This window comes from Paenibacillus mellifer (assembly GCF_023195895.1).
Taxonomy (GTDB): Bacteria; Bacillota; Bacilli; order Paenibacillales; family Paenibacillaceae; genus Fontibacillus; species Fontibacillus mellifer.
Window position 1 is genome coordinate 115,343 of the sequence record NZ_JALPRK010000011.1, and the last position, 43,285, is coordinate 158,627.

General features: G+C 54.6%; 44 protein-coding genes, 1 pseudogene and 1 riboswitch (1 of these 46 only partly in view). Of the genes and pseudogenes, 38 read left to right on the forward strand and 7 right to left on the reverse strand.

Going from position 1 to position 43,285, the window contains the following annotated elements:
• Positions 1 to 82 carry the 5' portion of an MFS transporter gene (locus M0651_RS13530; RefSeq protein ID WP_248552276.1) on the reverse strand. Its footprint begins 1,136 nt before the window's first position, so 82 of the gene's 1,218 nt are visible here — the first part of the coding sequence; the start codon lies at positions 80 to 82; the stop codon falls past the left edge of the window.
• Positions 83 to 214: 132 nt separating this feature from the next.
• Here M0651_RS13530 and mobA point away from each other — a divergent pair, with 132 nt between their 5' ends.
• Positions 215 to 862: a molybdenum cofactor guanylyltransferase gene (gene mobA, locus M0651_RS13535; protein ID WP_248552277.1), complete on the forward strand. Its 648-nt coding sequence runs from the start codon at positions 215 to 217 to the stop codon at positions 860 to 862.
• On the opposite strand, the gene moaA is transcribed toward mobA, so the two are convergent.
• Positions 859 to 1,866 carry a GTP 3',8-cyclase MoaA gene (gene moaA, locus M0651_RS13540; protein ID WP_248552278.1) on the reverse strand — a complete coding sequence of 336 codons (1,008 nt, stop codon included), beginning with the start codon at positions 1,864 to 1,866 and terminating at the stop codon, positions 859 to 861. The two genes, mobA and moaA, sit on opposite strands and share 4 nt — an antisense overlap.
• A gap of 317 nt (positions 1,867 to 2,183) precedes the next feature.
• Here moaA and M0651_RS13545 point away from each other — a divergent pair, with 317 nt between their 5' ends.
• On the forward strand, positions 2,184 to 2,879 hold the full coding sequence (locus tag M0651_RS13545; protein ID WP_248552279.1) for a TorD/DmsD family molecular chaperone: 696 nt from the start codon (positions 2,184 to 2,186) through the stop codon (positions 2,877 to 2,879).
• Between the two features lie 64 nt (positions 2,880 to 2,943).
• Here M0651_RS13545 and M0651_RS13550 read toward each other — a convergent pair whose 3' ends face one another.
• Together M0651_RS13550 and M0651_RS13555 are read right to left on the reverse strand one after the other, a co-directional pair.
• On the reverse strand, positions 2,944 to 6,144 hold the full coding sequence (locus M0651_RS13550) for an efflux RND transporter permease subunit (protein WP_248552280.1): 3,201 nt from the start codon (positions 6,142 to 6,144) through the stop codon (positions 2,944 to 2,946).
• 43 nt (positions 6,145 to 6,187) lie between these two features.
• The gene (locus M0651_RS13555) at positions 6,188 to 7,096 is read right to left on the reverse strand and encodes a TetR/AcrR family transcriptional regulator (protein WP_248552281.1); all 909 of its coding nucleotides are present in this window, start codon (positions 7,094 to 7,096) and stop codon (positions 6,188 to 6,190) included.
• A gap of 192 nt (positions 7,097 to 7,288) precedes the next feature.
• Between M0651_RS13555 and cls the strand changes: the two genes are divergently transcribed.
• The 20 genes from cls to glyA all read left to right on the forward strand — a co-directional run bounded on the left by cls (position 7,289) and on the right by glyA (position 27,629).
• On the forward strand, positions 7,289 to 8,797 hold the full coding sequence (gene cls / locus M0651_RS13560; RefSeq protein ID WP_248552282.1) for a cardiolipin synthase: 1,509 nt from the start codon (positions 7,289 to 7,291) through the stop codon (positions 8,795 to 8,797).
• A 35-nt stretch (positions 8,798 to 8,832) separates the two neighbouring features.
• Positions 8,833 to 9,861, forward strand: a complete 1,029-nt coding sequence (gene fni, locus M0651_RS13565; RefSeq protein ID WP_248552283.1) for a type 2 isopentenyl-diphosphate Delta-isomerase — start codon at positions 8,833 to 8,835, stop codon at positions 9,859 to 9,861.
• A gap of 649 nt (positions 9,862 to 10,510) precedes the next feature.
• Positions 10,511 to 11,071 (forward strand): ECF-type riboflavin transporter substrate-binding protein, encoded by a 561-nt coding sequence (locus M0651_RS13570; protein WP_248552284.1) that lies wholly within the window; start codon positions 10,511 to 10,513, stop codon positions 11,069 to 11,071.
• Positions 11,072 to 11,084: 13 nt separating this feature from the next.
• The gene (locus M0651_RS13575) at positions 11,085 to 12,833 is read left to right on the forward strand and encodes an ABC transporter ATP-binding protein (RefSeq protein ID WP_248552285.1); all 1,749 of its coding nucleotides are present in this window, start codon (positions 11,085 to 11,087) and stop codon (positions 12,831 to 12,833) included.
• The gene (locus tag M0651_RS13580; protein ID WP_248552286.1) at positions 12,830 to 13,660 is read left to right on the forward strand and encodes an energy-coupling factor transporter transmembrane component T family protein; all 831 of its coding nucleotides are present in this window, start codon (positions 12,830 to 12,832) and stop codon (positions 13,658 to 13,660) included. The genes M0651_RS13575 and M0651_RS13580 overlap by 4 nt, the downstream gene beginning before the upstream one ends.
• Positions 13,661 to 13,709: 49 nt before the next feature.
• Positions 13,710 to 14,192 (forward strand): GNAT family N-acetyltransferase, encoded by a 483-nt coding sequence (locus tag M0651_RS13585; RefSeq protein ID WP_248552287.1) that lies wholly within the window; start codon positions 13,710 to 13,712, stop codon positions 14,190 to 14,192.
• A 112-nt stretch (positions 14,193 to 14,304) separates the two neighbouring features.
• Positions 14,305 to 15,405 (forward strand): redox-regulated ATPase YchF, encoded by a 1,101-nt coding sequence (ychF, locus tag M0651_RS13590; RefSeq protein ID WP_248552288.1) that lies wholly within the window; start codon positions 14,305 to 14,307, stop codon positions 15,403 to 15,405.
• 249 nt (positions 15,406 to 15,654) lie between these two features.
• Positions 15,655 to 15,999, forward strand: coding sequence for a TM2 domain-containing protein (locus M0651_RS13595; protein WP_372490958.1), 345 nt, complete (start codon positions 15,655 to 15,657; stop codon positions 15,997 to 15,999).
• 2 nt (positions 16,000 to 16,001) lie between these two features.
• The gene (locus M0651_RS13600; protein ID WP_248552290.1) at positions 16,002 to 16,469 is read left to right on the forward strand and encodes an NINE protein; all 468 of its coding nucleotides are present in this window, start codon (positions 16,002 to 16,004) and stop codon (positions 16,467 to 16,469) included.
• Positions 16,470 to 16,686: 217 nt separating this feature from the next.
• Entirely contained in the window at positions 16,687 to 17,754 is a 1,068-nt protein-coding gene (gene prfA / locus M0651_RS13605; RefSeq protein ID WP_248552291.1) for a peptide chain release factor 1, read from the forward strand.
• 25 nt (positions 17,755 to 17,779) lie between these two features.
• Positions 17,780 to 18,649, forward strand: a complete 870-nt coding sequence (prmC, locus tag M0651_RS13610; RefSeq protein WP_248552320.1) for a peptide chain release factor N(5)-glutamine methyltransferase — start codon at positions 17,780 to 17,782, stop codon at positions 18,647 to 18,649.
• Positions 18,650 to 18,766: 117 nt separating this feature from the next.
• Entirely contained in the window at positions 18,767 to 19,042 is a 276-nt protein-coding gene (locus tag M0651_RS13615; RefSeq protein WP_248552292.1) for a hypothetical protein, read from the forward strand.
• Positions 19,043 to 19,303: 261 nt separating this feature from the next.
• Positions 19,304 to 20,521, forward strand: coding sequence for an FtsW/RodA/SpoVE family cell cycle protein (locus M0651_RS13620; protein WP_248552293.1), 1,218 nt, complete (start codon positions 19,304 to 19,306; stop codon positions 20,519 to 20,521).
• Positions 20,522 to 20,851: 330 nt separating this feature from the next.
• Positions 20,852 to 21,538, forward strand: coding sequence for a stage II sporulation protein R (gene spoIIR / locus M0651_RS13625; RefSeq protein ID WP_248552294.1), 687 nt, complete (start codon positions 20,852 to 20,854; stop codon positions 21,536 to 21,538).
• 138 nt (positions 21,539 to 21,676) lie between these two features.
• Positions 21,677 to 22,915: an L-threonylcarbamoyladenylate synthase gene (locus tag M0651_RS13630; RefSeq protein WP_248552295.1), complete on the forward strand. Its 1,239-nt coding sequence runs from the start codon at positions 21,677 to 21,679 to the stop codon at positions 22,913 to 22,915.
• Positions 22,916 to 22,934: 19 nt separating this feature from the next.
• Positions 22,935 to 23,807 carry a DUF72 domain-containing protein gene (locus M0651_RS13635; RefSeq protein WP_248552296.1) on the forward strand — a complete coding sequence of 291 codons (873 nt, stop codon included), beginning with the start codon at positions 22,935 to 22,937 and terminating at the stop codon, positions 23,805 to 23,807.
• A gap of 449 nt (positions 23,808 to 24,256) precedes the next feature.
• Positions 24,257 to 24,817 carry a manganese efflux pump MntP gene (locus tag M0651_RS13640; RefSeq protein ID WP_248552321.1) on the forward strand — a complete coding sequence of 187 codons (561 nt, stop codon included), beginning with the start codon at positions 24,257 to 24,259 and terminating at the stop codon, positions 24,815 to 24,817.
• A gap of 74 nt (positions 24,818 to 24,891) precedes the next feature.
• Positions 24,892 to 25,476: a low molecular weight protein arginine phosphatase gene (locus M0651_RS13645; protein WP_248552297.1), complete on the forward strand. Its 585-nt coding sequence runs from the start codon at positions 24,892 to 24,894 to the stop codon at positions 25,474 to 25,476.
• A 50-nt stretch (positions 25,477 to 25,526) separates the two neighbouring features.
• Positions 25,527 to 25,609: riboswitch (ZMP/ZTP riboswitch) on the forward strand.
• A 153-nt stretch (positions 25,610 to 25,762) separates the two neighbouring features.
• A complete protein-coding gene (locus M0651_RS13650; protein ID WP_248552298.1) occupies positions 25,763 to 26,347 on the forward strand; it encodes a TIGR01440 family protein in 585 nt (194 codons plus the stop codon).
• Between the two features lie 34 nt (positions 26,348 to 26,381).
• On the forward strand, positions 26,382 to 27,629 hold the full coding sequence (gene glyA / locus M0651_RS13655; protein WP_248552299.1) for a serine hydroxymethyltransferase: 1,248 nt from the start codon (positions 26,382 to 26,384) through the stop codon (positions 27,627 to 27,629).
• 59 nt (positions 27,630 to 27,688) lie between these two features.
• On the opposite strand, the gene M0651_RS13660 is transcribed toward glyA, so the two are convergent.
• From M0651_RS13660 to M0651_RS13670, 3 genes are all read right to left on the reverse strand, one after another.
• The gene (locus tag M0651_RS13660) at positions 27,689 to 28,429 is read right to left on the reverse strand and encodes a class I SAM-dependent methyltransferase (protein ID WP_248552300.1); all 741 of its coding nucleotides are present in this window, start codon (positions 28,427 to 28,429) and stop codon (positions 27,689 to 27,691) included.
• Complete coding sequence (locus M0651_RS13665; protein WP_248552301.1) at positions 28,426 to 29,349, reverse strand: NAD(P)/FAD-dependent oxidoreductase; 924 nt, start codon at positions 29,347 to 29,349, stop codon at positions 28,426 to 28,428. Before M0651_RS13665 ends, M0651_RS13660 begins: the two co-directional genes overlap by 4 nt.
• A gap of 61 nt (positions 29,350 to 29,410) precedes the next feature.
• Positions 29,411 to 29,902 (reverse strand): RrF2 family transcriptional regulator, encoded by a 492-nt coding sequence (locus M0651_RS13670; protein WP_248552302.1) that lies wholly within the window; start codon positions 29,900 to 29,902, stop codon positions 29,411 to 29,413.
• A 277-nt stretch (positions 29,903 to 30,179) separates the two neighbouring features.
• Between M0651_RS13670 and upp the strand changes: the two genes are divergently transcribed.
• From upp to M0651_RS13750, 16 genes and pseudogenes are all read left to right on the forward strand, one after another.
• Positions 30,180 to 30,809, forward strand: coding sequence for a uracil phosphoribosyltransferase (gene upp / locus M0651_RS13675; RefSeq protein WP_248552303.1), 630 nt, complete (start codon positions 30,180 to 30,182; stop codon positions 30,807 to 30,809).
• Between the two features lie 494 nt (positions 30,810 to 31,303).
• Positions 31,304 to 32,458 (forward strand): non-hydrolyzing UDP-N-acetylglucosamine 2-epimerase, encoded by a 1,155-nt coding sequence (gene wecB, locus M0651_RS13680; protein ID WP_308195510.1) that lies wholly within the window; start codon positions 31,304 to 31,306, stop codon positions 32,456 to 32,458.
• Positions 32,459 to 32,639: 181 nt separating this feature from the next.
• Complete coding sequence (locus tag M0651_RS13685; protein ID WP_248552323.1) at positions 32,640 to 32,885, forward strand: AtpZ/AtpI family protein; 246 nt, start codon at positions 32,640 to 32,642, stop codon at positions 32,883 to 32,885.
• Positions 32,878 to 33,258, forward strand: a complete 381-nt coding sequence (locus M0651_RS13690; protein ID WP_248552304.1) for an ATP synthase subunit I — start codon at positions 32,878 to 32,880, stop codon at positions 33,256 to 33,258. Before M0651_RS13685 ends, M0651_RS13690 begins: the two co-directional genes overlap by 8 nt.
• 31 nt (positions 33,259 to 33,289) lie before the next feature.
• A complete protein-coding gene (gene atpB, locus M0651_RS13695) occupies positions 33,290 to 34,111 on the forward strand; it encodes a F0F1 ATP synthase subunit A (RefSeq protein ID WP_248552305.1) in 822 nt (273 codons plus the stop codon).
• Between the two features lie 126 nt (positions 34,112 to 34,237).
• The gene (gene atpE, locus M0651_RS13700) at positions 34,238 to 34,462 is read left to right on the forward strand and encodes a F0F1 ATP synthase subunit C (protein WP_009223739.1); all 225 of its coding nucleotides are present in this window, start codon (positions 34,238 to 34,240) and stop codon (positions 34,460 to 34,462) included.
• A 113-nt stretch (positions 34,463 to 34,575) separates the two neighbouring features.
• Positions 34,576 to 35,064, forward strand: coding sequence for a F0F1 ATP synthase subunit B (gene atpF / locus M0651_RS13705; RefSeq protein WP_248552306.1), 489 nt, complete (start codon positions 34,576 to 34,578; stop codon positions 35,062 to 35,064).
• On the forward strand, positions 35,061 to 35,609 hold the full coding sequence (locus M0651_RS13710) for a F0F1 ATP synthase subunit delta (protein WP_248552307.1): 549 nt from the start codon (positions 35,061 to 35,063) through the stop codon (positions 35,607 to 35,609). Before atpF ends, M0651_RS13710 begins: the two co-directional genes overlap by 4 nt.
• Positions 35,610 to 35,624: 15 nt before the next feature.
• On the forward strand, positions 35,625 to 37,139 hold the full coding sequence (gene atpA, locus M0651_RS13715) for a F0F1 ATP synthase subunit alpha (protein WP_248552308.1): 1,515 nt from the start codon (positions 35,625 to 35,627) through the stop codon (positions 37,137 to 37,139).
• A 336-nt stretch (positions 37,140 to 37,475) separates the two neighbouring features.
• Entirely contained in the window at positions 37,476 to 38,339 is an 864-nt protein-coding gene (gene atpG, locus M0651_RS13720) for an ATP synthase F1 subunit gamma (protein WP_248552309.1), read from the forward strand.
• 34 nt (positions 38,340 to 38,373) lie between these two features.
• Positions 38,374 to 39,765 (forward strand): F0F1 ATP synthase subunit beta, encoded by a 1,392-nt coding sequence (atpD, locus tag M0651_RS13725; protein WP_248552310.1) that lies wholly within the window; start codon positions 38,374 to 38,376, stop codon positions 39,763 to 39,765.
• Positions 39,766 to 39,824: 59 nt separating this feature from the next.
• Positions 39,825 to 40,244, forward strand: a complete 420-nt coding sequence (locus M0651_RS13730) for a F0F1 ATP synthase subunit epsilon (RefSeq protein ID WP_248552311.1) — start codon at positions 39,825 to 39,827, stop codon at positions 40,242 to 40,244.
• Positions 40,245 to 40,522: 278 nt separating this feature from the next.
• Positions 40,523 to 40,774, forward strand: coding sequence for a DUF1146 family protein (locus M0651_RS13735; protein ID WP_248552312.1), 252 nt, complete (start codon positions 40,523 to 40,525; stop codon positions 40,772 to 40,774).
• A 244-nt stretch (positions 40,775 to 41,018) separates the two neighbouring features.
• Positions 41,019 to 42,362 carry a UDP-N-acetylglucosamine 1-carboxyvinyltransferase gene (murA, locus tag M0651_RS13740; RefSeq protein WP_248552313.1) on the forward strand — a complete coding sequence of 448 codons (1,344 nt, stop codon included), beginning with the start codon at positions 41,019 to 41,021 and terminating at the stop codon, positions 42,360 to 42,362.
• Between the two features lie 131 nt (positions 42,363 to 42,493).
• Positions 42,494 to 42,667: pseudogene (locus M0651_RS13745) on the forward strand (winged helix-turn-helix transcriptional regulator); the annotation flags it as partial.
• 272 nt (positions 42,668 to 42,939) lie between these two features.
• Positions 42,940 to 43,285, forward strand: a 346-nt coding sequence (locus M0651_RS13750; RefSeq protein ID WP_248552314.1) for a hypothetical protein, incomplete at its 3' end; no start/stop codon positions are given.

The window sequence follows — 43,285 nt, forward strand, 5'->3', positions numbered from 1 at the left end:
TTCCGTAAATGAAAAAGTTAAGCAGCCCTAGCGGCAACAACGAAAAGGACGAATGTCGTCTTTTGTCCTGCAAACGCGCCATTCCTTTCTGTCCGGGTCCAAGTGGTTACAATAGGAAGCTTGTTACTCTGTTCCCAATGTAACACACAGGTGAAAGGGGATACAAACCAAGTTTTTTTGGATTTACCATAATTTATGCATCGGGGGACAAGTGATGAATACGACCGCCATAATTTTAGCCGGAGGACGCTCTAGCCGTATGGGCAGCGATAAGGCACTTCTCGAGCTCGGCGGATTAACGGTGGTGGAACGACTGATCCGGGAGCTGGAGCCGGTGACTTCGCGGATCGTGATCGCGGCAGGCAACAAGGCAGCCTATGAGCGGTTCGGCCAAGAAGTCTTGACCGACCGCTTCCCGGAGGCTGGGCCACTGGCCGGTCTGCACGCCGGGCTGGAGAGCTCGGCAACCAGCTGGAACCTTGCGGTGGCCTGCGATACGCCGTTCGCGAATGGCGGGCTGTTCCGCGCATTGCTGGAGCGCGCGGAGGCGGCGGAAGCCCGGGCGGATGGCCCGGCAGGCTTCGCTGCCGCCGAGGCGATCCTCGCCTGCACGGAGGGGCGGGCGCATCCTCTGCTGGCGGCCTACCGGCGCAGCGTGCTGCCGAGCCTGGAGGCACGGCTGCGGGAAGGCCGCCTCAAAATGACGGCTTGGACAGAGACGCTGCGCACCGAATATATCGAAGGGGAGACCCTCGCGTTAGCGTCGGGCCTCCCCTTGGAGTGGTGCGCGTTTAATATGAACAAGCCGGAGGATTACGAGCAGGCCCGACTCTGGCTGGAATCGGGCCGTCAGACGGACTAACCGCCGATCTGCGACATCCGGCGGGTTGTCGGCGTGTGGCTCTGCTGTTTATGTTCCAGCGCCAACGCCATTTCGTGGTTTTTCGGCTTAGTGCCAAGCGCCTTCAGGAACAAGGAGCGAATGCCCTCCTGGTCGCCGGCCGACGCATATGGACGGACATGCAACTCATCCGACCAATACAAACACGCTTTGATGTGTCCGTCTGCGGTCAAGCGCAGTCGGTTACAGTTATCGCAGAAATGTTCGCTGACCGGATGAATTAAACCGAACGTACCAGCCGCACCGGAGATCCGGCGGCTTTCAGCAGGACCGTTGCCACGGGGGCCTTCGACGCCTTCTACCTCCCAGCCCGACTCCCGGCAAACGTCTTCCACGGCCGTCAGAGGCAGGTAAGTTTTGCGCCAAGACTCGCTGGCACTGCCGATCGGCATGTATTCGATAAAGCGCACATGCAGCGGCCGTTCGATCGTTAACGCGAGAAAATCGCGGATTTCGTCTTCGTTAATTCCCTTCATCAGGACCACGTTCAGCTTGATCGGCTCGAAGCCAACTTTGACGGCGGCCTGAATTCCTTCCAGCACCTTCGACACCTCACCGCCGCGGGTAATCATGGCGAAACGGTCCTGCTGCAGCGAATCCAAACTGATGTTCACCCGCTTTAATCCCGCTTGCTTCAACAGCTCCGCTTTTTTGGCCAGAAACATGCCGTTCGTAGTTAGTGCAATATCTTCAATGCCCGGAATGGCCGAAAGCATAGCGACAAGTTGTTCCAAATCCTTACGCACCAACGGTTCCCCGCCGGTGAGCCGAATCTTACGGAGGCCCATCGGAGCAAGTGCCGATACCGTCTCGGCAATTTCTTCGTAGCTCATGATTTCCTCATGCGGCTGAAAAACCATTCCCTCGGCAGGCATGCAGTAGACGCAACGCAAATTACACCGGTCTGTGACCGAAATGCGCAGATAATCGTGCTTTCTCCCAAAAGGGTCAAGCAGTTGCTCCATGTGTACGCCTCCTTTCTATCTAGGTGCTTCAAATTTTATATATATTCAACCGGGTAGTCAATGCGTTGACACACACTGTTCAAGTATATTCTGTGGCGGACGATGATAAAATGGAAGTAGAGCAAGTGTAAAAAAGATCACATAAAAGCGCTTACATAATGGGGTATAATTCAGGTAAGCGATACGTGATCCCCCTTAATCATGTGTCGGTATATGCATTCGAGATGATTTCCGACACTTTTTAAGGAAGTCATCTTTTTTTGTCTGTAGGATCGGAGTCTGACTTTTTGAAAACCTATATAGGGAGATGAATTCGAATGGCTTTGCTGTTCAAACCTTTGGTCTATACACAGGAGCAGGTTCAGTGGCTTGAAACTCGCGGGATGGTTTATCAGTTACTGATGGACTTTCTGAGCCGCCCGCCGCGGATGTCCTTGATTGCTCAGTGGCGCCGCAAGGTGGAACAGCATCCGAAGGCGGCGGTCAGCCAGGGCGGACGGAGACTCAAGGCCTATCTGGAGAGCATTCCCGAAGAAGATTTTCGCAGCGTATGCCATCAAGAAGCGAAGGAATACGAGCGCCTTTTTACGGGCCGCGAGGCGGTGATCCCGTCATGCGAGAGCCTGTTTCGCAGTCGCCTAGAAGGGTCGAGTGCTTTAGCTTGCAGCGCCGAAGTCCGTAAGTTATATAGGGAGAACGCGGTCGTGTTCAATAAATTGAACGGGGAACGCGATGATCATATGGCGCTGGAGCTGGAATTTATGGCAGTTCTGGCCGAAGGGATGCTGGCCAAAGCCAACCTGCAGCAAAGCTGCCTGGCACTGGCGGACGCACAGATTCACTTCCTGGAGTCCCATTTGCTGAAGTGGGCCCAGCCGTTTGCGAAAGAGCTGCGGCAAGCCACGAATAGCCCGCTCTTTACCGGCTTGGCCGAAATGATGGATGAATTTGTAGCTAACGATCTGCAGCAGCTTCGCGCGTGGCGGGAAAGCCAACCGCCGGCGATGGAATAGTTAGAATAAAGCAAACACAAAGACGGCGCAGGGTTTAATCCCCCTGCGCCGTCTTGTGTTGTTATTACTCCGCTTCTTTGGCCGACAAGTCGCGGCGGCGGAACTTCATCAAGAATTCGTACACGATCGGCACGATGACCAGCGTGAGCAGCGTCGAGCTGATCAGGCCGCCGATGACGGTGATGCCAAGGCCGCGAGAGATGATCCCTGCGCTGTGCTCCCAGCCGAAGACCAGCGGCAACAGCGCGCCGATCGTCGCCAAGGCGGTCATCAGAATCGGACGAAGCCGCGTCGTTCCTGCTTCAAGCAGCGCATCGCGAGTCGACAGACCTTCGCGCTCCTTGTGGATGACGCGGTCGATCAGCACGATCGCGTTGGTAACGACGATACCGATCAACATGAGCACGCCCATCAAGGCCGAGACGTTTAACGTCTCACCGCCGATCAAGAGGCCAACCATGGCGCCGATGACGATGAACGGCAGAGAGAACAGAATCGTAAACGGCGCCAAGCCGCCGCCAAAGGTGACAACGAGGACAAAGTAGACGATGGCGATTGCCGCCAACATGGCGATGCCCAGCTGGCCGAACGTATCGTTGATCTGTTCGGTCACGCCGCCGAATTTAACGGTGACGCCGTCCGGCAGATCCAGTTTGTCGATTTTCTCCTGCAGGCTGGACGACGCTTTTTGCACGTCGGTAGACGTGATTTTCGCGCTGACCTCAACGACCATCTTCCCGTCGATCCGCATGATGGAATCCGGGGAGGTGCCTTTTTCAACCTTCGCCACGTCCTTGATCGGGACCTGGATACCCAGCGGCGAAGTCAGCGTTGCGTTTTCAATATCAGTAATGCTGCTGTAAGTATCGCTGTCGGTTTCGATATATACGTTGTATTTCTTCGCGTCGATCGCAACCTCTGTCAGGACCGGACGCTCACGCACCGGGCTTAGCTTCATGGCGAGTTGGCCCGGCGTCAAGCCGAGGGAGCTCAGCTTCTCCTGGTCCGCAACCAAGGTGTATTGCTCATAGGTTTTCGAGAGGCTGGTGTCGCCTTTCTCGAAGTTCTTCGTATCTTCCTTGATCAAAGCAAGGATTTGGTCAGACACAGGTTTGATTTGCTCAAGCTCGTCTCCGAAGACATTCACGCTAAGCGAGCCGCCGCCCAGACCACCGGTCATGAGCTCGGACATATCGCTCCATTCGCCCTTCGGAAGCTCGCTCCGCAGACCTTCCATCAGCTTCTCTTTCACGTCGCTGAAATGATCGGTATCCGGGTCGTAAGCGATGTAGAACAACGCCGAATTGGAGGAGCCCATCCCGAGCGGATTGTCGCCGCCAACGGAATATTGCATCTTGTCGACACCCGGTTGCTCCAGGATGTATTTCTCAACGCTCAGCATATCCTTCTCCACATCTTCCAGCTGAGACCCCGGTTCAGGGGAGTAGGTTGCCATCACATACTTATCCTCTTGTTCAGGCAGGAAGCTAACGCCAACCAGCGGGTACAGGAACAAGCTGCCGACCAGCAGGACAACCGCAAGCCCGAAGGTGATCAGCTTGTGAGACAGCGACCACTCCAGAACGTGCCGATAGCCGCGGGCGATGCCTTTTGGCTTCTCGTCATGGTTGTGCTTCTTGCCGAGACCCTTACGGAACAGCGTATGCGCAAGTGCCGGTACGAGGGTAATGGCCACCAGCAACGAGGCTAGCAGCGAGAAGACCATCGTCAGTGCAAACGGCTTGAACAATTCCCCAACCATCCCGCTGACAAAAGCAAGCGGCAGGAACACGGCGATCGTAACGATCGTCGAAGACATGATCGGGACGAACATCTCCCGCGTTGCTTCGATGATCAGCTTGCTGCCCTTCAGCTTCTCGCCGGTCAGGGACAGGCGCCGGTAAATGTTCTCGATGACGACGATCGAGTCGTCGACGACGCGGCCGATGGCGACGGTCATGGCGCCCAGCGTCATCATGTTCAGCGTAATATCCATCTGCTTCAGGGCCAAAATGGCGATCAGCAGGGACAAAGGAATCGAAATAATGGATATGATCGTGGAACGGATGTTGCGCAGGAAGATCAGGATGATCAGCACCGCGAACAAGGCGCCGAACAAGGCTTTAGACAACATCGTGTTCACCGAGTCGGTGATCGGCTGGCCTTGGTCCAACAGGACCGTAAAGTTGATATGGTCGTATTGCTTGCCCAGCTCTTCGGCTGCGTCCTTGACCTGGTTGACGACGTCAACGGTATTGGCATCGTTGGACTTAACGATCTGAATGCCGATCGACTCCTCCCCGTTGGTCCGGGAGATCGATTCGGCTTTGCCGATCGTTTCGATATCGGCGATGTCGCCAAGTTTGACGGTCGGGATGTCGAGCGGCATTCCCGCCATGGCGCCGCCAGCGGCGGGGTTCCCGGAGTTCATGCCTGCAGAGCCTGCAGCTTGGCTGGCACCGCCCGGCGCAGCGCCTCCAGCGGCATTACCGCCGGCTGACGTGCCGGGAGCGGGGCTGGGAACGTCCGGGATAGCCAGGTTTTCCAAGTCCTCCACGGTCGTGATGTTGCCATCGACGACGACGGCCTTCTGGGATTGCTCCAGGCTGAATAATCCAAGCGGAACGCGGAGCGCGGAACCTTGTACGATCCCTTTCACGGTATCTTCCGTCAAGCCCAGCTCCTTCAGCTTGGCTTGGTCGAATTTCAGGCTGACCTCGCGAACGTACTGTCCGGCGATTTGCACCGAAGCAACGCCGTCCAGATCCTCGAGCACGGGCTTGATGTCGTTTTCCGTAATCCGGGTCAGATCCTCAAGGCTGCCGGATTCCTTATCCGACAAGCTGAGGGACACCACCGGCATGGAACTCAGGCTGAAGCGGGTGATTTGCGGCTTCTGCGCATCTTCGGGAAGCTGCACGTCGTTCAGCGCTTCGCGAACGGCCGCGGTGGCGTTGTCCAGATTGGTGCCGTATTCGAATTCAATGATCAGCGAGGCGGCGTTCTCCATCGAAGTGGAGGTGACCGTCTTCACGCCGTCGACGTTGTGCAGCCGCGTCTCCAGCGGCTTGGTGATCTCCTCGACCACGCCCTCCGGCGCGGCCCCGGGATATACGGCCGTTACACTAAGGTAAGGCACATCAATGTTCGGAATCGTCTCCTGCTTCATGGTCAGACCGCTGTACAAACCAACGGCGGTAACGATGACCGTCAGTAGCCAGATCGCGAACTTATTACGCAGGGAAAACTGGATCATACTCTTCATAAGCGGGTTTCTGCTCCTCTCTTTCTAGGGGTGACAAAATCATCTACGAGTGCTGGGTATAAACCTGCAGCAGCTGCTCCAGTTCTGCCGAACGTGGGGCTAGCTCCGGCATGGCGGCTAAATTAGCCAGCATGCCCTTAATGATAGCGCGGCGCGGACGAAGCTCCAGAATTTCATGCTCAAGAATCTGAAGGGTTTCCAGCGCTTCCTGCTGTCTGTCCGGATCGGAGATATTATCTCCAAGTGTATCGCGCAGCCCTTTGATCGTTAACAAAGGATGCTGCTGCAAATCCAGACTGCCCGGAGCGCCTTCAGACATGAGCCGCAGCGTCTCTTCGGAAATCAGCGGGACAGGCCGGTTATTCAACTGATGCTGCGCCGCAAGATCGAGCAGGTCCATCAGATGTTCCGCCATTCGTTCCGGCGATACCGAAACATGAGGCTCAAATAATAGTCGGACATAAATACCGACCATGCCGTAAGCGATCGTTAACAGGTCGCCCGTGTAAGGCTCGATCCTTGGGCCATAGACCGCCTCCAGCTTGTTCTTGCCGTGCCGCAGCAACTTGGCGTTGTGGGCTTGGACTGCCGCCGGTTCTTTGTACGGTGTACCGTTCTTGTGCCAGTCCTGGAATTGCATGATCAGGAATTCACGCAGTTCAAGCACCAGTTCGAGCATGACGACGAGCTGGCGCCGCAGTTTCTCTTTAGGCGTCAACCCTTGCTGCAGTTCCACCTGCGTCAGATGGTCAAGCAACATCTGGTAGCAGTACTCGAACAAGCTCTGCTCCAGTTCCTCCTTCGATTTGAAGTGAAGGTACAGGCTGCCCTTGGACATCCCGCAGGCTTCGGCGATCTCCTGCATGGACGTAGCCGACGACCCCTTGGCCGCAAATAACTGCATGGCCGCGCGTAAAATCAGCTTCTTTTTGTCGATGGATGGTTGGGACAAAAAGGACCGAACCCCCTTTCTCTGACTCATGGGTTCTTGTTTTGACTTGATGGTCATTTTTGATTATAGTACAAAGCCCATACGGATACAAATCTGCGCGCAAGGACATTTTTCCCTCTCACCAGTAGGAAGAATTCAAACGTTCATGTAGAATATAATCATGCATCATATAGAAAAAGAAGGAGTACAACGATGAGACGGGGACTTCAAATCATTATCATCGCCGCGATTTTATTTGCTTTCTATTATTTCGGATTTGGCGTCTTCGGTAAATTCGGCGGTACACTCGTTAGTATTTTTCAAACGCTGACCGTTATCACGATCGGCCTCGCCATATTTATGGAGAACCGCAATCCGTCCAGCACCGTGGCCTGGATCATCGTGCTCGCTTTGTTGCCGGTTGTTGGGCTTTTACTTTATTTTTTGCTGGGACAAAACTATTTCAAACGGCGCAAATTCGATAAAAAAGCGGAACAAGACCGCCTCAGCTATGAGCGGATCGATCGCAGCGGACACCTGCTGCCCCGCGACTTGTCGCAGTTCAGCCCCGGCCAACAGCGCCTATTGCATCTGTCGCAACGTTTGGCTCGTACGCCTTATTCGATGGCGACCCGCACGCACGTGCTGACCAACGGGGAGGAGACTTTCACTAATCTGCTGCGCGAGCTTAAGAAAGCCGAACACCATATCCACATGGAATACTACATATACCGTGCCGACGATATCGGGCGGGAAATCCAGAAGACGCTGATGGAGAAGGCACGAGCCGGTATCGAAGTTCGTTTTATGTTTGACGCCGTCGGCAGCATCGGTCTACCTAAGTCGTTTATCGCCGAGCTGCGGGAGGCGGGGGTCAAGGTTGGCATTTACGGGCAGATGCGTTTTTTGGCCCTGTCGAGCCGAGTCAATTACCGCAACCACCGCAAGATCGTAGTGATCGACGGAAATACTGGATTTATCGGCGGCCTTAACGTCGGCGATGAATATTTGAGCCGAAGCAAAACCTACGGTTTCTGGCGCGATACCCACATGCTGGTCAAAGGGGAGGCGGTCCGGTCGTTGCAGATCATTTTCCTGCAGGACTGGCAATACGTGACTGGGGAGAAAATCATGGACCTCGCCTACCTGTCTCCAGAGCTTGAACAAGGCTGTAGCGGGGCGGTACAGATCGTACCAAGCGGTCCGGACAATGAAAGCCGGACGCTTAAGAATATCTTCTTTGCGATGATCTCATCGGCGAAGAAGTCCGTGTGGCTGGCGACGCCGTATTTTATACCCGATGAGGATATCCTGACCGCGCTGCGCGTGGCCGGATTATCGGGGATCGACGTGCGTATCCTGTTCCCAGCTAAACCGGACAAATGGTTACCTTTCTTGGCGTCCCACTCCTATTTCCCTTCGCTGCTGGAGGTTGGGGTGAAAATTTTCGAGTATGAAAAAGGTTTTCTGCATTCAAAACTGCTGATCGTGGACGGGGAAGTGGCCACGGTCGGTACGGCCAATATGGATATGCGCAGCTTCCACCTGAATTTCGAGGTCAACGCGCTCTTGGTGCAAAGCGACAGTGTTGCTAAGGTCGTGAACAATTTCGAACGTGATCTGCTGTCAGCGAAGTTAATCGACAAGCATGACTTTATGAATAAGAAAATCCCGGTACGCCTCGCGGAATCCGCAGCCCGGCTGTTGTCCCCGCTACTGTAGCGGTGGAGGTATAAGGTAAAGGAGGGTCCTACGGTATGGAGCCAACATCGGAACGCAAAACGGAGCATATTCGCCTCTGTCTGGAGGAGCAAGTGAATGCGGAAGGTATCCGCAACGGGTTCGAAAAGTTTCGTTTTCGCCATAACGCACTGCCAGAGCTGGATTTCGCCGAAATCAGCTTAAAAACGGCGTTTCTCGGCGCCTCAATTCGCACACCGCTGCTGATCAGCTCGATGACCGGCGGCAGCCGACTAGCCGGTGAAATTAACACACGTCTCGCCGAAGCGGCGGAACGGCGCGGTTGGTCCATGGGCGTCGGCTCGGTCCGGGCTGCCGTCGAGCGGGACGAGCTGGCCCCAACGTTCGCCATTCGGCGGTTTGCGCCGACCATCCCAATCATTGCGAACTTAGGCGCGGTGCAACTCAATTACGGCTACGGGCCGGAGGATTGCAAGCGGGCGGTGGGGATCGCTGGAGCGGACATGCTCGTGCTGCATCTGAACAGCCTGCAGGAGGTGTTCCAGCCGGAGGGAGATACGAACTTCGGCGGGCTGCTGGAGCGGATCGAGGAGGTTTGCCGCGAGCTGCCGATCCCGGTTGGCGTAAAAGAAGTCGGCTGGGGCATCGACGGCGCTACGGCGAGACGACTGCGCGAAGCGGGCGTCGCCTTCATCGACGTCGCAGGCGCCGGCGGCACTTCGTGGAGCCAGGTCGAGAAGTTCCGCGGCAGCGACCCTGTGCGCCGCGCGGCAGCGGAAGCATTCGCGGATTGGGGTATCCCCACCGCCGAATGCATCCGCGAAGTACGGGCGGCGCTGCCGGACGCCGCCCTGATTGGCAGCGGGGGCCTGAACACCGGCGTGGACGCCGCCAAAGCGCTGGCGCTTGGCGCGGATCTGGCCGGGTTTGGCCGGGCGCTGCTCGAACCAGCGGTGCATTCGGAGGAGCGATTGGACGCGCTGCTAGAGCGCGTTGAGCTGGAGCTCCGCACCGCCATGTTCGGCATTGGCGCCGGGAGCATTCCGGCGCTGCGAGGGACGCCGCGGCTCGTGCGCCGCGAGTAGAGGCGGCCCCGGTTCGGCGCTACGGCGCGGCCTGCGGTGGCAAGATAGAGCGGGACGCGCCGGGAGCGGACCGTTTGGGGGTCCTGGCCGGCTCTTTGCACGATTATCCCCTTTATTCAGGAAAGCGGGTGGGGGATAGAAGTGGGAAGAATTTAGCGGAGACATATTGAGGTAAATGGAATTGGATAAGATCGGATAAGATCGGATCGATCAGATAAATTGGATAGACCAGATAGACCAGATAGACCAGATAGACTGAGTCAACGGGATAAAGGGCAGGTTAGTAGGTTTTTCAGTACTCTGAGTCAACGGGATAATGGCAGGTTAGTAGGTTTCTCAGTACTCTGATTCAACGTGAGAATGGGCTGGTTAGCTGGTTTCTCAGTACCCTGAGCCAACGGGATAATGTTTAAGATAGTGGGCTTTTCCGTGACCTGATTAATAGGGATAATGGTCAAAAGGGCCGGACAAACGAATATGGCCCTCCGTTTAAATCCAACTAAACCAGTAAGAATTTCATTGCAATTCGACAGGTTAGCCCTTATATTGTAGGTAAATACCGGTCCGCTAGGACGGCAAACCGGTTCATACATATTCGACGGTAGAGCCCGAAATTAGGTTGGGCATTGACGCAGAGGGGGAGTTGGAAATGAAATCTTCATTGTGGAAGTGGAACACGAGGACGGTGGTGACCATCGGGATCGGGGGCGCATTGTACGGGGCAACGAGCTGGATCGGCATCCCGATTGCACCGGATACGCAGCTGCGCCCGGCTATTGCTTTGCTGGCGATCTTCGGCGCGTTGTTTGGGCCAATCGTTGGTTTTATCGCTGGATTTATCGGGCATGTCATCAATGATTTGATTACGAGCGGTACCGTTTGGTGGGGCTGGGCATTGGGCTCGGGTATCACCGCAGCTTTTATGGGCCTGATTTATTTGGCTAAGGATTTCAACGCCCAGGAAGGACAGATGAAGAAAAACCACGTGGCCTGGTTCGTCGTATATGGAATCGTGGGGATCTTCGTTTCGCTGGCGTTTTCCGGGTATTTCGACATCCTGGTGATGGGCGAACCTAACGACAAAATCGCAATTCAGGTCATTTCTGCAGGGCTGGCGAACTTAGCCGTGTTTCTTATTCTGGGACTGCCGGCGGTGCTGGCTTACGTGAAGCGTAACCGCAACAACTCGAATTTAAGCGTGGACAGATAGGAGCTTACTGAAAATGCAAGCAGTCATAACTTTCCGACAGTTCAGTTTTCGCTACAAAAATCAAAGCGAACCTACGCTAAAGAATATCCATCTGGAGATCGCACGCGGGGAGAAAATATGGATCGCCGGCCCCAGCGGTTCTGGAAAATCGACATTAGCCCATTGTATCAATGGGCTAATTCCCTTTTCGTACGGCGGTGAAATGTCTGGTCAATTGCTGCTGGACGGGCAAGACGCCTCGGGAATGACGATCTTCGAACGCAGCCGCCGGGTCGGGACGATCCTGCAAAATCCGGACGCCCAGTTCGTCGGCCAAACGGTCGGGGAGGACGTGGCTTTCCAACTGGAAAATGAAGCCGCCCCGCAAGAAGCCATGAAAGCGGCTGTCTCCTCCGCACTGGAGTTGGTCGGGATGCAGGCTTATGAGGCGCAAGGGCCCCACGAGTTGTCCGGCGGGCAGAAGCAGCAGGTGGCCTTAGCTGGAGTATTGTCGGCGCAAGCGGATATTCTGCTGTTCGACGAACCGCTTGCCAATCTAGACCCGGCCAGCGGAGCCAAGGCGATGCGGCTGATCGATGAAATCCACCGCAGCCAAGGAAAGACGGTGATTCTCATCGAGCATCGGGTTGAAGACGTGCTGCTAGAGCATATCGATCGAATCGTCGTTATGAACGAGGGAGAGATCGCGGCGATGGGAACGCCGGACGAGTTGCTCGCGGCGGGGGTCCTCCCTCGGTATGGCTTGCGCCAGCCGCTGTATCTGGAGGCGCTGGGCCATGCGGGCTTACCGCTGACCGAATTTGCGGGCTTAACCCGCCCAGAGAGCGTTAAGCAGACGGAGGGCGGATCGGAGCAACCGGGGCCGCCGGGACTTAGCGATTTGCAGTTGAAAGAACGACTGGAAGCATGGGCAGCCTCTGTCCCTTCGGTCGCACGAGGCCGCCTCGGCGATCCGCTACTTGAGCTGCGGGGTGTGTCTTACGCCTACGAGCCGGGCACGAATGCGGTATCGGACGTCTCTCTGATCGTCCGGTCGGGTGAAACGGTGGCCCTGCTTGGCAGTAACGGGGCCGGCAAATCGACGTTGTCGGGGTTGATCACCGGCTTGCTTAAGCCCGCTACCGGCGAGATTTGCCTCCGCGGAGAGGTGATCAACGGCTGGTCGGTCCGTCGTCGCGGCGAAGAAATCGGCTATGTGATGCAGCATCCCCATCACATGCTGACGCAACATATGGTGCGGGACGAGGTTCGCATCGGCTTGGCTGCGCGCGGCGTACCTGAACCCGAGCAAGAGCGGCGGACGGAAGAAGCGCTGCAGATCTGCGGCCTGTATCCGTATCGGAACTGGCCGGTCTCCGCGCTCAGCTTCGGGCAGAAGAAGCGGCTGAGCATCGCAGCCATCCTGGCGCTGCAGCCGAAATTGATGATTTTGGATGAGCCTACAGCGGGACAGGATTACCGGCATTATACCGAATTTATGGAATTCATCGACCGACTAGCCGCGGAGGGAATGGCTTTTCTGTTCATCACGCACGACATGCACTTAGCACTGGAATATGCGGACCGAGCGGTGGTGATGGCGAAGGGACGGGTGATCGCAGAGGATGAGGTAGCCCGGATTTTAGCTGACGGGGAAATCACCTCCCGGGCCAACCTGCGGGAGACGAGTCTGGCGCGCTTTGCTAGAGCCCAGGGGTTAGCTTCGCCTTCGCGATTCGTCGAAGCTTTTATCGCCGCAGAGAAGAAGGTGAAACGAGCATGAGTCAGGCGAGTGGGTTGTACGTTGCGGGAGACTCCTTTTTTCATCGGATGGACGGAGCGGTCAAGCTGATTCTGCTGCTGATCTGGACGGTCGTCACCTTCCTGTTTATGGATTTGCGCGTATTCGCCGTGATGCTGGCTGTCGGAGTCTCAATGCTGCTGCTGGCCCGGGTTCCGTTCCGAAAAATGGCGCTGCTGTTCTGGGCGCTCACGATTTTTACCGTCGTCAACAGCGTCTTCATTCTGCTAATCACCCCCCGATTCGGTACGACGCTGACCGAGAGCGATACGCCGCTGATCCCGCTCGGATACGATACCGTGAATACGGAAACGTTGTTTTACGTACTGACTTTGTCGTTTAAATATCTGACGTTACTGCCGATTACGCTGCTGTTCATATTCACGACGCATCCGAGTCGTTTTGCCGCCAGTCTACATAAGCTGGGGGTGTCCTATAAACTGGCATATGCCGTTAGCATTGCCTTTCGTTATATTCCCGATCTCACAAAAGAGTTCCGCACGATCCTTAACGCGCTGCAAATGCGCGGTCTGGGCATCTCCCGCGGCGATGGCACACTGCTTCAGCGGGCGCGGAATCTGACGCAGGCGGTCGTGCCGTTACTGCAGTCCTCCCTGCAGCATATTGAATCGGTCTCTGACGCCATGGATTTACGCGGGTTCGGAACGAAACCGCAGAGGACCTGGTACATGGGCAAGGTGATGACGGAGGGCGACAAGTTGATCGCATTGTTGTGCGTTATTCTGCTGGCTGTTGGAATTTGGCTGAAACGCAGCCTGTTTCCGGGGTTTTGGTACCCGTTTGGTTAGGGGAAAGATCACTACGATCCTTGATGGATCCGCAAAGAGAGGGATATCTATGGTGCAGTTGATTCCAATGTCGAAATCAGAATACCAGGTCTTTCGCAGCCGCTCGGTCCGCGAATATGCGGAAGAGAAAGTCGCAGCCGGTGCCTGGAAGGCCGAGGATGCTCCTGCGCTATCCGAAGCGGCATTCCGGCGGTTCCTCCCGGATGATCAGGAGACGGAAGGGGCATATCTGTTCAGCGTTAAGGAGAATGAACAACTCAATCCAGTCGGTCATCTCTGGTTTAATGTGATGGAGCAAGAGAAAGGCCCAGTTGCATTTATCCTGGATATTCTGATCTATGACGAGTTCCAAGGCAAAGGTTATGGTCAAGCGACAATGACCGCGCTGGAAGAGAAGGTGCGCGAGCTGGGGCTGAAGACGATCGGTCTTCATGTGTTTGGTCATAATCAGCGTGCCTATCAGCTGTATCAAAAGATGGGCTACATCGTCACGGATATCCAGATGAGCAAAACCTTGGAGGATCGTGGCTAAAGCTATGGTCCCGGAGGCGGCGGGAGATCGTTATCCTTGAAATATTCCTGGCGTATCGTTACTATGGTTGAAGGAAGATGAGCAATTACATGAATGAGGAGTTGTCAATCATATGGCTTTAAAAGCAGGCATTGTGGGTTTGCCGAACGTGGGGAAGTCCACATTGTTTAACGCGATAACCCAGGCGGGGGCCGAATCCGCCAACTATCCGTTTTGTACGATCGATCCGAACGTCGGCGTGGTGGAGGTGCCGGACGAGCGTCTCGACAAGCTGACCGAATTGGTTGTTCCAAATCGCACCGTTCCAACGGCATTTGAATTTGTTGATATCGCCGGTTTGGTGCGCGGCGCGAGCAAAGGCGAAGGCCTTGGCAACAAGTTCTTGGCCCATATTCGCGAAGTGGATGCGATCGTTCATGTGGTCCGTTGCTTCGAGGATGAGAACATTACGCATGTGGACGGTAAAATCAATCCGATCAGCGACATCCAAACGATTAACCTGGAGTTGATCTTGGCTGACGTGGAGAGCGTGGAGAAACGGATTGAACGCTCCAAGAAAAATATGAAGGGCGGCAATAAGCAATACGCCCAGGAAGTCGAGGTCCTGGAACGGATCAAGGAGGCGCTTTATAACGATCAACCGGCGCGCAGCATCGAGCTGAACGAAGAGGAGAAGCTGATCGTACGTGACCTGCACCTGTTAACCCTGAAGCCGGTGTTGTATGCGGCCAATGTCAGCGAGGATGGCGTGACCGAGGCCGACAGCAATCCTTTTGTTCAACAGGTCAAGGAATTTGCTGCAGCCGAAGGTGCTGAAGTGGTACCGATCAGCGCCAAAGTGGAGGCGGAGATCGCCGAACTGGATGGCGAAGACAAGGCGATGTTCCTGGAGGAGCTCGGTCTGAGCGCTTCCGGTTTGGATCGCCTGATCCAAGCGGCTTACCGCCTGCTTGGCTTGTACACGTACTTTACGGCCGGGGTGCAGGAGGTTCGCGCCTGGACCATTCGCAAAGGGACGAAAGCGCCGCAAGCGGCGGGCGTCATCCACACCGACTTCGAACGCGGTTTTATTCGCGCCGAAGTGGTCTCTTACAATGACCTCGTCGCCGCCGGTTCGATGAACGCAGCGCGTGAACGCGGCCAGCTGCGCCTGGAAGGCAAAGAGTACGTCGTTCAAGACGGCGATGTCATGCATTTCCGCTTTAACGTATAACTTGTTTTTTAACGGTATGAAATTACTGCCCCAAGAATCGCAGGGTGTCTGCGAGACTTGGGGCAGTTTTATTAGGATTTGCACTATTTTCTTATATTCAAAAGGGTGAATAATGGAGGCGAGTCCGGCATAACTTTGGTAAAGAAAGATGTATACTTGGGAAAAATTTGCATTGTTTTCATAGTAACGAGTTTGTATACTTAATTCAAGTTTTTATTTTTCTTACATCTAGGGGGAGTTTTAATGAGTATGGATTACGCCTTGCACCGCAAATCCCAATTGGATACCCGGGAACTGCTGCTGCTGGAATCCGAGGTGAAAAACCAGGGGAAAAACATGTTTGTTGCTTACATTCTATGGTATTTCCTCGGAGTCGTTGGGGGCCATCGTTTCTACATGGGAAAAATCGGGACGGCTGTAACTCAGCTGATCTTGTCATTGACGGTCGTTGGGCTGATCGTCACTGGGATCTGGTGGATCGTGGACGCTTTCCTGGTGCACTCTTGGGTGAAACAGCACAACGCTGAGGTGGAGAACCGTGTCATCGATCGGATCTTCTACGATCGCGGCAGATCTCCGGAGTACCCAATCTAATTATGCTGACCAAAGGCGATTTGACCACGAGCGAACTGCTGCTTCTGAACTCGGAAATGAATAAGCGTGAGAAATCGTTGGGCCTGGCTTACCTGATGCTGCTGGCCGGTCACTTAGGCGTGCATCGCTTCTACCTGAAGCGGATTGCCAGCGGGGTCGTGCAGCTGTGCTTATTTATCCTGGCGTTCGTACTTTACTTTGTGTTCGCCATTGCAGCCGGGATCGAAAGCGTAGATTCACCCGAAACGGCCTATTCGCTGCTTCTGCTCATCCCGGTTATCCTATTTGGATTGGCACTGACCGTCTGGGTTATTGTCGATGCTTGCTTGCTGCCGGGCTTGGTTCGCGACTGGAATGCCAAGCTGGAGCAGTCACTGGTTGAACAGATCAGTGCTTTTCGTGCAACCGCGGAATTTGCAAAACCAGAGGCGGATGGGACGGGGAATAGCGGCCGTCCGCTTGACCTTTAAGATTTATCTTTCATGAAAGCCAAGAAAGGACGCCTACGCGGCGTCTTTTTTTGGTAGAAAGATCCAAGGATGAAACAGGGATTCCAGGGCGGATGCGGCCTAGCCAAAACACGGGTTCCATGATATAATAAAAAGTCGTTTATCCCTGAAATACTAAGCCTGCGGATGAGCGGCTTTTTATCAGATAAAGTGATTGAATGAAGAGAGGTGACATCCCTTGTTGGACCGACTACAATCCCTGGCTGACCGTTATGAGAAGCTGAGTGAGCTGCTTTGCGATCCGGACGTGGCGAACGACTCGAAACGTCTGCGGGATTACTCCAAAGAACAATCGGATTTACAGCCGGCTTATGAGGCGTACACCGAATATAAGAATGTCGTCGAAGAGCTGGAAGCCGCTAAAGCCATGCAGGCCGAGAAGCTGGATGATGAAATGCGCGAAATGGTGAAGATGGAAATCGAGGAACTCAGCGCACGCCACCAGGAGCTGGAAGAGAAAATTCGCGTATTGCTGCTGCCGAAGGATCCGAATGACGATAAGAACGTCATTGTGGAAATTCGCGGTGCGGCTGGCGGGGACGAAGCGGCTTTGTTTGCCGCCGATTTGTACCGGATGTATACGCGGTATGCTGATTCCCAAGGCTGGCGCATTGATATTATGGACATGAATGAAAGCGACCTGGGCGGTTTTAAAGAGGTCATTTTTATGATTAACGGCCGGGGCGCATATAGTAAGCTGAAATACGAAAGTGGCGCACATCGCGTGCAACGTATCCCTTCGACGGAATCCGGCGGACGGATTCACACGTCGACCTCAACGGTGGCTGTACTGCCTGAAGTAGAGGACGTGGATATTGAAATTCTCGATAAGGATATCCGTGTCGATACGTTCTGCTCCAGCGGAGCGGGCGGCCAATCGGTCAACACGACGAAATCCGCCGTGCGCGTGACGCATATTCCTACCGGGATCGTGGCGACTTGCCAAGATGGTAAATCGCAAAACTCGAACAAAGAGAAGGCGCTCCAGGTGCTGCGCGCCCGGATCTTCGATCTGAAGCGGCAGGAAGAGGAAGCGAAATACGCCGGCGAGCGGAAGAGCAAGGTCGGCACCGGGGACCGCAGTGAGCGGATCCGGACCTACAACTTCCCGCAAAGCCGGGTGACTGACCACCGCATCGGCTTGACTCTGCACAAGCTGGACCAGGTGATGAACGGTGAGATCGGTGAGATCGTATCGGCATTGACGATTGCCGAACAAGCTGACCTGATGGATAAAGGAGAATAACGTGTTGCACAACGAAGGATACCGGATGTCCGGTGCAATGACGATTTGGGAAGCCCGTAAAGAGGCTTCTTCTTTTTTAGCGGCGGCTGGCGTGCGAGAGCCGGAGTCGAACGCGGAGCTGCTGCTCCGCCATGTGCTGGGCCTTGCGGGCGCGGCGTATTTGGCCGCGCTTCGTGAGCCGTTCCCGGCGGACAAGCAGGACGCCTGGGAAGGGGTGATCCGCCGCAAAGTGGCGGGCGAGCCAGCGCAGTATATCATCGGGGAACAGGAATTCTACGGGTTGACCTTTCGGGTCAACCCGGCGGTGCTGATCCCCCGCCCGGAAACGGAGCTGCTCGTGGAGCGCATCGCGTTGGAAGGCGATGCGTTGTGGCCCGGCGGCGCGCCGTACGCCGCCGACATCGGCACGGGCAGCGGCCCGATCGCCGCGGCCCTGGCTCATCTGCGCCCAGCCTGGCGCGTCGCGGCGAGCGATATCTCGCCCGACGCCTTAGCGGTGGCGCAGGACAATGTCCGGCGGCTCGGCCTTGCTGTGACGTTCAAGCAGGGTGACCTGCTTAAACCGTTTGCCGGCGAGCCGCTGGACATCGTGGTGTCGAATCCGCCGTATATCCCGGCGGAGGACATCCCGCACCTGCAGCCGGAGGTGCGGGACTTCGAGCCGCGCGGCGCGCTGGATGGCGGTCCGGACGGGCTCATGCCCTACCGGACCCTAATGGCGCAGCTCGCGCTGCTGCCGCGGCCGCCTCGCCTGATCGGCTTCGAGCTCGGCCAAGGCCAGGCCGCCGACGTTGCGGAACTGCTCCGCGCCGCCGGCCATTGGGACGAGATCGTGACGGTTCCCGATCTCGCGGGCATCGACCGCCACGTGCTGGGCATCGCGCGGACACGTTAACTTCCGCTATCGCGCGATTCTATGAAAATAGGTGAAGCGCCTCAACCAAAAGCCGCTTACTTTGAAAGGGTAGTTTCATAGAATGTGGTATCTCAAACCGAAAGGAGGAGATTCCACATGGCGTTCACACTGACGTATCCGTATGCGCAAGCAGCGGGCGTCGGCCAAGGTTATTTCGTGGCCGCCGACCCGCTGGGCCCAACCGGGATCGTTACGGTTGCGGCTACGCTGGGTAACGTCGAACTTCGTATTACCCGGTACAACGCGCCGGATTTTATTCAGACCGTGACTCAAGGCAGCACGTTTACCGTTCAGTTGGGTAACATTCAAACCATCGGTATTCTCGCGCTGACCGCCGCCACGGGTGTCTTGACTCTCATCACTCCCGTCTAATTCGTTTAACTCGTTTAACCTTCATTCCCCCATTTTCCCCTCCCTATCCCGACCCCCATTTCGGGCGCCGACGTTTTCGTCGGCGTTCTTTTTTTTGCGTGTTGACGAGAGAAAACCCGTCTCCGGGTAAAAATAACCCCCGAAGGGGAAACCTTTTGCTTGTTTCACCCGTTATTTGGGTCGAAGGGCTCATTTGTAGTTAAGCGGGGTTTCTTTTAAAGTAAAGATACGGGGTTTCTAGATAAAGAAAAGAGGATGTTCATGCTGAGCAAACTGAAAAAAATCGATTACTCCATTGTCTTGATCTTGCTGCTGCTCATGGTCATCAGTATCGCGGTGCTGTACAGCGCCACGTCGCATACCCAATATCATGGCTACCACCTTCGCATGCTGGCGTATTATGCGCTGGGGTTTGTCGTATTTTTTGGAGTCTCCATTCTCGACTATCGGCTGCTCGTCAAATACGCGCCTTATTTTTACTTGTTCGGTTTCGGGCTGCTGATCGTCGTCATGTTTATCGGCAATACGTATTACAATGCCAAGGGATGGTTGACGATTCCTGTCATTAATCAAAGCTTTCAACCGGCGGAATTCTTCAAGCTGTTGCTGGTTATCTTCCTCGGGTTTATGCTGCTTCGCAAACGCAAACCTCGGCTATCGTTCTGGCGTGATGTCGTGCCGATCTGTCTGCTGACCTTCGTTCCGTTTGTCGCCGTGATGGCGCAAAACGATTTGGGAAATGCGCTGAGTTATGTCATTATTTTGGCAGGCATGTTGTGGATCGGGAACATTAAATACTGGCATGCCCTGATCGCTCTCGTCATCTTCGCAGGTTCGATGTTTGGCGGAATTACCGCCTACAAGACCTATCACGACCAAGTGTACAACTTCTTCGTGGAGATCGGCCGGGAGCATTGGATCAGCCGAATCGATCCCTGGTTGATCCCCGAGAAAGCGTCGGAGGACGCTTCTTATCATACCCGGAACGCCAAGCTGGCGATCGCTTCCGGGGGGATGACCGGGGAAGGGTACATGAAAGGGGAGACCGTCCAGTCGGAACGCGTGCCGCTCACGTATTCGGACTCGATCTTCGTGGTGATTGCCGAGGAGTTTGGATTTATTGGAAGCTCCGCGCTGCTGCTCTTGTACTTTGTGCTGATCCACAGGCTTATCCTGATCTCCCTCGAGAGCCGCGAGACGAGCGGACCGTTCCTAATCGTGGGGATTGTCGCGATGCTGCTGTATCAGATCTTCGAAAATATCGGCATGTTCATCGGCTTAATGCCGTTGACGGGAATCACGTTGCCCTTCATCAGCTACGGCGGGACCTCGCTGCTGATTAATATGGCGAGCATCGGCGTAGCGATGAGCATCCGGATTTACGGCCAAGAGAAGGAAGAGGACAGCCCGGTGCCGTCATCATCAACTTCGCGTTACGCCCTGCTGAGAACGAAACGCCGGCCGGAGAAGCAGGGGTGAGCGGAGGACGTGTGAGGTCATTTTGAGTTCTTCGAATAGAGTTACTTGATCATCTTATTATTACGCGGTGTCGGGATACCGCCGAAATAAGGTGATTTTTTATGCTTATTTCCGGATACGGTGGCTCTAATAGCGGATTTGGAGGGGATAAGGTGAAAGTTTCATCTTATTTGGCTCGAAAAGGAGAGATCAGCGGAAATAGGGTGATTTCTTCACTCTATTTTTCGCAGGCAAAAAATTACTAGATTCCGAGGTTTAGAAGTCTCTTAACCGGACATAATGATAGACATCAGCTGCTGAAATACCGGTTTTGGTTAGGAGCAAGGAATCATGAGCCAACGTACACCTTCCCGTAAGAAACTCGCCCTTTTCTTCTTTTCTATTGTGATGTTATTGATGTCCTGGGAGGGACAAATGGTTGATACTGCCGCTGCGGCAGGCACGCAGGGGGTTATTCCGCAGGAATCCATTCGGCTGCGTATTCTGGCGAATTCGGATGGAACCGGCGATCAGCTCGTCAAACGCCGCGTTCGCGACGCTGTGGTTGAGCAAATGAATGCCTGGGTGGCCGAGCTGGAAAATCCGCAAAGCCTGGATGAGGCTCATCGGGTGATCCGCGATCATCTGCCTGCTATCGAGGAACAAGTTGGTCAAACGCTCAAGCAATATGGGAAAAGCTACGACTTTCAAGTCGAGCTCGGAACGGTCCCTTTTCCGACGAAAATGTACGGCGGGGCCATTTATCCGGCCGGCGATTATGAAGCGCTGCGCGTGACGCTTGGCGAAGGGAAAGGGAAGAACTGGTGGTGCGTGTTGTTTCCGCCGCTGTGTTTCGTCGACGCCGGGAGCGGAGATGCGCTGGCTAAGGATACCGGCACGGCAACGGTAACAAAAGCTTCGGCTGACGGAGTTTCAGGGGATGCGGTTCAGGTTGAGCCGGAACAAACAGAGGTACGGTTCTTTCTGTGGGACATGCTGGTGAAATTTTGGAACTGGATTACAAGTTTATTTGCTTAATGGTTCATAGGAAGAAACACCGTTCGGAGGAATCCGGGCGGTTTTTTTGCGGGCTTCTTTGGGACGGGCTATGCGCATGGACGGGTTCGGGTATAATAGTAGAATAGATCGATAACGAACAGTTTGGGATGAGCGAGAATGAATGGAAATCAATCTATTGAAAATAAAGCCCTTAGAGCAGGAAATCTTCCTGCTCTGGGAGAGGTGGCACCAAAGTCGACTCAATGGTGGAGAGTAGAGCCGGGAACGGGGTTCGCGACCCCTGGGGGACAAGTTGCCGATGCTGGTATATTGGAGGCTCCAACTGCGGGGGAGGAGACGGCGGCCCTGAGAGAAGCCGCCGAGGTGTTAGCCTCCGGCGGGACGGTGGCGTTCCCGACGGAGACGGTGTACGGGCTTGGAGCGGATGCGCGGAATCCAGCGGCGGTGGAGGCGATTTTTGCCGCCAAGGGCCGTCCCTCCGATAATCCGCTGATCGTGCACATCGCCGACGTGAGCCAGCTGGACGGACTCGTCACGGAAGTGAACGAGACGGCCCGGCGGCTCATGGAGGCGTTCTGGCCCGGGCCGCTGACGCTGGTGCTGCCCGTGGCCGAAGGCGCCGTCTCGCCGCGCGTGACGGCGGGGTTGTCCACCGTGGGCGTGCGCATGCCCGCCCACGACGTGGCGCTGCGGCTGATCGCCGCAGCGGGGTGCCCGGTGGCGGCGCCCAGCGCCAACCGGTCGGGGCGACCGAGCCCCACGTTGGCGAGCCACGTGGGCGAGGACCTGTCCGGCCGCATTGACGGCATCGTCGACGGCGGGCCCACCGGGGTGGGCCTGGAGTCGACGGTCGTGGAAGCCGGCCGGGACGGGGTTGTCACCGTGCTCCGCCCCGGCGGGATCACGGCAGAGCAGCTCGCCCGCGTCGCCGGCGCGGGCGTGCGGCTGGACGCCGCCCTGCAGCCGGAGGCGGAGGCGGGCGGCGGAGCGGCCCCGGGCCCGGCGGCTGCGCCGCGCGCGCCGGGCATGAAGTACACGCACTATGCGCCGCAGGGCGTGCTGCGCATCGTGCGCGGGTCCGCCGCCAGGGTGGCGGACCGCATCCAGGCCGAACTTGCGGCGGCCGCGGCGCGCGGGGAGAAGACGGGCGTGCTCGCCTTCGACGAGCGCCTCCCGTCCTACCGCGCCGACTGCGCGCTTTCGCTCGGCCGCGAGGCCGAGCTGGAGACGGCGGCGCACCGTCTCTACGCGGCGCTCCGCCGCTTCGACGAATGCGGCGTCACTTACATCCTCGCCGAGGCCTGCCCCGAGGAGGGGCTGGGCTCGGCGGTGATGAACCGGCTGCTGAAAGCCGCCGGTCACCGGGTGATCGAGGCCGGCGGCGATTTGGAATAGCGCAGGGGGTGAGACGGACATGATCCGTATCGGCCTGGCCGGCTGGGGGGATCATGACGATTTATACCCTGCCCGGACGCCGGCCAAAGACAAGCTCGCTTGGTATGCGAAGTATTTTAATATGGTGGAAGTCGACAGCTCTTTTTACGCCGTGTTGGGGGATGAGGTGTACCGCCGCTGGCTGGCGGAGACGCCGCCCGATTTCACGTTTGTGATCAAAGCCTATCAAGGGATGACCGGCCATAGCCGGGGTAAATCCCTGTTTGGCGGGCCGGGCGACATGTTCCAGGCTTATCTGGATTCGATCCAACCGGTCGTGGAGGCCGGCCGGCTTAAGGCCGTGATGTTCCAATTCCCGCCCTGGTTCGACTGCACACCGGAGCATGTCCGTCAGCTGCGAGCGATCCGCAAATGGATGGGGGATTTGCCCTTGGCGCTGGAGTTTCGACATCAGAGCTGGTTTGCTGCAGACAATCAGGAGCGTACGCTGGATTTCATGCGCCAAGAGCGCTGGATTCATATCGTCTGCGATGAACCTCAGGCGGGGCAAGGCTCGGTCCCTACGGTGCTGGAGCCGACGGATGCCGAGCTGACGATCGTTCGGATGCACGGCCGAAATGCCGCTGGCTGGAGTCAAGCGGGCTCATCCAATTGGCGGGAGATCCGCACGTTGTACCGCTATTCGCAGGAGGAGCTTGCGGAGTGGACCGAGATGCTGAACCAGGTACTCGACAAAGGAACGAATGAGATCTGCATGATCTTTAACAATAATTCCGGCGGAGATGCCGCAGTGAACGCCCTGGAGATGATGGGCCTGCTGGGTCAATCCCCTCGCGCGCTTCCGCCGCGCCAGATGGATTTGTTTGGCGGCTGGGAGGACGGGTGGAGTTAACGACTAAACTTAATCTGCTGAATCGTTGGACAGCTGAATCGTAGTCTAGTATATTCGCTTGAGGCTCGTTCGGCGTTGGATTGTAGTGGATAGCGGTATAAAGGGGCGTTATGTTTAGGGGGCGCCCCTCGTTTGGGACAATAGCGGTATTTGATGTCGTTATTTCTACGGATATTGGGGTACCAGCCTCCTACGGAGAGGAATAGCGCCACGAATTTCCGTTATTTCTGCGGAAACCTCGGATTTTGAGAAAATAACGCCATTTTTTACCGTTATTTCACAGACAGGCGGGGCGAGCGGGGATTGTAATGCCAAGGGGGTGCCTAACTCCAGTGAGGTCGCTAACCGTCTTCCACCATAATCTGCCAATCCTGCTCCTCCGCCAAGTCATGAACCGGAACCTGTCCGCATATGGTTGTACAAAAGACTGGACAAAAGGGGATTCGGTTATGACGGTGGCTTATGAGCGGCTGGGAGAGCTGTTGACGATCCTGCTGATGGCGGCTGCGCTGGGGATGGACGCGTTATCGCTGGGCGTCGGCATCGGCATGAAGGGAGTCCGGCGCAAGGACGCGCTCCGCATCGGAACGATGGTCGCTCTCTTTCACGTGCTGATGCCTCTGCTTGGGATAGCGGCGGGACAATATGTCGGCGCGCTGTTGGGAAGCCTAGCGCGGTATGCCGCAGGGGGGCTGCTGTTCCTGCTCGGGGCCCATATGATCCTCAGTTCGATCAAAGGCAGCGGGATGCAGTCGATCAACCACCGGACCTGGTTTGGGGTGCTGTTATTTTCGCTTAGCGTCAGCATCGACTCTTTTTCCGTGGGCGTGTCGCTGGGGATGTTTCATGGAGATTGGCTGCTGACGGTGCTGGCCTTCGGATTTTTTGGCGGCGTCATGTCTTTGGTAGGGCTTGCGATGGGACGAGGCATGGGACGTTCGCTGGGCGATTACGGCGAGGCGGCAGGCGGTGCGATTTTGCTAGCTTTTGGGTTACTGTTCATCTTTTGAAACTACGGTCATTCGTGTTAAAATAAAGGTCCAAACGCGGGAATACCTCCCGCTTAACCAGGAGGTGAAAGGGCATGCGCATCTTATTTGTTTGTACCGGGAATACCTGCCGCAGCCCGATGGCCGAAGGCATGCTGCGTAAGCTGGCACGAGACCGGGGGCTGGATGTGCAGGTTCGTTCGGCCGGCGTGGCCGCCATGAAAGGCAACACCATTTCCCACCATGCGGGAGCGGTTCTGCGGGACCGAGGGATCACGGATGCCTTTGAATCCACCCCTTTATATGCCGAATTGGCGGATTGGGCCGATCTGATCCTGACGTTGACACAAGGGCATAAGCGACAGGTTGTTCATTCATTTCCGGAGACAGCCGATAAAATATTCACGTTAAAAGAGTACGTCGAGGACGACGCCTCCATTCTAGCCAACCTGGAGGAGTTCCGGCGCCTGGCGGCGGACCGGGAGTTAGCCCGGGCGCTCGGCTGCGAGTGGACTGCGGCGCAGCAACGGCGACTCGATGAGCTGCAGCAACGGTTGCCAGCCTACGACATTTCTGATCCATTTGGCGGTTCGCGGGTGGATTATGACCGGGCGGCGGCCGAGATTGCGGCGGCGCTGGAGAAGCTGATCGTCAAGCTGGAGCGCAGCGAGGGACATTAAACCTGTTGCATTTGCTTCGTTGATGCTTTATTCTAAGAGCAGATAATTTCTAGTTCCGATGTAACTGGCGACAAGAGTGGATCAAACCACGATGGAGCATCGGAGAATACGGCCGGTCGCCTGGGCAAAGAGCACGACGCGCGTAAGCTGCGTTATGCTCTTTTTTTGTTGGGTGGTCATGTGTTGAGGGGAAACGTCCTCCGTTTGCGGCATGCCTTTCTCTGTTATAATAAGGACAGACTATGTTTACATGTTCTTGGTTGGTGGAGAAAGGAGCGGGCATCAGATGGAGCGTGAAGAGCTCGGAACGATTCGGACACAGGTGGCAGCGATCGCGGAGGAAGTCGCCGCCGTTGCTAACCTGGGTCCGGGGAAGCTGCTGGTCGTCGGAGCCAGCACCAGCGAAGTGGCGGGCCAACGAATTGGCACGGGCGGAGCTGAAGATATCGCAGCCGAGTTATGGGCCGGGATAGAGCAGGTCCGGGTCAAATATGGCTTTGACGTTGCGTTTCAATGCTGCGAGCATTTGAACCGTGCGCTGGTAGTCGAACGTGCGGTGCTGGAGCGGTTTTCGTTGACGGAGGTAGCTGCGGTGCCTGTACCGAAGGCTGGCGGATCGATGGCCGCGGCGGCTTATCGCCGTTTGTCGGCTCCGTGCCTGGCGGAAATGCTCGAAGCTCATGCCGGGATCGACATCGGAGAGACGCTGATCGGTATGCATTTGCGCCGGGTGGCGGTGCCGTTTCGTCCTTCGCTGCGCAAGGTTGGGCAGGCGCGCGTTACGGCAGCCACCACCCGTCCGAAACTGATTGGCGGGGAACGGGCCGTTTATGTACTTCCGCCGGATTCGGGTTCCACGCTTTGCGATTAAGGTTGGTTATTTATTATAAGGGGGATAATGGAAGATGGAAAATTTGAGAAATCAAGATCCAGCGGTGCTGGAGGCCATGAATTTGGAGCTGAAGCGTCAGCGCAACAATATTGAGCTGATCGCTTCCGAGAACATCGTCAGCGAGGCGGTAATGGAAGCGATGGGTTCCGTACTCACGAACAAATACGCCGAAGGCTATCCGGGCAAACGTTATTACGGCGGTTGTGAACGTGTTGATATCGTGGAGAATATCGCGCGCGACCGGGCCAAAGAATTGTTTGGCGCTGAGCATGCGAACGTGCAGCCGCATTCCGGTGCGCAAGCGAACCTGGCGGTTTACCTTGCTGCGATCAATACCGGCGACACCGTGCTGGGGATGAACCTGGCGCATGGCGGTCACTTGACCCATGGCAGCCCGGTTAACGCTTCCGGTTTGTTCTATAACTTCGTGGCGTACGGCGTACAGGAAGATTCGTTCCTGATCGATTACGATGAAGTGCGCAAAGCGGCGTTTAAGCATCGCCCGCGCCTGATCGTGGCCGGGGCGAGTGCGTATCCGCGGATGATCGATTTCGAAAAGCTGGCTTCCATCGCAAACGACGTGGGCGCTCTCTTCATGGTCGATATGGCGCATATCGCCGGACTCGTAGCTGCAGGACTGCATCCGAACCCGGTGCCTCATGCTCATTTTGTAACGACAACAACGCATAAGACGTTGCGCGGGCCGCGCGGTGGGATGATTCTGTGCAAACAGCCATGGGCGGCTGCGGTTGATAAAGCGGTATTCCCAGGTACGCAAGGCGGGCCTCTGATGCACGTGATCGCTTCCAAAGCGGTTGCATTAGGCGAAGCGCTTCAGCCTTCTTTTAAAACCTATGCGGAAAATGTTGTGAAGAACGCCAAGGTTCTGGCGGAAACGCTGATGGCCGAAGGTCTGAACATCGTCTCCGGCGGTACGGATAACCACCTGATGCTGGTGGATACACGCAACCTGAACATCACGGGCAAAGACGCCGAGCATGTGCTCGATTCGATCGGGATCACCGTGAATAAAAACGCGATTCCATTCGACCCAACTAGTCCTTTCGTCACTAGTGGGATCCGGATCGGTACGCCGGCTGCTACATCTCGTGGCATGGATGAGGAAGCGATGAAGGAGATCGGCCGGATTATCGCAATCGTGCTGAAATCGCCAAAAGACGAAGCGCTGTTGGACAAAACTCGCAAGCAAGTATCCGAGTTAACCGACCGTTACCCGCTGTACCCGAACCTGAAATACTAATACGTTGTCACAACAAAGCCGGGAGCTCATCGCTCTCGGCTTTTGATGGTTACAGGGTTCTATTCCGTATCTTTGATCGCCAGAACGCGAAGTCGGCTGGTATCCAGCATCCACTGTCCTTCCTTATACAAAGCTGGTTTTGCGAGGGATACAATGGCGTCATACAAGGGAGCTCTCTCCGAGGCAGGGATCCCGGTGAAAAAATAATCAGCAAAGCTGTTGAGCCACTTTCTTAAAGCCTCTTCTCCTTTTAACTGCGTGGGAAGGTCGAGGTGCCGGGCGAACGTCACGCGGAATCCGGTTCGTTCCAACAGGCTGGCGTACTCCCCGATACTGGGGTGATACCAAGGATTTCGCCCCTCCCATGGATACCCATTTGTCTCCAGGGACTGCCGGATGGCCCCGGTTAACGCAGCGACATTGCCTTTCCCGGCAAATTCAGCAACAAACCGACCGCCTTTCCGAAGGGCGAGGTGGATCGTTTCCGCGACGGCAGGGGCATCCTGGATCCAATGTAAAGCGGCATGGGAAAAAACGGCGTCATAACGTGTGTCGCTCCGGTAGTGCCGAGCATCTCTTGTTTGAAGGTTCAACTCGGGATACCTTTGCTTCGCCCGATGGATCATATCTTCGGACGCATCGATCCCGGTGGGGATGGCTCCGGTGGCGGCTATAGCTGCCGTGAGGTCTCCATTCCCGCAGCCAAGGTCGAGAATACGTTCGCCCGGCTCAGGCTGCAGCCAGGATAACAACTCGACGCCTGGTCTGACGGCTGCATGTCGATGATCGTCTTGGCTCATTCAATCCCTCTCCCTCTCCATGCCTCCAGATTCAGTTCATTATTCAGCGCCGCGGCGGCCATTGCCCCAGAGGAAGCTGCAGCGATGGCTTGATGGCGCATCGTTACGGCGTCTCCGGCGCTATACACACCCGGCACAGTCGTTCTCCCGAATTCGTCAACGTTAATTGTTCCCGTTTCGGTGACCTGACAGCCCAAGGTTTGGGGAAGGGGAGAGCCGATGATCAGGTCCGGCCTAAAGAAGATCCCTCTGCATGGGATCGCTGTACCATCCTCGAGAATGACTTGCCGCACGATCCCGTCTTCGGATTCAATGGAGCGGATTTTTGCGTCGTAAAAAGGGACACCGTGCCGGCGCAAATCCTCGCGATCCGCTTCCGTCAGCCCATCAGGGCCGTTCGTACATAACGTGAAACGATCCGTCCAGCCGGAGATCAGCGGGATGAAATGCATGGCCTCCGCCCCTCTCGTAATGATGACCAACGGCTCATCGCGTAATTCCCAACCGTCGCAGTAGGGGCAAACAAAGGCGCTTTTCCCATAAACCTCGGGAAGTCCCGGAATGTGCAGCGGCTGATCCTTCATGCCGATGGCGAATAGCAGCTTCTTGCTGTGGAAGGTGAGGCCTTGGGTGGTCGTGATCTGAAAATGACCGTCCGTCCCTGAAACGGACTGAACGGCTTCCTCGACAAATGAGATGCTGGGATAACGGACGATTTGTTCCTTAGCAACCCGCCGCAGCTCTCCTGGCGGGATCCCATCCCGCGTCAGAAATCCATGGGCTTCTCGCGTCACGCGGTTGCGGGGTTTGCCTTCGTCGATGACCACAGCCTTCTTGCGGGCTCTTCCTAACATCAGAGCGGCGTTTAAGCCGGCGGGACCGCCTCCAATGATGACGGCATCAAACATTTCTTCATTCATCTTTTTCGCACCTCCATGGATCTTTAATATCCATAATTAAAATGCAAGAAGTGTCGTTAGCTCACTTCTTGTTCGCAGGGAACTTTCCGGCGGCAACGGCTGCGTCAACCACCGATTGAATGGTATGCTCTTGCAAATATTGATTCAGTTGTCGTTCAGCCCCGTCCATGACCTGCTTTACAAGGCATACGCATCGTTCCGAGTCATGATCGGCTTGATAACGATCGTCGCTTTCTTCTTCGGCCAACAAACGATGTTGATTCGACTCCATATTCGAACATTCGAATAAATGCTGCCGACCTTCGATGACCTGGACAACCTCAAGAAATGTGATCTGATCCGCAGGGCGGGCCAACTCGTAACCGCCGTTCACACCCGGCACCGCGCGAACGATGCCGTCCTGACGCAGTTTGGACATGATTTTGGACAGATAACTCTCCGATACACCAAGCGTCTCAGACAATGGCTTGATACCGACGTTCTGGCGTCGTTCTGCGCTCGCTAGGTGAATGAGGGCGTGCAGTGCATAATCGGTGCTTTTGGAATATTGCATGGCCGGTCCCTCCCTTAGTATTAATTATGGATTAAGTGTATCCATAATAACGAATTCGTATCCCGACTGTCAAGGCATTCCTATAGCATGGGGCTGATGCAAGTGAGTTGCTTCATATATAAACGGTTTCTTTTTGACGGCTTTGCAACATGTTGGAGCGAGGATGAAAATGCCAACTTGGAATGATATAATAGACAAGATTTGTGGAGCGTTCGAAGAATGGGAACGAGATGGCAAGTAAAGACTTAGCAATAAAAGCGGAGGGACGAACAAAAATATGGGAAAATTGGTGGTATGCGATCACCCGTTAATTCAACACAAACTGACTTTTATCCGTGACATGCGGACCAACACGAAGGATTTTCGTGAGCTGGTGGATGAAGTAGCTACTTTGATGGCTTACGAAATTACGCGGGAAATCCCGCTCGAATCGATCAAAGTGCAGACGCCGGTGGCTGAAGCGGAGTCCAAGGTTATTTCCGGACGGATGTTAGGGCTCATTCCGATTCTTCGCGCCGGACTGGGGATGCTGGACGGGGTGTTGAAACTGCTCCCTGCGGCGAAGGTCGGGCATGTCGGGTTGTTCCGCGATCCGGACACCTTGCAACCGGTTGAATACTACATCAAGCTGCCTACGGACGTTCAGGAGCGTGAACTGATCGTGATCGATCCGATGCTGGCTACCGGGGGATCCGCCATTGCGGCAATTACGGCTTTGAAGAACCGCGGCTGCACCCAGATCAAGATGATGAATCTGATCGCTGCGCCGGAAGGGGTCAAGGCAGTGCATGATGTGCACCCTGACGTAGACATTTACGTGGCCGCTTTGGATAGCCACCTCAACGAACATGGCTACATCATTCCAGGCCTAGGCGATGCCGGTGACCGGTTGTACGGCACGAAGTAATTTGTGATCCGAGCTAACGGAACTCAAGGCCCTTATTTCGACCAATTTCCGCGTTTTCAGAAGCTAACGGAACGCAGAGCCCTTATTTGTCTTTAGGCAAGTGTTTTGGGGTGTTTTCAGGCAAATAAGGTCCCCTAGTTCCGTTAGAATCGGAAACTTGGTGTTTTCGGTCAAATAAGGTCATCTGGTTCCGTTAGCCTCGGAGCGACAGTCTGAATTCAAGATTCGACGTCGAAATCGCATCTTTGAACTCGCATCGCGATGGGAGGCCTGGTTTTAAATTACCATTTCAATCAAGATTAAAAGTTGGGTTTTCAGCGTCGAGAAGGTTGGATGAAGCTAGGGAGGGAGTAGCGGAGCGTAGCTGGAGGCTACGTGAGCAACGGAGCGACCGGCTGAATTCAAGATTCGACGTCGAATCAACTTCAGTGAGTATGCATCGCGATGGAAAGCCTAGTTTTATATTACCTCTATTAAGGAAGGAATTGAGTAGGGTGGGTAAGATTAAGGTAATGACCATCTTCGGCGTCAGACCCGAAGCGATTAAGATGGCGCCGTTGATTCTCGAACTGCAAAAGCATCCCGAGCAGATCGAATCGATCGTTTGCGTGACGGCGCAGCATCGGGAAATGCTCGACCAGGTGCTGGATGTCTTCAAGATCGTCCCGGACTTTGATTTGGACGTCATGAAGCCGAATCAAACGCTGAACGAAATTACGATTCGCGTGCTTCAAGGGTTGGAAGGTGTCCTCAAAGAGGCCAAGCCGGATATCGTGCTGGTGCACGGGGATACATTGACCACATTCCTGGCGAGTTATGCCGCCTTCCTGCAGCAAATTAAGGTGGGGCATGTCGAAGCCGGCCTGCGTACTTGGAACAAGCTGTCTCCTTATCCGGAAGAAATGAACCGTCAGTTGACCGGCGTTTTGGCCGATCTGCACTTTGCTCCGACGGATTGGTCGGCTGGTAATTTGCGTAAGGAAAATAAGCCGGAGTCAGCTATATATGTCACAGGCAACACGGTTACGGATGTGTTTCAATATACAGTACAGCCGAATTACACGAACTCTGTGCTGGACTGGGCCGCCGGAAAGCGGCTTATTTTGATGACGGCGCACCGCCGCGAATCGCAAGGCGAACCGCACTTGAACATTTTCCGTGCCGTGAAGCGAATTGCCGATGAGTTCGAGGATGTAGCCATCGTGTATCCGGTTCACCCAAGCCCTGCGGTAAGGGAACCGGCTTACGAAACTTTGGGAAGTCACCCTCGTATTAAACTTATCGATCCTTTGGATGTAGTGGATTTGCATAACTTCTATCCTCATACGCATTTGATACTTACGGATTCGGGCGGTTTGCAGGAAGAAGCGCCTTCTTTTGGCGTTCCGGTGCTTGTGCTTCGCGATACGACGGAACGTCCCGAAGGGATCGAAGCGGGAACGCTGGAATTGGTCGGCACAAATGAGGAGATGGTTTATGAACGGACAAAGGCGCTGCTCAGCGATCAGAGCTTGTATGAAACGATGAGCCGGGCGGCAAATCCGTACGGTGATGGAAAGGCATCGCAAAGAATTGTCAATGCGATATGTCACCATTTCGGATTTTCGGATCAGCGTCCGGAGGAATTTCACAGAAAGTTCACAAACTAACGAAAATTTGTTTTGATCGCGAGCTTAAAAAAGTATACAGTATTACTGTACGCTGTATGCGTTTTATTCAGGATGGCAAGGGCAAATTTAGCATTTCAAGGCTTTAAATCACTAAAAAACCTCAATTGACAAGATCTCTTCACAATTAGTAAAATAAATTGGGATTATTAGGGTGATTGAAATGGAAGACCCGACAAAACCTGGTAAAAACAACAACAGCGTTGGAAAGGCTGTCGCTGTGGTAACCGCTTTAGGAATGAACTTTGCCGTATGCGCTGTAGGAGGTTACTTCCTTGGCGCCTGGATGGATAAGCTGTGGTTCAAGAACGGCCTGGGCATTGGTTTGGGCGTTTTGATCGGCATTGCAGCGGGCATCCTCGGCATCGTCGCTCTGATTAAGTCGGTTGTGGGGGGAAATGATGGATGAGCTGTCGAAATACAGCCGTGCTTTGACAGCCGGAACCCTTGGTTTCCTGGCCCTGTGTTTTCTCGGAGGCGCTTTATTGCCGGAGTATCAAAGCATTATGCTTGGCATAGCGCTCGGTTCGGCGGTAAGCTGGATCAATGCGGTTTACCTTAGCCGTAAAGTCCGGCAGGTGCTGGATGCCGCGGTAAACGGCGGCTCAAAGCGGTTGAACATGGGGTTTCTGACCCGTGCGGCACTGGCGGTTCTGGCGGTATTTGCCGCTATGAAATTTCCGCAGCACCTCAATGTGTATGCGGTTGCCGGCAGTCTGGTTTTTGCGCAATTTTTGCTTCTTTTTATAGGCATTCGTTTTTCTCGTAAGCCTGAGGCTTGAAACATTCAACTTGGAATGGGGGTGAGAAAACATGCATGAAGCTCCGGTCATAGAATTGGGCGGCCTACATATAGACCTGTCCGTTGTTTTGATGCTGGTGGTGACTTGCACGATCGTGTTTGTGATTGCCCGCCTGGCGACGCGGAACTTATCCGTAGAGAATCCCGGGAAATTGCAAAATTTCTTGGAATGGGCGGTGGAATTCGTTCAGAACATGATCTCCAGCACCATGGATTTAAAGAAAGGGAAACCGTTTCTTTCTTTGGCCATGACGATGATTATGTTTATTTTTGTCGCAAATATGCTCGGGCTTCCGTTTGGTGTCGTCACAGAGTATGATAATCCGGCAAAAGCAACCATTTTCGGTCAGGAAATCACCTCGGTGACCAAGGTGCTTGCGGAAGAACACGAGAAGCACCCGGGCGAGGAAGCTCATGCCGAGGTAGCCTGGTGGAAATCCCCAACGGCCGATCTTAGCGTGACGATGGCACTTGCGTTGCTGGTATTCGTAATATCTCACGGTCTTGGGATGATCAAGAATACCAAAAATTATTTCAAGCATTACGTACAGCCGTATCCGTTTTTCCTTCCGATTAACATCATTGAGCAGTTGTCGAAGCTGCTAACGCATGGCGTTCGTCTATATGCGAACATCTTTGCGGGCGAGGTACTGATCTCCACGATCATGACTTTGGCTAAAGCGAGCGTGGTCGGTGCGATCTTCTCCGTTCCGCTGCTGATGGTTTGGGACGGGTTCAGTATTTTCGTCGGTGCGATCCAGGCTTTTGTCTTTGTCATCTTGATGATGGTGTACATCTCGCAGAACCTCGAAAGTCACGAGGAAGAGCATTAATCGGGGAGTTTGGATTCCCACGCTTCAAAGCTAAGCTAAGCTAAGTTTCAAGTTACGGATTGGAGAATGACTTCAACCTGACTGAACTATAAAAATTTGATTTTACATTTAAGGAGGATATACAAAATGGGAGCAATGGCATTATTGGCAGCAGCTATCGTAGCAGGTTTGGGCGCGTTTGGCGCAGCGCTGGGTAACGGTATGGTTATCAGCAAAACAGTTGAGGGGATCGCGCGTCAACCAGAAGCAAAGTCCACTCTGCAAACAACGATGTTTATCGGCGTAGGTTTGATCGAGGTACTTCCGATCATCGGCGTGGTCCTGGCGTTCATGTTCTTTGGTCAGGCTTAATAGAATTTCCAGAAAGAAATGGCGGGGAAGGCCACAGCCGTCCACGCCTTCTTTTTAGCCCGGGCAGGGCGATAAGCGAATGCGGATAGGCTTCGGAAAGGAGTGACTTAAGTTTGGAAATCGTATGGGAAAACACCGTCATCGCGTTGATCGCGATCGGGATTTTATACTTCTTATTGAACAAATACGCTTTCGGTCCGTTGTTGTCCGTGATGGAGAAACGTCGCGAACTCGTGCAGCAACAGCTTAGCGAAGCGTCGCAAACACGCGAGCAGGCAACTGCCTTTGTGGAGGAGCAAAAAGCGGCCCTTCAGCAAGCGCGCAAAGAGGCGTATGACATTATCGAGCAATCCAAGCAAACGAGCAGCAAGCAAGCCGCTCAAATGCTGGATCAAGCCAAGGACGAAGCAACCCGCTTGAAAGAGGAAGCGGTACGCGACATTCAGAACGAGAAGAACCGTGCTGTGGAACAACTTCGCAGCGAAGTCGGCGCCGTGTCGGTGAAGATCGCATCCAAGCTGATCGAGAAAGAGGTCAGCGAAGAAGGCGTTCAAGGCGAACTGGTCGACAAGTACCTTAAAGAGGTCGGTGGCCGCTCATGAGCCGCGAGACCGTAGCTGCAAAACGGTATGCCAAGGCGTTATATGAAATTGCCGCGGCGGAAGGCCGGACGCTAGAGGTCGAAGAAGAATTGAAGGCGCTGGCGGCTGCTTTTCAGGCTGGGGATGACATCGAGCATTTCATCGCCTCGCCGAAAATTACGGAAACCGCCAAATGGGAAGCCATTTCCCGCGCGATTGAAGGCAAGCTGTCCAAACCCGTAGTGTCGACGGTGAAGCTCTTGGTGGAACGCGGAAGAATCGGGCTTTTGCCAGAGTTGGTGGACGCTTATGTGAGCATTTCCGGCGAAGCGCTGGGGCTTGCTAACGCAGTGGTTACGACCACGTACCCGCTGAACGAGGACGAGAAGCAGCAAGTTGCTGCGGAGTTCGGTACCCTTGTGAAGAAGAAGATTCGGATCGAGAATGTGATCGATCCATCGCTGCTCGGCGGGATGAAAGTGCGAATCGGCGATACGTTGTACGATGGAAGCTTGGCCGGGAAACTGGAACGGCTTGAAAAGTCTTTTCGAAGACAAGCACTGTAGATAGGGGTGAAACACTTGAGTATCAGACCTGAAGAGATCAGTACTCTGATTAAAAGTCAGATCGAACAATATAAATCGGAAATCGAAGTGGCCGAAGTTGGCACCGTTATTCAAGTTGGTGACGGTATCGCCCGTGTCCACGGACTAGAGAACGCCATGGCGAACGAGCTGCTCGAGTTTGAGAACGGCGTTTTTGGTCTTGCCCTTAACTTGGAAGAAAGCAATGTCGGTGTCGTTATCCTCGGCCCTTACAGCGAAATCCGTGAAGGCGACCAAGTGAAACGGACCGGCCAAATTATGCAGGTTCCGGTAGGCGAGGCGATGTTAGGTCGCGTCGTGAACCCGCTCGGTCAGCCGATCGACGGCAAAGGACCGATCGAAACAACGGAATTCCGTCCAGTTGAAAATAACGCTCCAGGCGTTATCGACCGGAAATCGGTTCATGAGCCGATGCAAACCGGGATCAAAGCCATTGACTCGATGGTTCCTATCGGCCGCGGACAACGGGAATTGATCATCGGTGACCGTCAAACCGGTAAAACGGCAATCGCCATCGATACGATCATTAACCAAAAAGGCAACGGCGTGAAATGTATTTATGTCGCCATCGGCCAGAAGCAATCCACCGTCGTTAACGTAGTGGAAACCCTTCGTCGCCACGGTGCGCTGGATTACACGATCGTCGTGTCGGCTTCCGCTTCGGAACCGTCGCCACTCCTTTACATCGCTCCTTATGCCGGTGTAGCCATGGCCGAGTACTTCATGTACAAAGGCGAGCATGTCCTGATCATCTATGACGACTTGTCGAAGCAAGCGGCGGCTTACCGCGAATTGTCCTTGCTGCTTCGCCGTCCACCGGGCCGTGAGGCGTTCCCTGGTGACGTCTTCTACTTGCACTCCCGTTTGCTGGAACGTGCAGCTAAACTGAGCGATGAGCTTGGCGGCGGATCGATCACGGCGCTTCCGTTTATCGAAACGCAAGCTTCCGACGTATCGGCTTACATTCCAACCAACGTGATTTCGATTACCGACGGCCAGATCTTCCTGGAGTCCGACCTATTCTACTCCGGTCAACGTCCGGCGGTTAACGTAGGTATCTCCGTATCCCGGGTTGGCGGTTCCGCGCAAATCAAGGCAATGAAGAAGGTTGCCGGTACCCTGCGTCTGGACCTGGCTCAATACCGCGAGCTTCAAGCGTTCTCCCAGTTCGGTTCCGACCTGGACAAATCGACGCAAGCCCGGTTGACCCGTGGTTCGCGGATGATGGAAATCCTGAAGCAAGGCGTAAACCAACCTCTGGCAGTCGAACTGCAAGTTGTCAGCTTGTACACGGCAGTTAAAGGTTACCTGGACGACATTCCTTTGGCCGACGTTCGCCGGTTCGAATCGGAATTCCTGTCCTTCGTCCAAAATCAGCATGGCGACGTCCTGCAATCGATCCGCGATACGAAGGATCTGACTGCAGACAACGAAACGAAGCTGAAAGAAGTCATCGAGCAATTCAAACGCGGTTTCGCGACAACGGCATAAAGATGTCTTGCGGCACAAACCGGCTTTGGCTAAGCGCAAGCCGGTTTACGCCTGTGTGTAAAAAATACTTTGGGGATGCCAAGTTTTACGGTTGAATGAATCCTTAAGCAAAAGGTTGAAATGATTCTGAAGAAGCGAAGCGTTCGCCTTTGTGAGCGGATTTCAACTATTTCTGAATTCGTCAATTCAAGAAATCCGCGAGCAACAGCGATCGTAAGAACATTTCAATATTGCAAGCTTTATAGATTCATGCAATTGAATTTTGGCCACGTCAAAGTTAAGCTAATGCTTACGAAGCTAGTTTTGGCTCTGCCAAAACTTTAAGGTGGTGAAATCATGGCAAAAGGGATGCGCGAAATCAAGCGTCAGATCAAAAGCGTTCAGAACACCCGGCAAATCACCAAAGCGATGGAAATGGTAGCTTCGGCGAAGCTGCGTAAAGCGCAGGAGAGAGCGCAAGCCTCCCGGCCTTACGCGGAGAAGCTGAAAGAAGTCGTTTCCAGCATTGCGGCCGCCTCCCAAGGCGTCAGCCATCCGATGCTCGTAACGCGTCCGGTGAAACGGACCGCTTACATCGTGATTACGTCCGACGGCGGTTTGGTCGGCGGATATAACGCGAATATTTTGCGGAAAGTGACCGATATGGTTCGTACCCGCCACGCTTCATCCTCGGAATACGAACTTTTCGTGATCGGCCGTAAAGGCAGAGATTATTTGAAACGCCGTAACTATCCGGTGTCTCAAGAAGTAACCGAGCTTTCGGATTCGCCGAGATTCGCCGACATCAAGTCTTTGACTTATGCGGCGGTGCAAGGCTTCGAAACCGAGCAATTCGACGAAATCTACGTTTGCTATAACCGGTTCGTTAATGCGATTACCCAACTGCCGACCGTGGAGCGTCTGCTTCCTTTTGACTCTGTTGAGCATGAGGGTCTGGCCAGCAGCTATGAGTATGAACCTTCGCCTGAAGGGGTATTGGAAGTGCTGCTTCCGAAATATGCCGAGACATTGATCTTTGGTGCGCTTCTTGAAGGCAAGGCGAGTGAGCTGGGCGCGAAAATGACCGCCATGGGCAGTGCGACCAAAAACGCGTCGAAGATGATCAATGAACTAACCCTGACGTACAACCGCGCTCGCCAAGCGGCGATTACGCAAGAAATCACGGAGATCGTTGCCGGAGCCAACGCAGCACAAGGCTAATCGATCCGGAAGCAATTTTAGGAGGGAAACGAAGATGAACAAAGGACGCGTTGTCAGCGTAATGGGTCCGGTTGTTGACATCGAATTTCAGCGCGGTCAACTGCCGGAAATCTTCAACGCTATAAAAATTGAGAAGCAGGACGGCCAGTCTGCGCTGGTTCTGGAAGCTTCCAATCATCTGGGCGACAACCTCGTTCGTTGTATCGCTATGGCCTCGACGGACGGCCTGGTGCGCGGTACGGAAGCGATCGACTTGGGAGCGCCGATTTCGGTTCCGGTCGGGGAAGCGACGCTCAGCCGCGTGTTTAACGTATTGGGCGAACCGATCGATAAGAAAGGCGCAGCCGCTACCGAACTGAAATATCCAATCCACCGCGAACCGCCGAAGTTCGATGAACTATCGACGCAAGCGGAAATGCTGGAAACCGGGATCAAGGTTATCGACTTGCTGGCTCCTTATGCGAAGGGCGGTAAAATCGGCCTGTTCGGCGGCGCCGGCGTAGGTAAGACCGTAACGATCCAGGAATTGATCCGTAACATCGCGCACGAACACGGCGGGATTTCCGTATTTGCTGGCGTAGGGGAACGTACCCGTGAAGGGAACGACCTTTACATGGAAATGACGGAATCCGGCGTTATCGAGAAAACTGCGATGGTATTCGGACAAATGAACGAGCCGCCGGGCGCGCGTTTGCGCGTAGCCTTGACGGGCCTCACGATGGCTGAATATTTCCGCGACCAAGAAGGCCGCGACGTATTGCTCTTCATCGACAACATCTTCCGGTTTACGCAAGCGGGTTCCGAGGTTTCGGCCTTGCTCGGACGGATGCCTTCCGCGGTAGGTTACCAACCAACGCTGGCAACCGAAATGGGTCAACTTCAAGAACGGATCACTTCCACCAAGAAAGGTTCCGTTACTTCGATCCAAGCGATTTACGTTCCTGCGGATGACTATACCGACCCGGCTCCGGCTACGACGTTTGCTCACTTGGACGCAACGACGAACCTGGAACGGAAAATTTCCGAAAAAGGGATTTTCCCGGCCGTGGACCCGCTGGCTTCCAGCTCGCGGATTTTGACGCCGGAAATCGTGGGCGAAGAGCACTATGCCGTAGCCCAAGGCGTAAAACAAATTTTGGCTCGTTATAAAGAATTGCAGGATATCATCGCGATCTTGGGTATGGATGAATTGTCCGACGACGATAAAACGTTGGTGGCTCGTGCCCGGAAGATCGAACGTTTCCTGTCGCAGCCATTTAACGTGGCCGAGCAGTTTACGGGGATCGCTGGTAAGTACGTGCCGATCGCGGAAACCGTACGCAGCTTCAAGGAAATTCTGGACGGCAAGCACGACGACCTTCCGGAAGCGGCGTTCCTGTTCGTAGGAACGATCGAAGAAGCCGTCGAAAAGGCGAAAACGCTGTAAATCCAAGCCGAATCCGGATGCTTCAGAAATGAACTGTCCCACGAACAGGAGGGATAAACTTGAGCAGCTTTTTATTGGAAATCGTTACGCCGGAGCATGTGGTGTACTCGAAAGAGGTGGACAGTCTTACGGTCCGCGGACTTGAAGGGGAGCTTGGCATCTTGCGAGGCCATATTCCACTCGTCACACCGTTGCAAGTTGCTCCAGTGGTTGCGAAAACCGGCAAGGAAACGACGACGATCGCAGTACACGGCGGTTTCATCGAAGTGCAAAGCGATAAAGTCATCGTGCTTGCCGAGAGCGCAGAGCTGCCGGAAGAAATCGACCTGGAGCGGGCAATTGCTGCCCGTGAGCGTGCGGAACGCCGTTTGGCGGCTCGCAGCAACCAGGACCGAGTCGATCATCGCCGCGCAGAGTTGGCGCTGCAACGGGCGGTTACGCGGATCAACGTATCCAGCGAAAACCGTAATAAGCAATAGACCTGCGGGATAACGGGCACCTTCTGGGTGCCTGTTTTTTCTTGCAGAATGACGTTTCGCTGATATTTAAATAATAGATGAATTTGGAAGCCTTTGCAGGGCGAAGAAAAGCTGGATTATTGCTGCGATGGCAAGTATGATATATAAGGTCTATATTTTTACAAGTCCATAACCGATATATATTACAAGGTTGTGAATCTTGGATCAATGCGTAACAGATCGGGATTAACCGTTTAGGTACTTGCAGCATAAATATAAATGTGATGGGGGATTTAGTCATGAATCCGGTCGACCAGGTATCGGCTTCGGTCGGCGTGGGCGGCTTGACAGCCATCCTCGTCTCCTTGGCATGCATTGCGCTGTCTTGGTGGGCGCTGCAGAACTTGAAGTTGGATCTATTCATTCGCCACCCGAAGGGACCGCAGGGTAAGCTGCTGCAGTTGCTGCTCGCGGTAGTATTGGGGCGTTTTGTAGCCGCTTTTGTGCTGGAATATTGGGGTTACACCCAAATGTTGAAGTACATGTTTTGATCATTGGAATTTGTCGAATAACATCATTTCATTGTGTCAACAATGGTGAGTAAGGACTACGACTCGAGAGCATGTCCATAAACGGGGCAAGAGGCGATTTCTGCGCCAAAACACGCTTTTTCGACAGGATTAGAGCCTTGTGTGCCTTAAATGACCGGTGGTATGATGAAATTTAGGGAATGAACAGGTTGATCTTTTTCCAAATCGGGAAAAAAGTGAAAATGAACGCGCGGAGGGAACCATGATGAGCAAATTTATCGTCCGCGGTGGCAATGTTTTGGCCGGGAACGTAAAAGTCAGCGGTGCTAAAAATTCAGTGCTACCGATCATTGCAGCGTCTTTATTGGGTGAAGAAGGAGTTAGCATCATTCGCGATGCGCCGCCTTTAGACGATGTGATGACCATTAATAAAGTGTTGGAGTCGCTGGGAGCGGCCGTTACCTATGACCGGGAAGTCATTACGGTCGATGCGCGGCAAATCGCTTCATGCGAAGCGCCTTATGAATGGGTGCGAAAGATGCGGGCGTCTTTTCTTGTCATGGGTCCGTTGTTGACACGGATGGGTTTCACCCGGATTTCCCTGCCGGGCGGCTGCGCGATCGGGACTAGACCGATTGACCAGCATTTGAAGGGCTTCGAAGCGATGGGCGCTGAGATCACCCTCGGCCACGGATTTATCGAAGCGAAAGCGAACGGCCGCCTCCGCGGCGCTAAGATCTATTTGGACGTTGCCAGTGTAGGTGCGACGGAGAATATTATGATGGCAGCAACCTTGGCGGAAGGCACTACTATTATTGAAAATGCAGCCAAGGAACCGGAAATCGTTGATTTGGCTAATTATTTGAACAGCATGGGCGCCGTTGTCCGCGGAGCGGGAACCGGAATGATCCGGATTGAAGGTGTCGAACGGTTGCATGGATGCGAGCATACGGTGATTCCGGATCGGATTGAAGCCGGTACGTTTATGGTTGCCGCGGCGATCACCGGCGGAAACGTTTTTGTTGAAGGAGCCATTGCGGATCACCTGGGTCCGGTCATTTCCAAGCTGGAAGAAATGGGCGTAACGGTGGAAGCGCAAGAGAACGGAGTGCGAGTTATCGCCGATAAGCCGCTGAAAGCCGTTGACGTCAAGACGTTGCCGTATCCGGGCTTCCCAACCGACATGCAGTCCCAGATGATGGCCTTATTGCTGGTATCTGAAGGCGCAAGCGTCATTACCGAAACGGTCTTCGAGAACCGCTTCATGCATGTGGATCAGTTCCGTTTGATGAGTGCCGACATTAAGGTGGAAGGACGCAGCGCGATCGTCTCCGGGGGAAGCAAGCTCAGCGGAGCCAAAGTTTGCGCCACCGACCTTCGTGCCGGAGCTGCACTGATCCTGGCAGGCTTGACGGCGGACGGCACGACAGAAGTCAGCGGTACGCATCACATCGACCGCGGATACGTGGATTTGGCGGAGAAGTTATCCGGCTTAGGCGCTGATATTTGGCGGATCTCGGTGGAGGAGACAGCTCCGGAAACGGAGAAGGTTTCGGCCAGTGTAAAAGAAGAAATTCCGGTATTGAAAATCCAGCCTTCTTGGGCCTAATGGATAAAGGAATAGGAGTACGGAGGAAAACCATGCCGGAGGCGTGGTTTTTTTCATCTATAGAACCTTCTTGTGCATCCACTCAGGGTGCAGGAATGCGTGATCGCAAAAACGGATACGGGGAGTGCCCCGAGGAAGACGGTATCATACATCGCGAGGTGTACCATAAAGTGCCGCCGAAGGTAGAATACTCTTTAACGGAGTTCGGCCAGACCTTGATTCCGATCATCCTGAAGATGAAGGAATGGGGCGAAACCTACAAGCAGACGGCGCCGTTTTTGAATAAAACGGAAGTGCAAGGATAAGTAATAAGCGAAGGACCTGGGAAGCCGGGTCTTTTTTTTGTTGGGGAAGGACGGGCTTGCGGATTTTCAACGGACCTAGTCTGGCTAAATGTTGCATTTTTTACTTCTTACAACAATTTGCCTCCTGGGAGAAAACGGGTTCTAGCATTTCGCCAAAATTCATATCTATAAGTATAGCGGGTAAACGATATAAGGAGGGAAAAGCTAGGTTGCTAGCTCGTAGACGTGATTAGCGTACGGCAGCACGAATAGAGGCGGAGGTAAACGAATCGATGCAGGAACGATCTCAGGTGGTAAAAATAAATGTGGCACCTCGGCGGGAGGAGAAGCACGGTAAGGGAGAAAGCGGAAGCCTCCCGACTTGCGAAAGGGCGATGCAACGTCGATCAGGGCAGAACAAGAAGAAATCGGCTACGACGACAGCTTCCGCAAACGGGGTAGAGGTCCGCAGGAAACTGGAGCAAGTGACGGAGAGAAGTCAGGAGCGTGGCGAGGGAGGAGTCGGGAGGGCCCGGATGGTCCCACCGGGCCCGACTCCGCTGGCGGCACCCGGGACAGTGCCGCCGGAGGGCCGCGTGCGCGTGAGCGTCCGCACGCGGTCAGGCCGCGCCATCTCCC

Coding starts and splice junctions, on each gene's coding strand:
- glyA (WP_248552299.1), top strand. CDS start 26,382: ATGGAAAATTTGAGAAATCAAGATCCAGCGGTGCTGGAGGCCATGAAT.
- spoIIR (WP_248552294.1), top strand. CDS start 20,852: ATGAGCCAACGTACACCTTCCCGTAAGAAACTCGCCCTTTTCTTCTTT.
- cls (WP_248552282.1), top strand. CDS start 7,289: ATGAGACGGGGACTTCAAATCATTATCATCGCCGCGATTTTATTTGCT.
- M0651_RS13645 (WP_248552297.1), top strand. CDS start 24,892: ATGCGCATCTTATTTGTTTGTACCGGGAATACCTGCCGCAGCCCGATG.
- M0651_RS13550 (WP_248552280.1), bottom strand. CDS start 6,144: ATGAAGAGTATGATCCAGTTTTCCCTGCGTAATAAGTTCGCGATCTGG.
- M0651_RS13685 (WP_248552323.1), top strand. CDS start 32,640: ATGGAAGACCCGACAAAACCTGGTAAAAACAACAACAGCGTTGGAAAG.
- M0651_RS13545 (WP_248552279.1), top strand. CDS start 2,184: ATGGCTTTGCTGTTCAAACCTTTGGTCTATACACAGGAGCAGGTTCAG.
- M0651_RS13660 (WP_248552300.1), bottom strand. CDS start 28,429: ATGAGCCAAGACGATCATCGACATGCAGCCGTCAGACCAGGCGTCGAG.
- M0651_RS13650 (WP_248552298.1), top strand. CDS start 25,763: ATGGAGCGTGAAGAGCTCGGAACGATTCGGACACAGGTGGCAGCGATC.
- atpD (WP_248552310.1), top strand. CDS start 38,374: ATGAACAAAGGACGCGTTGTCAGCGTAATGGGTCCGGTTGTTGACATC.
- prmC (WP_248552320.1), top strand. CDS start 17,780: ATGTCCGGTGCAATGACGATTTGGGAAGCCCGTAAAGAGGCTTCTTCT.
- M0651_RS13615 (WP_248552292.1), top strand. CDS start 18,767: ATGGCGTTCACACTGACGTATCCGTATGCGCAAGCAGCGGGCGTCGGC.
- M0651_RS13600 (WP_248552290.1), top strand. CDS start 16,002: ATGCTGACCAAAGGCGATTTGACCACGAGCGAACTGCTGCTTCTGAAC.
- M0651_RS13690 (WP_248552304.1), top strand. CDS start 32,878: ATGGATGAGCTGTCGAAATACAGCCGTGCTTTGACAGCCGGAACCCTT.
- M0651_RS13670 (WP_248552302.1), bottom strand. CDS start 29,902: ATGCAATATTCCAAAAGCACCGATTATGCACTGCACGCCCTCATTCAC.
- mobA (WP_248552277.1), top strand. CDS start 215: ATGAATACGACCGCCATAATTTTAGCCGGAGGACGCTCTAGCCGTATG.
- M0651_RS13620 (WP_248552293.1), top strand. CDS start 19,304: ATGCTGAGCAAACTGAAAAAAATCGATTACTCCATTGTCTTGATCTTG.
- upp (WP_248552303.1), top strand. CDS start 30,180: ATGGGAAAATTGGTGGTATGCGATCACCCGTTAATTCAACACAAACTG.
- M0651_RS13665 (WP_248552301.1), bottom strand. CDS start 29,349: ATGAATGAAGAAATGTTTGATGCCGTCATCATTGGAGGCGGTCCCGCC.
- murA (WP_248552313.1), top strand. CDS start 41,019: ATGAGCAAATTTATCGTCCGCGGTGGCAATGTTTTGGCCGGGAACGTA.
- atpB (WP_248552305.1), top strand. CDS start 33,290: ATGCATGAAGCTCCGGTCATAGAATTGGGCGGCCTACATATAGACCTG.
- ychF (WP_248552288.1), top strand. CDS start 14,305: ATGGCTTTAAAAGCAGGCATTGTGGGTTTGCCGAACGTGGGGAAGTCC.
- fni (WP_248552283.1), top strand. CDS start 8,833: ATGGAGCCAACATCGGAACGCAAAACGGAGCATATTCGCCTCTGTCTG.
- M0651_RS13580 (WP_248552286.1), top strand. CDS start 12,830: ATGAGTCAGGCGAGTGGGTTGTACGTTGCGGGAGACTCCTTTTTTCAT.
- M0651_RS13575 (WP_248552285.1), top strand. CDS start 11,085: ATGCAAGCAGTCATAACTTTCCGACAGTTCAGTTTTCGCTACAAAAAT.
- atpG (WP_248552309.1), top strand. CDS start 37,476: ATGGCAAAAGGGATGCGCGAAATCAAGCGTCAGATCAAAAGCGTTCAG.
- M0651_RS13570 (WP_248552284.1), top strand. CDS start 10,511: ATGAAATCTTCATTGTGGAAGTGGAACACGAGGACGGTGGTGACCATC.
- M0651_RS13710 (WP_248552307.1), top strand. CDS start 35,061: ATGAGCCGCGAGACCGTAGCTGCAAAACGGTATGCCAAGGCGTTATAT.
- M0651_RS13630 (WP_248552295.1), top strand. CDS start 21,677: ATGAATGGAAATCAATCTATTGAAAATAAAGCCCTTAGAGCAGGAAAT.
- M0651_RS13595 (WP_372490958.1), top strand. CDS start 15,655: ATGGATTACGCCTTGCACCGCAAATCCCAATTGGATACCCGGGAACTG.
- moaA (WP_248552278.1), bottom strand. CDS start 1,866: ATGGAGCAACTGCTTGACCCTTTTGGGAGAAAGCACGATTATCTGCGC.
- M0651_RS13640 (WP_248552321.1), top strand. CDS start 24,257: ATGACGGTGGCTTATGAGCGGCTGGGAGAGCTGTTGACGATCCTGCTG.
- M0651_RS13735 (WP_248552312.1), top strand. CDS start 40,523: ATGAATCCGGTCGACCAGGTATCGGCTTCGGTCGGCGTGGGCGGCTTG.
- M0651_RS13585 (WP_248552287.1), top strand. CDS start 13,710: ATGGTGCAGTTGATTCCAATGTCGAAATCAGAATACCAGGTCTTTCGC.
- atpE (WP_009223739.1), top strand. CDS start 34,238: ATGGGAGCAATGGCATTATTGGCAGCAGCTATCGTAGCAGGTTTGGGC.
- M0651_RS13635 (WP_248552296.1), top strand. CDS start 22,935: ATGATCCGTATCGGCCTGGCCGGCTGGGGGGATCATGACGATTTATAC.